This window comes from Nocardioides lijunqiniae (assembly GCF_015024225.1).
Taxonomy (GTDB): Bacteria; Actinomycetota; Actinomycetes; order Propionibacteriales; family Nocardioidaceae; genus Nocardioides; species Nocardioides lijunqiniae.
On sequence record NZ_JACJGM010000027.1, the window covers coordinates 56,369 to 98,348 of the forward strand.

Genomic DNA, 41,980 nt, shown 5'->3' on the forward strand with positions numbered 1-41,980 from the left:
CGAGACGATCGACGAGGTCACCGGCCTGGTCGAGGCGATGTACGCCCGCCGGACGCCGATCTCGGTGCCCGGGCGCCTGCTCGACGTCGTCGGCACCGGCGGCGACCGCTCGATGTCGGTCAACATCTCCACGATGGCGGCGATCGTCGCGGCCGGCGCGGGCGCCAAGGTCGTCAAGCACGGCAGCCGGTCGGCGTCCTCGCAGTCCGGCAGCGCCGACGTGCTCGAGGCGCTCGGCATCCGGCTGGACCTGCCCTCCGACCGGGTCGCCGGCGTCGCGGAGCAGGCGGGCATCACCTTCTGCTTCGCGGCGGCGTTCAACCCGGCCATGCGGCACACCGCGGTGCCCCGGCGCGAGCTCGGCATCGCCACGACGTTCAACATCCTCGGACCGCTCGCCAACCCGGCCCGCCCCGACGCCCAGGCGATCGGATGCGCCGACGCGCGCATGGCGCCGGTCATGGCGGGCGTCTTCGCGCGCCGCGGCGCCGACGCCTGGGTGGTCCGTGGCGACGACGGCCTGGACGAGCTCACCACCACGACCACCTCCTCGGTGTGGCACGTCCACGACGGCGAGGTCACGACGGCGACCGTCGACCCGGCCGCGCTCGGTCTCGCGCCGGCCACCACCGCGGACCTGCGCGGCGGCGACGCGGCCCACAACGCCGACGTCGTACGGCGCATGCTCGCGGCCGAGCCGGGGCCGGTGCGCGACGCGGTCGTGCTCAACGCCGGGGCGGCCCTGGCAGTGCACGCCGACCCGGGCGCCTCGGTCGAGGACGCCCTGCCGGCCGGCATCGAGCGGGCGATCCAGGCGATCGACTCCGGTGCCGCCCAGGCCACGCTCGAGCGCTGGGTCGCCGCCACCGCGCAGTGACCTCCGCGGCTCAGAGGTCGAGGACGAACTCCTCGCCGTCGCGGCGGAAGCCGACGTGCTCGTAGTAGGCACCGCGCATCCGCGGTGAGGTGGTGACGCGTCGCAGCCCGAGGTCGCGGAGGACGCCGCTGCGCCGCCACACGAACTCGCCGGGGGAGAAGTCCCGGTAGCGGGGCGTGACGTAGTCGAGCTCGACGCGCGCGACGTCACGGTCGGCGCGCAGCAGCACCACCCCGACGGTCTCGTCGCCCTTGACGACGACGAAGGCGAGCTGGCCCTCGTCGGGACGGGTGCCGAAGTCGGGCTGGAAGGCGCGGATGTCCTGCTCGTGGGTGCGCAGGACGTGGCGGAAGTAGGCGTCGTCGAGGCGGACCCGCACCACCTCGAAGACCTCGTCGTCGTGGCGCTCGCGCGAGAGCCGGACCAGGAACCACACGTTGATCGCGGCCAGCACGACGTTCATGCCGACCATCGGCCAGACCCCGACGAACGCGTTGAAGCCCACCAGGATCAGGCAGGCCACGAGGTTGAGCGCTCGGAAGCGCAGCACCCGCGTCTGCAGGAGCGAGAGGACGAGCAGCGCGCTGCCGCCCCAGCCGAGGACGTCGAGCCAGTGGTCCCCGAGCCAGTCCATCTAGTCGGGGCCCATCTAGTCGAGACCCAGCGAGAACGCGGACTCGAGGTCGTGGCGGGAGTAGGAGCGGAACGCGATGTGGGTCTCGGTCTCGGAGACGCCGGGCACCTTGTTGAGGCGATCGGCGATGACGGCGGCGACGTCGTCGTGGTTGCGGACCCGCACCAGCGCGATGAGGTCGATCTGCCCGGTGACGGAGTAGACCTCGCTGACCCCCTCGAGGGCGGCGATGGCCTCGGCCACCTCGGGGATCCGGGCGACGTCGGCCTTCACGAAGACGATGGCGGTGATCATGGGCGCGACTCTAACGGGACTCGAGGTGGTGCCCGGAGTCCTTGGGGGCGCCCAGGGGCCCGTCGAGGTGACGGCCGGCGCCCTGGACCGGACAGGTCCACTCGCCGTCGACGTCGACCAGCCGCACCGTGGGCGACTCCAGCCACCGCAGCAGCCGCTCGGTCTCCTGGGCCGTCGCCGCGGGCACCGGCCCGGGCGCGGGCAGGACGGTCTCGGCCGAGGCGCGCAGGACCTCGACGTAGGCCACGGCGTCGGCGCCCGGCGGGATCACGCCGGCGGCCGCGAGCCGGCCGTAGCGCACGACGTGGACCGCCCAGCGCCCGTCGTCCTCGCGGCGCGCGGCGACGACCTCGGCACAGCGGGTGAGGGAGCTCAGCCGCTGGGTGCGCGCCGCGGCGCGCACGAAGGAGGCCAGCCGGTCGCGGTGGACGCCGGCCTCCTCGTAGCGCTCGTCGGCGGCCAGCGCCGCCATGCGCTCGTTGACGAGCTCGACGACCTCGTCGGGGCGGCGGAGCAGGGTCTCGCGCAGCTGGCGCACGACGGCGGCGTAGGTGTGGTGGTCGACGCTGCCGTCGCAGGGGGACAGGCAGCGGCCGAGCTCGGCCAGCACGCACGCGGAGCGCGACGGCGTGCGGCCGAAGCGGTCGGAGCACTGGCGCACCGGGAAGGTGTCGTGGAGCGCGGCGAGGCACTTCTCGGCGGCCGCGCGGCTGGCGAAGGGGCCGAGGTAGTCGGCGTCGTCGTCGAGCACCCGCTTGACCAGCGACAGCCGCGGCCACGGCTCCCGGGTGAGCTTGATGAAGGTGACCTTCTCGGGGAAGCGGGAGCGGCGGTTGTAGCTCGGCTTGTGCTCGGCGATCAGGCGCAGCTCGCGGACCTCCGCCTCGAGCGGGGTGGCGCACTCGATGGCCTGCACGGTGGCCGCCAGCCGCACCATCTCGCCCATGCGGGAGCGGGTCTCGGAGGCCGTGAAGTAGGAGCGGACGCGCTTGCGCAGGTCGCGCGAGGTGCCGATGTAGAGGACCCGGGACGACTCGTCCTTGAAGAGGTAGACGCCGGGGGAGTGCGGCAGCCCGTCGGCGAGGTGGCGCTTGCGGCGCTGCGCGGCCGAGACCCGCGAGGAGAACGTCTGCAGCTCCTCGAGGGTGTGCACGCCCAGCGCCCCGACGCGCTCCATCAGCCCGTGGAGCACGTCGACCGTCGCGCGGGCGTCGGACAGCGCGCGGTGGTTGGGGGTGGTCGTGCTCTGGAAGACCCGCGCGAGCGAGGACAGCTTGCAGTTGGGGGCGTCGTCGCGGGTGATCACCCGGCGCGCCAGCTTGGCCGTGTCGACCACCTCGAACGCCGGCCAGGGCCGGCCCTGCAGCTCGGCGAAGTGGCGCAGGAAGCCCACGTCGAACGGCGCGTTGTGGGCCACCAGGACCGTGCCCGCGGCGAACTCGAGGAACGCCGGCAGCGCGGACGCGATCGGTGGGGCGTCGGCGACCATGGAGTTGCTGATGCCGGTGAGGACCGCGATGAACGCCGGGATCGGGGTCTCGGGGTAGACCAGCGTCTGGAACTCGCCCAGCACCTCGCCGCCGCGCACCTTGACCGCACCGATCTCGGTGATCATCGAGCCGGCCGCCGGGGAGCCGCCGGTGGTCTCCAGGTCGACCACGCAGAAGGTGACGTCGCGCAGGGCCCGGCCGAGCTCGTCGAAGCTGCGCTGGGACTCCCACCGGGCACCTGCTGGATCAGTGGCCGGGGGTGCGGGAGGGGCGGCCTGGCTCATGCTCCGACCGTAGGACGAGGCGCCGACATCCCACGGGCGGCGCGCGGCGCGGGCCGGTGCCCGGGTGCGCATAGGGTGGTGCCGTGAGCTCGACACCCGCCCTTCCCGACCAGTCCCACCGCTGGCGCTGCGGCGGCTGCGGCAACCTGACGCGCTTCGACGTGACGCGCACCCGTCGTACCCAGGAGTTCTGGCACTACGACCTCGCCGGCGAGCACCGGGTCGAGAGCGTCGAGGTCCTCGGCGAGGACGTGGAGGCCGTCTCGTGCCGCTGGTGCGGTCGCAGCGACGCCATCGAGACCGTCGCGCGCACCGACGCCGACCTCGCCTCCGACCCCACCTGACACCACTTCGGTGGTTGAGGTGCGAGCGCAGCGAGCCTCGAAACCACCCCACCGGTGGTCGAGCAGCGAGGAGCGCCAGCGACGAGCGTCCGTCGAGACCCCTGCACCTCTGGCAGCTTCCTCGGGCCGAGCTCGGGTGCCGCGCGCTTAGCCGGTCGCGTCTCCGCGTCAAGGAGCTTCGCCCGCTTCGCGGCGCCCTTCGGGCGTCCTTGACCCGGAGCCTCTCTCGACCGGCTTGACGGCGCACGGGGCGACACGGCTTCGCCGCGCCGCCCGCGCAAGCGCGGCACCCTCGGGCGAGGCTCCTGGGGCTGGTGTGACTGGTGGTGCGTCTACCGACACTCAGCGTCGGCAGTTCGTCTCCACCCCCGCCCCGCTGAGCGTGGACATGCCGGGCTTGCACTCGAACTGCCGACACTCAGTCCCGCTCGGCGGGACCCCTGTCGGTGGCGACTGTCAGCCTGATCGCATGACGACGAGAATCGACTGCGACACCTGCGTGGTGCGCGGGCTGGCCTGCCACGACTGCGTGGTGACCGTGCTCCTGGGGCCGCCGCCGGAGCTCACCTTCGACGACGACGAGTGCCGCGCGCTGGACGTGCTCGCGGCCGGGGGACTGGTGCCGCCGCTGCGCCTGGTGCAGCCGGTGTCGGGTCCCGAGGTCGAGTCGGCGTGAGCCGTCCGACACCGGGGAAAAAGCCGGCGCCGGGAGTTGGCGTGGGCCGGTGGGAGGACTAACCTCGTCCCTTCAAGCACCCGTGGAAGTGGGCCACCAGGTCCGCGCGGGTGCTGCGTCGAGTTTCGGAGCCTCTTCGGGAGGCTCCGGGAGCCGGGGAACCAACTCTTCTGGGGTGAATCCCTCGCAAGGCGTCGCGCGCAGGTGCGGCGAGGAGCGGGGGTAGGGCGCGTCGTGCCCGAATCCGTCAGCTCACCCGGTAGGCGTACGACACCCAAGGGAGACCGCCCGCACGTGCGGAAGCGACTCATCACTGCCCTGACCGGGCTGGCCCTGGCCGCCACGATCGGGCTCATCCCCTCCACCACGGCCTACGCCGACCCCGACATCGACACCGTGCAGGCGCGCGTCGACCGCCTGTACCACGAGGCCGAGCAGGCCTCGGAGCGCTACAACGACGCCAAGATCGAGCTCGAGGCGCTCCAGGGTGACGTGGCCTCGCTGCGCGCCGACCAGGAGCGTCAGGACGAAGCGCTGGGCAAGGTGCGCGAGCAGGTCGCCGACGCGATGGTCAGCCAGTACCAGGGCCAGGGCATCTCGGCCGTCGGCGAGGTCATCGTCTCCGACGACCCCGGCGCCTTCCTCTCCCAGCTCACGACCATGTCGTCCTACCAGGACCACCAGGACGCGCTGCTCGGCGACTACGCCGACGAGGTCGAGGCGCTCGACATCCGCGAGGCCGCGACGGCTCGCCGGGTCAAGCAGGTCAGCTCCGTGGAGTCGCGTCTCAAGGACGAGAAGACCACGATCGACGACAAGCTCGAGGAGGCCGAGTCGCTGCTGGGCCGCCTCAAGGACGAGGAGCGCGCCGAGATCCTGTCGCGCGGCGGGACGACCGTCCCCTCCGACGTGCCGGCCTCCGGTCGCGCCGCTGCCGCCGTCCAGTACGCCATGGCTCAGGTCGGCGACTCCTACGTCTACGGCGCCGCGGGCCCCAACGCCTTCGACTGCTCCGGCCTCACGATGATGGCCTGGGCGCAGGCCGGTGTCGGCCTGCCGCACTCCTCGAGCGCGCAGTACAGCTCGGGTGCCCGGGTCGCCGAGAGCGACCTGCAGGCCGGTGACCTGGTCTTCTACTACAGCCCGATCAGCCACGTCGGCATGTACATCGGCAACGGCCTGATCGTGCACGCCGCCAACCCCGGCGCGGGCGTGAAGGTCTCCAACCTGCACGAGATGCCCTACGTCGGCGCGGTCCGCCCTGGCTGACCGCCCCAGCAACGAGGCCGGCCGTCCACGACTGTGGGTGGTCGGCCTCTCGCTGTTCCTGCTGGTGGGCGTCGGCATCCTGACCTGGTCGGTCCTCGACGACGACACCTACGTCGTCCCGCCGCCCTCCGCCGGACCCGCCCTCGCACGGCCCGCGGAGGCCGCCCGGTCCCTGCGGCTGCTCGAGCAGGCGGTCGGGTCCGGAGACCCGGCGCTGGCGGCCGACGCCGCGCCCGAGGGTGACCGGGCCGCCGCCGCCCTGCTGCGGAGCCTGGTCGGCAACGCCCGCGCGCTGCGCGTGCGCGACTTCTCGCTGCGCTTCCTCGACGTCGCCGGCGGCACCGAGGAGGACACCTGGACCGCCGCGGTCGACGCCACCTGGCGCTTCGCCGGCTTCGACCGCACCTCGGCCCGCGCGGAGGTGCTCGTGCGCTTCGCCGGCGAGGACGCCGGGATCGTCGCGGTCGGCGGCGCGACGGGGGTCGCGCCGGTGTGGCTCGCCGGCCCGGCGACCGTACGGCGCACCCCCGACGTGCTGGTGCTCGTCGCCGGCACCGGCGCCGCGCAGGACGCCGCCGCCCGCGGCTACCTCGCGCGGGGTCGCGACGCGCTGCCGGTCGTGGGACGCGTGCTGCCGTCCTGGGACGGTCCGCTCGTGATCGAGGTGCCGGCCGGCCCCGGGGAGCTCGACCGGGTCCTGGACGCCGACGCCGGTGCCTACGCCGGGGTGGCCGCCGTGACCGCGTCGCCGGACGCCACCAGCGCGCCGGGCGTCCCGGTGCACGTGTTCCTCAACCCCGCGGAGTTCGACCGCCTGCGCCCGCTCGGGGCCCAGGTCGTCATGAGCCACGAGGCGACGCACGTCGCGACCGACGCGACCACGAGCCGGCAGATGCCCCAGTGGCTCGTCGAGGGCTTCGCCGACTACGTCTCCCTGCGCGACGTCCGCATCCCCGACGCCCGGGCCGCGGCGCAGGTCATCGAGCAGGTGCGCGCCGACGGGCCGCCGCGGGCGCTGCCCGGCGCGGTGGAGTTCGACGCCTCGACCGGGCACGCCGGCGCCGCCTACGAGTCGGCCTGGATCGCCTGCCGCGTCCTGGTCGAGCGCCGCGGCGAGGACGCGCTCGTCGACCTGTACGCCGCCGTGCGCGAGGGACAGCCCCTCGCCGACGTGCTCCGCTCGTCGTTCGGCTGGAGCGAGGCGCAGCTGGTCCGGGCGTGGCGGACCCGCCTGTCAGACTTGGCGGCGTGACCGTCCCCGACCGCCGCGTCGCCCTCGTGACGACCCTCGTGGGACTCGTCGCCTTCGTGGCCCTCGCCGTGTGGCTCGTCCCGTGGCACCCGGTCCCGGGAGGCGACCTCCGGGCCGCCGACCCCGGGTCCGTCTTCACCCCCGAGCAGCTCGACCGCGCCGAGGACTTCTCGCGCCAGGCGCGGATCTGGAGCTGGAGCTCCCTCGTGGTCTCGCTCCTCGTGGCGTGCTGGCTCGGCTTCAGCCGGCGCGGCCGCGCGCTCTTCTCCCGGCTCCCGGGGCGGTGGTGGGTGCAGGTGCCGCTCGCGGTCGCCCTCGTCGAGCTGGTGCGGCGCGTCGTGACCCTGCCGTTCGCGGTGATGCTGCGCCGCGAGCGCCTCGACTACGGCCTCACCGAGCAGGCCTGGGGGGCCTGGGCCGTCGACCTGGCCAAGAACGAGCTGCTCACGATCGTCCTGACCTCGCTCGGGCTGCTGGCGGTCCTGGCCTGCGTGCGTCGTTGGCAGCGGGCCTGGCCCGCGGTCGCCGGCGCCGGGCTCGCCGTCCTCGTGCTGCTGGGGTCCTTCGTCTACCCGCTCGTGGTGGAGCCGCTGTTCAACCGCTTCGAGCCGCTGCCCGACGGGAGCCTGCGCACCGCGATCATGCAGCTGGCCGACGAGGAGGACGTCGCCGTCGACGACGTGCTGGTCGCCGACGCCTCACGCCGTACGACGACGCTGAACGCCTACGTCTCCGGCTTCGGCGGCACCCGACGGGTCGTGGTCTACGACAACTTGGTCGAGGACCTGCCCCAGGACGAGACGCTGTCGGTGGTCGCCCACGAGCTGGCGCACGCCCGCCACGGCGACGTGGTCATCGGGTCGCTGCTGGGCGCCTCCGGCGGCCTCCTCGCGGCCGGCCTGCTCTCGCTGGTCCTCGCCCGCGTACGCCGGCGGGGCGGCCCCGGCGTCGGCGACCCGGCCGTCGTGCCGGTGGTCCTGGCCCTGGTCGCGATCGCGTCGCTGGCGAGCAGCCCGGTGAGCAACACCATCAGCCGCCAGATCGAGACCCGCGCCGACGTGGAGGCCCTGCGCACCACCCAGAACCCCGACGCGTTCGTCGAGATGCAGACCCAGCTGGGGCTGCGCTCGCTCAACGACCCGAGCCCGCCCGCGTGGAGCCAGTTCTGGTTCGGCAGCCACCCCACCGCCCTGACCCGCGTCGCCCTGGCGCGGCGCATGGCGGAGCTCGCCGAGGCCCAGCCCGACGACCGGGACTAGGACAGGTAGAGCGCCGCGATCTCGTCCTTGCACTCGCGCAGGACGACGTTGCGCTTGAGCTTGAGGCTCGGGGTGAGCTGTCCGCCCTCCTCGGTCCAGTCGCCGGGCAGGATCACGAACTTGCGGATCGACTCCGCCTTGGAGACCGACTTGTTGGCGTCCTCGACGGCGGCCTCGACCTCCGCGCGCAGGTCCGGGTCGTCGACGTGCTGGGCGATGGTGCCGGTCTTGCCGTGCGCCTCGGCCCACGCCGGGAACGACTCGGGGTCGATCGTGACCAGCGCGCCGATGAACGGCTGCCGGTCGCCGACGACCATGCACTGGCTGACCAGCAGGTGGGCGCGGATGCGGTCCTCGAGCGGCGCCGGCGCGACGTTCTTGCCGCCGGCGGTCACGAGGATCTCCTTCTTGCGACCGGTGATGCGCACGAAGCCCTCGTCGTCGACCTCGCCGACGTCGCCGGTGTGGAACCAGCCGTCGCGCTCGAGCGCCTCGGCCGTGGCCTCCTCGTTGTCCCAGTAGCCGGCGAAGACCTGGCCGCCGCGGAACAGCAGCTCGCCGTCGTCAGCGACGCGCACCGACGTGCCGGGGATGGGGCGACCGACGGTGCCGATCTTGGTGGCACCGGGCACGTTGACGGTGAGGGCGCCGGTGGTCTCGGTGAGCCCGTAGCCCTCCAGGACGTTGAGCCCGATGCCGCGGTAGAAGTGGCCGAGCCGGTCGCCGAGCGGGGCGCCGCCGGAGACGGCGTAGACGCAGTTGCCGCCCAGGGCGTCGCGGAGCTTGCCGTAGACGAGGCGGTCGAAGAGGGCGTGCTGGGCGCGGACGGCCAGCGACGCCTTGCCCTTCGCGGAGTCGAGGCCGCGCGAGTGGGCGATCGCCGTCTCGGCGGCGCGGGCGAAGATCGAGCCCTTGCCGTCGGCGGTGGCCTTCTGCGAGGCGGTGTTGAACACCTTCTCGAAGACGCGGGGGACCGCGAGGATGAACGTCGGGCGGAACTCCTGCAGGTCCTCGACGAGGTTCTTGATGTCGGCGCTGTGACCCAGCCGGGTGCGTCGCTTGACGGCTCCGACCTGGATGATCCGCGCGAACACGTGGGCCAGCGGCAGGAAGAGCAGGGTCGAGGAGTCGCCGCCGAACAGGTCGTCGAGCTCGTCGGTGGCCACGCCCAGCTCGAACATGAAGTTGCCGTGGGTGAGCATGCAGCCCTTGGGGCGGCCGGTCGTCCCGGACGTGTAGATCAGGGTCGCCAGGTCGAGCGGCGTGGCCGCGGAGCGGCGCTTCTCCAGCTCGTCGTCGGCGACGTCCTGGCCGAGCCGGCCCAGGACGGTGACGGCGTTGTCGGCGATCGACCACACGTGGTTGAGGTCGTCGAGGCCCGCCCGCACCTCGGCGATGCGGGCCAGGTGGGCGGGCGTCTCGGCGACGACGGCCTTGGCCCGGGAGTCCTGCAGGATCCAGGCCACCTGGTCGGCGGCGGAGGTCTCGTAGATCGGCACGGTGACGGCGCCGGCGAACCAGATCGCGTAGTCGAGCAGCGTCCACTCGTAGCGGGTCTTCGAGATCAGCGCGACCCGGTCGCCCGGCTCGATCCCGGAGGCGACGAGGCCCTTGGCGACCGCGCTGACCTCGCTCAGGAACTGCGCCGCCGTGACGTCGGCCCACCCGGACTCGCCGGGCCGGCTGAAGACCACGGCGTCCGGCGCCTCGTGGGCGCTGGTCACGACGTCGTCGGTCAGGTTGCCCGTCGTCGGGATCTCGATCGTCAGGGGCGTGGAGAACTCCCGCACTTTTCTCTCCTCAGGCTCGCCATGGGGGCGTTGCGGGCAGGTTACCGCCGAGGGGAGGAGGGTCGTCCATCCGGTAGCATCGCGGTTCCGATCCACCCACGCTCCCGGGCGCCAGCAAGGGGTTCCACGATGGCCGAACAGACCACCTCCTCGATCGTCGTCGACGCGCCTCCCGCGGACGTGATGAGCGTGATCGCCGACTTCGAGGCCTACCCCGAGTGGGCCAAGGGCGTCACCGTCGCCGACGTCGTCTCGACGTTCGGCCCGGAGCAGGACGGGCGGGCCGAGCAGGTCTTCTTCAAGCTGGACGTCTCGCCGATCAAGGACGAGTACACCCTCGCCTACGAGTGGGACGGTGACCGCGAGGTCACCTGGACCCTCGTCGAGGGCAAGATGCTCCGCTCCCTCGACGGCGCCTACGTCCTGCGCGACCTGGGCGGCTCGACCGAGGTGACCTACCGCCTCGCCCTCGACGTGAGCATCCCGCTGATCGGCATGCTCAAGCGCAAGGGCGAGAAGATCCTCATCGACACCGCCCTCAAGGGGTTGAAGAAGCGCGTCGAGTCCCGCTGACTCGTGCGCATCCTCCTCTTCACCGGCAAGGGCGGCGTCGGCAAGTCCACGGTCGCGGCCGGAACCGCCGCCCTGTCCGCGGCAGCCGGTCGGCGCACGCTCGTGCTGTCGACCGACGCCGCCCACTCGCTGGCCGACGCGTTCGGCGCGCCCGTGGGCGCGGAGCCCACCGAGGTGGCCGACCGGCTGTTCGTGCAGCAGGTCGACGCGCAGCTGCGCTTCGAGCAGTCGTGGGCCGAGATCCAGGGCTACCTGCTCAGCGTGCTCGACGTGGCCGGCGTCGACCCGGTGGCCGCCGAGGAGCTGACGGTCATCCCCGGGGCCGAGGAGGTGCTGGCGCTGCTCGAGCTGCGGCTGCACGCGCTCTCGGGGGAGTGGGACGTGGTCGTCGTCGACTGCGCGCCGACCGCGGAGACGTTGCGGCTGCTGGCGCTGCCGGAGGCGCTCGGCTGGTACATGCAGCGGGTGCTGCCCACCCAGCGTCGCGTCGTCAAGGCGTTCAAGCCGGTGCTCACCCGCGCGGCCGGGGTGCCGATGCCCGGTGACGGGCTGTTCGACGCCGTCGAGCGCCTGCACGCCGAGCTCGACGAGGTCCACACCCTGCTGTCGGGGCCGGACGCGAGCGTGCGGCTGGTGCTGACGCCGGAGGCGGTCGTGCTGGCCGAGGCGCGCCGCTCCTACACCAGCCTGTCGCTCTTCGGCTACCGCGTGGACGGCGTCGTGGCCAACCGGGTCTTCCCCGCCGAGGGCGCCGACGACTGGCGCGCCGGCTGGGTCGTGGCCCAGGACGCCGTGCTCGCCGAGGTCGACCAGTCGTTCGCCGGCCTGCCCGTGTGGCGCTCGGAGTACCGGCCCTCGGAGCCGGTCGGCGTCGACGCCCTCCGCACGCTCGCCGCCGAGGTCTACGCCGGCGCCGACCCGTTGGCCGTGCCCACCGGGAGCGGCCCGTTCCGCGTCGAGCGCACCGGCTCGGGCGCCGTGCTGCACCTCTCGCTGCCCTTCGTCACCCGCGCGGAGGTCGGTCTCGCCAGGAACGGCGACGAGCTCGTCGTGACCGTGGGGTCGTATCGTCGCCTTCTCACCCTCCCCGCGGGACTCGCGCGACTGCGCGTCGTCGGAGCCCGCGTGGACGAGGGTGAGCTCCGGGTCCGGTTCGCGGACCCGGCGCACGAGGACGCAACGGAGAAGGTGACGTGAACGACCCCCAGGACCGCCCCGGCGGCACCGACGAGCCCGTCGGCAGCGTCGGCGACGAGGCGGCCAAGCTGTTCGGCGCGCTCGCCGGCTGGGCCACCGAGCACGGCGTCGACCTCGGTCAGGGCCTCGGCGGTCTCGCCGACCACGCGGCCGCGGCCGTGAAGGACCTCGACGACCACGTCGCCACCGGCGCGGCCGAGTGCACCTACTGCCCGGTGTGCCGCGCCGTGCACGCCGTACGGCAGACGAGCCCGGAGGTGCGCGCCCACCTGGCGACCGCCGCCTCCGCCCTGGTGCAGGCGGCCGCCGGCCTCCTCGCCACCCCGGTCCCACCCGACGCCTCGGGGCGTGCCCAGCAGGTCGAGCGGATCGACCTGGACGACGACCTCGGGTCGGAGGGAGAGTCATGAGCCTGACGTGCGGCATCGATGTCGGAGGCACCAAGATCGCGGGTGCCGTGGTCGACGCCAAGGGGATGATCCTCGAGGAGTCGCGGGTCGAGTCGCCCGCGACCGACCGCGAGGCCATCGAGGCGGCCATCGCCAGCCTGGTCGCCGACCTGCGCACCCGCCACGAGGTCGAGAGCGTGGGCATCGGCTTCGCCGGCTACGTCGACGCCTCCCGCGCGCGGGTGCTCTTCGCCCCCAACCTCGCGATGCGCGACCTCGACCTGCGCGCCGAGCTGCAGGAGCACATCGACCTGCCGGTCATCATCGAGAACGACGCCAACGCCGCCGCCTGGGGCGAGTTCGCCTTCGGCGCCGGCGAGGACGTCGACGACCAGCTGATGGTCACCGTCGGCACCGGCGTCGGCGGCGGGCTGGTGCTCAACGGCGAGCTCTACCGCGGCGCCTACGGGGTCGCCGCCGAGATCGGCCACCTGCGGGTCGTGCCCGACGGGCACCTGTGCGGCTGCGGCAAGCGCGGCTGCCTCGAGCAGTACGGCAGCGGCTCGGCGCTCGTGCGCGACGCCCGGGTCGCGGCCGGGGGCGGCTCGGAGCAGGTGGCGCCGCTGCTGGCGCGCGCCGGCGGCCACCCCGACGCGATCACCGGCCCGCTGATCACCGAGGCCGCCCAGGACGGCGACCCGTTCGCGATCGACCTGCTCGCCGCGCTCGCGCAGTGGCTCGGCGGCGGGATCGCCTCGCTCGCGGCCGTCCTCGACCCGGCGGCGGTCGTCATCGGCGGCGGCGTCAGCGAGGCCGGCGACCTGCTGCTGGACCCGATGCGCGCCGCCTTCGAGTCCCACCTCAGCGGCTTCGGGCACCACCCGACCGCCGAGATCCGGCTGGCGACCCTGGGCAACAAGGCCGGCGTGATCGGCGCCGCCGACCTGGCTCGTCGGTGAGCCCCCTGCACGTCGGGGTCGACATCGGCGGCACCAAGGTGCTGGCGGGCGAGGTCTCGACCGAGGGGCGCGTCCTGCGCACCGCCCGGCGGCGTACTCCCGGACGACTGGCCGACCCGCGCGAGCTGGACGACGCCGTCACCGAGGCCGTCGAGGAGGTCGCCGACGGCCGCCCGCTGACGTCCGTGGGCCTCTCCGTCGCGGGCCTCGTCGACGTGGCCCGCGGTCGGGTGCGCTTCTCCACGCACCTGCCCTGGCAGGAGGACGACACCGCGGCGCGGCTGACGGCCCGCTGGGGCGTGCCGGTGCTGCTCGACAACGACGTCTCGTGCGCCGCCATCGCGGAGCTGGCCTTCGGGCGAGGTCTCTCGCACTCCGACTTCCTGCTGGTGACCATCGGCACCGGCATCGGCGGCGCCATCATCCACCGCGGCAGCCTGTGGCGCGGCGCCAACGGCATGGCGGGGGAGTTCGGCCACGTGCGTGTGGTGCCCGACGGCCGCGTCTGCGAGTGCGGGATGCGCGGCTGCCTCGAGGAGTACGCCAGCGGCAACGCATTGCTGCGCCTGGCCGGCGACGCCTACGAGGACGGGCAGGCGGTCACCGCGGCCGCCCACGCCGGCGACCCGGTGGCGATCCAGGCGATCACCTCGGTCGGCGACTGGTTCGGCATCGGCCTGGCCGGGCTCGTGGGCTCCTTCGACCCGGCCGCGCTGGTCATCGGGGGCGGCGTCGTGGACGCGGGGGAGCTGCTGCTGAGTCCCACGCGGGTCGCGCTCGAGCGCCACCTGGTCGGGGCGGGCCACCGCGACCTGCCGCCGCTGCTCGTCGCCGCCTGCGGTCCCGCCGCCGGCATGGTGGGCGCCGCCCACCTCGCACGCACCGGCTGAGGCCGGACGCTAGACGACGGCGCCGTCGTCGTCGGGGTCGCGGGGTCCCCGGGGCATCTGCACGACGAGGTAGAGGAAGCCGCCGACGAACGCCGCCACCAGCAGGTAGGCGACCAGGGCGGGCAGTTCGACGCCGAGCACCAGGCACACGAGCAGGATGGCGGGGCCGCCGAAGAGGCCGACCCAGGCGACCGTGCGGTCGGGGCTGGTCGTGGGCAGCGGTGGCGGGGGAGGCGGGACGAACCGGTCGGTCGTCCAGTCGGCGTCGGGGTAGCCCTCGTCCCAGCCGGCGGCACCGGCGGCCTCGGGGCCCGGCTGTGGCTCCTGCTGCGGCTCCGGGAGGGGCTCCGCGACCGGTTCGGCCGCAGGCGGCTCCGGGTCGAGGTCGGCCCGCTCCCCGAAGTTCTCGACGATCGCGCGCCACGCCTCGTCGTCGTTGTCGCGCTGCACGTCTCGAGGTTACTCGGCGGTGGTGCGCGCCACGAACGCAGCGGAGTCCTCGAAGATCTGCGGAGCGTCGTTGTCGAGGGTGGCGACGTGGTAGCTCTCGGTCAGCGGGACGACGGTCACGTCGCGCGAGGACACGGTGCTGGTGATCAGCGGCTGCGACGCCTCGTCGACGACGTGGTCGACCGACGAGCGGAAGTACAGGATCGGGCAGGTGACCTTGGGCAGGTCGGCGACCAGCGGCGGCCAGGCGCGCATCAGCGTGTGGATGGCCTTGAGGGGGGTGCGGTCGTAGCCGTGCTCGTCGGCACCGGGCTTCTTGATGTCGTTGGCCAGACCGGGGAACGACGGCACCAGGTGCTTGAGCACCGGCAGCAGCTTGACGTCGAGCCGCTTGCTGGCCACCGCCGGGTTGACGAGCACGAGGCCGGAGACCCGGTCGGCGTGGTCGGCGGCCAGCCGCAGGGTGAGCGCGCCGCCCATCGACAGCCCGCCGACGACGACCGCGTCGTTGTCGCGGCTCAGGGCCTCGAAGGCGCGGGTGAGCTCGGCGTACCAGTCGTCCCAGGTGGTGGTGTTGCACTCCTGCCAGCTGGTGCCGTGACCCGGCAGCCGCGGGACCGAGACGGCGTACCCCCGGGCGGCCAGGTGCTCGCCCCAGGGCTTGATCGAGGCGGGCTGGCCGGTGAAGCCGTGGCTGAGCAGGACGCCGACGCGGCGACCGCCCGTCAGCTCGGGGCGCGCCGCGACGGTCAGGGGCGACGCGTGGGGGTCGATCGTCATGCGGGAATCATGCACCACGGCGGTGGTAGGTGAGAGGCGCTCCCAGGTACTACGCTGCGAGCAGTCAGGGCTGCCGCCGGGGCTCGACGATGAGGAAGGTGCTTCGTTGTTCTACTGGTTCCTCAAGTGGATCGCCCTGGGTCCGCTGCTGCGCGTGGTGTTCCGGCCCCAGGTCGAGGGCGCCGAGCACGTGCCCGAGGAGGGCGCCGCGATCCTGGCCAGCAACCACCTCTCCTACGCCGACTGGCTGTTCATGCCGCTCACGCTGTCGCGCCGCGTGACGTTCGTGGCCAAGGCGGAGTACTTCACCACCCCCGGCATCAAGGGCTGGTTCCAGAAGCAGTTCTTCTCCGGCGCGGGGCAGGTCCCCATCGACCGCGCCAGCGGGTCGGCCGCCGAGGGCGCGCTGTCGTCGGCGAAGCGGATCCTCGGTGAGGGCGACCTCTTCGGCATCTACCCCGAGGGCACCCGCTCCCACGACGGCCGCCTCTACCGCGGCAAGACCGGCGTCGCCCGGCTCGCGCTCGAGACCGGCGTGCCCGTGATCCCCGTGGCCGTCGTCGGCACCGACGTGGTGGCGCCCCCGGGCAAGACCTTCGGGTCGTTCACCCGTCCGGTGGTGCGCTTCGGCAAGCCGCTCGACTTCTCGCGCTACGCCGGCATGGAGAACGACCGCTACATCCTGCGCTCGATCACCGACGAGATCATGTACGAGATCATGCGCCTCTCCGGGCAGGAGTACGTCGACCTCTACGCCTCGCGCGCCAAGGAGGAGTCGAAGCGGCTCGAGGCCGAGGCCAGGGCCAACGCCCAGGAGAAGACGGAGTCGATCACGCCCTCGGACGACGACGAGCAGAAGAAGGCGTCCTGACCCAGCTCAGGCTCCGGCTGTGGAGCCGGCCCGCGCTCCACGTCGAGGACCGGCTGTTCCGGGCGCTGGGCATCCTGCGGGTGGTCCTGCTGGTCAACGCGCTCGGGCTCAACCTCTACCGCGCCGACAGCTTCGAGCACCCTCGCTGGGCGGTGGTGTGCTGGGTGGTCATGGCGGTGTGGACCGGCGTCACGGTCAAGGCCTACTCCGACCCGGACCGGCGTACCCACTGGCTGCTGGGCGCCGACCTCGCCGTGGCCGTGGGGCTGCTCGCCGCCACGCCTTTCGTCAAGGGCATGTGGTTCAACGCCTCGATCCCGGGCTTCTGGGTGGCGTGCGCGATCTTCGCCTGGGCCATCCAGCTGCAGTGGCGCGGCGGCCTGGTCGCCTCGGTCTGCGTCGCCCTCACCGACGCGCTGGCGCGCGACGACCTCACCCAGGGCAACTACGGCAACCTCTTCCTGCTCCTGATCTGCGGTCCGATCGTGGGCTTCCTGTGCCAGTCGCTGACGCTGATGGCGCGCGAGCGCGACGAGGCCCAGCGGGTCGCGCTGGCCGAGGCCGAGCGCGCCCGGCTGGCCCGCACCGTCCACGACGGCGTGCTGCAGGTGCTGGCGCTGGTGCAGCGCCGAGGGACCGAGCTGGGGGGCGAGGCCGCCGACCTCGGCCGCCTGGCGGGGGAGCAGGAGCAGGTGCTGCGCACGCTCATCCGCTCGCAGGACGCGGTGTCCTCCACCGCCCCCGACGCCACCGCCGACCTGGCCGCCGCGCTGGCCGAGCTCGGCGCGCGGGGCCACGTCACCGTCGCCGCTCCCGGTACGCCGGTCGAGCTGCCCGTCGCGGTGGTCGCCGAGCTGAGGGCGGTCGTGTCCGCGTGCCTGGACAACGTGGCGGTGCACGTCGGGCCCGACGCGCCCGCGTGGGTGCTGCTCGAGGCGTTCCCCGACCGGGTCGAGGTGTCGGTGCGCGACGAGGGCCCCGGCATCCCCGAGGGCCGGCTCGACGCGGCGGCGAGCGAGGGTCGCCTCGGCGTGCGCGAGTCGATCTGCGGACGGGTCGCCGACCTGGGCGGCACGGCCGAGCTCACCACCGGGTCCTTCGGCACCGAGTGGGAGATCGTGGTGCCCCGAGGGGCCTAGCGCGCCTCGAGCACCCGTCGCAGGAACTGCTGGGTGCGCTCGTGCTGCGGGTCGGTGAGCACCTCGGCGCTGCCGCGCTCGGCCACGACCCCGCCGTCGAGGAACAGCACCTGGTCGCAGACGTCGCGCGCGAAGCGCACCTCGTGGGTGACGATCACCATCGTCCAGCCCTGCTGGGAGAGGTCGCGCACCACGCCGAGGACCTCGCCGACGAGCTCGGGGTCGAGGGCCGAGGTCGGCTCGTCGAGGAGCACGACGTCCGGCTTGAGCGCCAGCGCGCGGGCGATGCCCACGCGCTGCTGCTGGCCGCCGGACAGGTCCGCCGGGCGGGCGTCCTCGCGGCCGGCGAGTCCCACCTGCTCGAGCAGCTGGCGGGCGTCGGCCACGGCCTCGTCCTCCGGCCGCCCCTGCACCTGCACGGGGCCCTCGATGAGGTTGCCGAGCACGGTCTTGTGGGGGAAGAGGTGGTGGGACTGGAACACCATGCCGCTGCGCGAGCGCAGCGCCCGGATCTCGCGGCGCCGCGTGGCCTTGTCGCCGGGCAGCTCGCCGAAGTCCACCGAGGCGTCCCCGATGCGCACCAGCCCGGCGTCCGGGGTCTCCAGCACGTTCATCGAGCGCAGCACGGTGGTCTTGCCCGAGCCCGACGGGCCCAGCAGCACCGTCGCGGTGCCCGAGGCGGCGGTGAAGTCGACCCCGCGCAGCACGGGGGTGTCCCCGAAGGACTTGGCGAGCCCGTGGACCTCGATCAGCGGCGTGCTCATACGGCGTACCTTCCCAGTCGCTTCTCCAGCTTGCCCTGACCGACGGACAGCGCGAAGCAGATGACCCAGTAGTAGAGCGCCGCGAACATGTAGAGCGGCAGGTACTGCTGGCTGAACGCGGCGGCGTTCTGCGCCTCCCGGAACAGGTCGGTCACGAGCACGACGGAGACCAGGGAGGTGTCCTTGACCAGCGACAGCAGCGAGTTGGACAGCGGTGGCACGGCGATCCGCGCGGCTTGGGGGAGCACGATGCGGCGCATCGCCTGCCAGCGCTCCATGCCGATGGTGGTGGCGGCCTCGAGCTGGCCCCGCGGGACCGACAGGATCGAGGCGCGGATGATCTCGGCGGCGTACCCGCCGACGTTGAGGCTCAGCGCCAGGCAGGCGGCCAGGAAGCCGGGAAGCGTCAGCCCGACCTGCGGGAAGCCGTAGAAGAAGATGAACAGCTGCACCAGCAGCGGCGTGCCGCGGATCAGCGAGATGTAGAAGCGCGCGGGCGCGCTCAGGAGCCGCGACGGCGACATCCGGGCCAGCGCCACGGCCAGACCGATCAGCAGACCCGCCACGAAGCTGATGGCGGTCAGCGGGATCGTGCCGAGGATGGCGCCGCGCAGCATCGGCCACGCGACGTCCTGCAGGACCTCGCCCCACGAGCGCGGGTCCCGGTCGGTGGTGACGTCGACCTCGTCGGGGTTCTCGACCGAGACGTCGGCGCCGAAGTACTTCTCGGAGATGTCGGCGAGCGTGCCGTCGGCTCCGAGCCGCTCCAGCGCCTGGTCGGCCTGGTCGCGCAGCTGCTGCTGGGACTGGGGGAACACCAGCGCCTGCCGGCTGATCTCGTCGCCGGCGTTGCCGGTGATCTTGATGTCGTCGGAGCCGGTGGAGGCGAGGTAGTCGAGCACCGCGATGTTGTCGTTGACGATCACGTCGACGCGGCCCTGGACGAGCAGCTCGGCGGCCTGCGCGAAGCCCTCGACCGACTGCACCTTCGCCCCGGCGTCGCGCGCGACCTGGGCCCAGTTGCTCGTCTCCGACTGCGCGGCGGTGAGGCCCTTCAGGTCCTCGAGGCTGGTGATGTCGTCGGTGTCGGCCGCGGTCACGATCACGCCGCGCGAGTAGGTGTAGGGCCGGGTGAACAGGTAGCGCGCCTCGCGCTCGGGGTTGATCGTCACCTGGTTGGCGATGACGTCGATCCGGCCCGCGTCGAGCGCCGGGAAGAGTGCGTCGAACGTCGACTGCACGTAGTCCGGCTCGCTCCAGCCCGCCTCCTTCGCGACGGCGTCCATCACCTCGATGTCGTAGCCGGTGAGGTCCTCGTTGCTGGGGTCGACGAACGTGAAGGGCGGGTAGGTGCCCTCCGTGCCGACCCGCACGACGCGGCCGTCGCCCTCGCCGTCCGCGTGGGCGGGGGTCGCGAGCAGGGCACTCAGGCCGAGCAGCACGCCCAGGATCGCCAGGACCCGATTCCTCGTCTTCACTGCACAAGCGTAGTCACGGGTCGGCGCGGTGCGCCGCCCTAGGCTCGCTCTGTGACCATCCACAGCACGCACCCCTTCGCCGACCCCGACCCCGACCCGGTACGCCGGCTGCGCGGTCGGCTCGGCGGCGCGGTGAGCCTGTGGACGACCGGGTCGGGTCGCGACCGCTCCGGGCTGACCGTCACCTCGCTGATGCTCGCCCAAGGCGAGCCCGCCCACCTGCTCGGGCTCCTCGACCCGGACGCCGACCTCACCGAGTCCCTCGTCGACGCCGGACGCGGCGTCGTGCAGCTGCTCTCGTGGCCGGACCGCGACCTCGCCGAGGCCTTCGCCGGCACCGCCCCCGCCCCGGGCGGCCCCTTCCGGATGTCGCCCTTCGAGGACACCGAGTGGGGACCGCGCCTCGCCTCCGCCGACACCTGGGCCGGCGTCACCGTCGTCGACACCCGCGAGGTCGGCTGGTCGCTGGAGCTCACCTGCCGCATCGACGCGGTCACCGTCGGCGACGACGAGGCGCCGCTGCTGCACCGCCGCGGACGCTACGTGCGGCCGGACGCGTGACGTTCCCGCGCGACAAGGTCCTCCTGCGGCAGGCGGGCACGTCGAGCCGCGTGGTCGACCCCGGGATCGAGCTCGCCCTCGAGCGGGTGTGGGCCGACCAGCTCGCCGAGGCGGCGGCTCGCGGGCTGCTGCTGACCGACGCGCCGGCGTACCGGCTGGAGTCGACGGTCGAGCACGAAGGAGTGCTGGAGCTCGGGCTCGCGATGGAGCCCTACCGCGTGCACTCGGCCATGAAGGTGCTGCACCGCGACCCACGGGTCCGCCCCGAGCACCACGACCGGACACTCGTCGCGGACGGCCTGGTGCGCACGACCGACGACCACTACCTCCTGCTCCGCACGCCCAAGGTCACCGGGGTCGAGCTCCAGCTGGTGGGCGGCACGGCCTCGCCCGCGCAGCGCGTCCTCGAGACCGCCGACGACCTGTTCGGCTTCATGTCGCAGCGGGTGGAGCGGGCGCTGGGGGTGGAGGCGGCGGAGGTGCGCGTCCTCGGCCTGCGGGGGCTGGTGCACCTGGAGGTCGGCTGCGTCAACGCCGTCTTCGACGTACGGCTGACGGTCCGGGCCGACGAGGTGCGCCCGGGCCGCGGATCCGAGGTGGTCGTGGTGCCGGCCGCCGGGCTGCGCGACTTCCTCGCCGCCGGTCCGGCGTACCTCCCGTCGGTCGCCGCCCTGCTCTAGGTCGTGAGTAGGGTCCAGCCCATGCAGCCGGAGACGACCGACGACCAGCCGACCCGGGTGATGGTCGTCGACGACCACCCGATGTGGCGCGACGCCGTCGAGCGCGACCTGCAGGCCGCGGGCTTCGACGTCGTCGGCGTCGCGAGCAACGGCACCGAGGCGCTGGCGCGGTTCCCGGCCTGCCGGCCGCAGGTGGTGGTGCTGGACCTGCAGATCCCCGAGCCCAACGGCGTCGCGGTCACCGCGGAGGTGCTGCGCCAGGACCCGGCGGCGCGGGTGCTGATCCTGTCGGCGTCGGGGGAGCAGGCCGACGTGCTGGAGGCGGTGAAGGCCGGCGCGACCGGCTACCTGGTCAAGTCGGCCTCGCGCGAGGAGCTCCTGTCCGCCGTACGGCGGGTGGCCGCGGGCGACACGGTGTTCACGCCCGGTCTCGCGGGGCTGGTGCTGGGGGAGTTCCGTCGGCTGCTGGAGCCGGTCGAGGACCCGATGCGTCCGCAGCTGACCGAGCGCGAGACCGAGATCCTCAAGATGGTCGCGAAGGGCATGTCCTACAAGCAGATCGCGGAGCGGCTGGTGCTCTCGCACCGCACCGTGCAGAACCACGTGCAGAACACCCTGCGCAAGCTGCAGATGCACAACCGCGTCGAGCTCACGCGCTGGGCCATCGAGCAGGGGCTCGACGAGGACGACTGACCCTCACGCGCCCCGGGCGGGGTGGGGCTTGCCGCCGGCGGGGGAGGCGTCGACGAGGTCGTGCTGCACGCCGTAGCGGGTGCGGAGCCGGAGGTCCTGCTGCTGGCGGTAGCGCTCGCCGCGGCGACGCCGGGGCTCCAGCGTCCAGGCGCGCCGGTCCAGCGCGCCGTTGACGCGCGCGAGCACCGGCCCGACCCGCTGCACGAGGCGCTTGGTGCGCGGCGCCTGCGGGATGCCGAGCTCGTCGGCGATCTCGTCGCCGAGGAAGACCCGCTCCAGGCCGTGGACGACCGGCGGCGCGAGCCGGCGCAGCGCCGCGGGCCGAGCCGGGAGCAGCTCCTCGATCTCGGGCACCAGGAAGTCGGCGTTGATGCTGCCGACGAGCTCGCGGCAGTAGGCGTCGACCGGGGGACGGGTCAGCAGGTAGATCTCCTCGAGCCGCTCCTGCTCGACCCGGTCGCGCGGCAGGAGCGCGGCGTCGATGCCGAGGAGGTGCCCGAGGTAGCGCCAGCGCGCGTAGGCCGCTGCCTCCTCGGCCGGGAGGTGAGGGGCTCCGATGGCCCGCATCCCGCGCACCGGGATAAGGCAGAACTCCACGAGCGTGTAGCCCAGGTAGGCCTGGCAGATCGGGACGCCCCACGCGGCCAGGTCCCACGCGGGGTCGTCGCGCAGCGCGGCGCGCACCATCGCGTGGATGACCCGCACCCGGACCGTGAGCTCGAAGCCGGTCGAGAACCGCTCCAGACCGCCGGGGCCGCTCACCTCGACCAGCCAGGAGCCCACCTCGATCGTGCGGGCGCCGGCGTTCTCGATGTAGCGCCCGGTCATCTCCAGCGGCCGGGACGCGGCGGAGTTGGCGTAGCCGCTGACCAGGGAGGCGGCGCCCAGCACGATCCCGGACTGCCGGGTGTAGCGGCCGAGGTGGGCGCTGTCGCGGTCGATGCGCTCGATGTCGACCCAGTCGGGCACGTCGTCCAGCTGGGCGAACAGCGCCCGCAGCGAGTCGGGAGCCGCGTCGACGGCTCCGATGCCTTCGCGGCAGGCCGCCTTGAGCATCCGCATCGCCCGGCCGTGCCCGATGCGGGCGACGTCTGCGGCGAAGGCGTCGGCCAGCGGGTCGCCTGCCCACATCGCGTCGAAGTACGTCGTCGCGAAGTCGCCGAAGCGCCGGTGTGCCTCGTCCGCACGGCGCACGGTCGTGGGGAGTGCGGGCGGGGCGGTCTCGGCTACCATCCCCCGAGCGTAGAAGTGACGCTGCCTCACCTTCCATTCACTTTTGGCGGCGGCTGTCTGCGAGTCGGTGAGGAGGACGGACGTGGCTCAGAAGCAGCGGATCCGGCCGACCCAGAGCCGCGCGGTGCGCATGCGTCGCGACCTCCTGGACTCCACCCTTCACCTTCTGGCGGCGCGCGGGGCGGAGTCGCTGACCACCACGGCCATCGCCGAGCACGCCCACGTGAGCAGCGGGACCTTCTACCGCTACTTCAACGACAAGGCCGAGATCCTCGGGGTCCTGCGCGACGAGGCGGTGGAGGCCATCACCTCCGACCTGATGGCGGGCGTCGTACGCGCGCTCGACCTCGACCTGGATGCCGCCGTCCGCGAGGTGGTGCTGACCCTGGTCGACGCCTTCGAACGGCACCGCGCGGTGATCCTGGCGATGGTCGACGCAATGCCGGCCGGCAGCCACGCCAACGTGCTGCCGGAGATCGAGTCGCGGCTCTTCCAGCTCGCCTCGGTGCTGCCACGCCGGCACTTCCCCGACCTGTCGCCGGAGCGCTTGGAGGCCCAGGTGTTCATGACCATGGGAGTCCTCGTGTCCACCTGCCTGCGGATCGCGGTGACGCGCCCGCGGGAGGTCTCGCGCGACGAGCTGGTCGACATCGCGGTCGCGATGGTCACGGGTGGTCTGCGGGCGGGCTGACCGTCCTATGCTCGGCGGGTGCCGATCCGCGCCTACCTCCGGCGCCTGGGTGTCGACCAGGCGCTGCCCCCGACGCTGGAGTCGCTGCGCCTGCTGCACCGCCGCCACCTCGCGACCGTGCCCTACGAGAACCTCGGCATCATGCTCGGCCAGGGTCCGTCGGTCGATCCCGAGTCGAGCCTTCACCGCGTCGGCGAGGTCGGCCGCGCCGGCTACTGCCTGCACCAGAACGCCGTGCTGGAGCGGGTCCTGGTCGATCTCGACTTCACGGTCGAGCGACGGCACGGACACGTGTGGACGCGTGAGGACGACCGCGACAGCCCCGCGCTCAACCACCTGGCGCTGGTCGTCTCCGGGCTGCCGACCGACGACAACCCTGGGGGCTGCTGGTGGCCCGACGTCGGGCTGGGCGAGGGCTTCTGGGAGCCGCTGCCGCTGGTGGTGGGGGAGTACGCCGACGGTCCGTTCCGCTTCGCGATCACCGAGGTGGACGACGAGGGCTGGTCGTTCCGCAACGACCCGACCGGCGCCTTCGTCGGACTCGAGGTGACCAGCCGCCCGACCGACCCCGCGGCGATCCTCGCGGCGCACGCTTCCCTCTCGACCCCACCGGACGGGGCGTTCACCCGCCTGCTGGTGGCGCAGCGCCGCGACGAGGCCGGCCTCGACACGGTGCGTGGCTGCGTCGCCACCCGGATCGACGCCTCCGGCCGCCACACGACCGACCTGACGACCTACGACGCCTGGCTCGCGGCGCTGGCGGACATCGGCCTGTCGCTGGAGGGCTTCGAGGACGCCGACCTGCGCGCGCTCTTCGAGCGCAGCCTGGCCGGCCACGAGCGCTGGGTCGCGGCGGGGCGGCCCTGATGGCCGACGAGCTGCTCGACATCGCCGACGAGCTCTACGCGCTGGCGCTGCCCGACTTCACCCCGGCCCGCGACGCCCGTGCCAAGTCCCTCAAGGGCACCGACCTCGCCGCACCGGTCAAGGCCCTCAAGAAGCCCTCGCTCGCAGCCTGGGTCGTCAACCTGCTGGTCCGCCGCGAGGGCGACCAGGTCGAGCGGATCCTCGAGGTCGGTGCGTCGCTGCGCGAGGCGCAGGCCGCGATGTCCGGCGACGACCTGCGGGCCCTGACTCGTCAGCGCCGCCAGGTCACGGCCGCGATCACCCAGCAGGCGCGCTCGCTGGCGTCGGCCGCCGGCGTCAAGGTCACCCCGGCTGTGGGCGACCAGGTCGAGGCCACCCTGACCGCCGCCATGCTCGACGAGCGCTGCGCCGAGGCCGTGCGCAGCGGCCTGCTCGTCACGGCGCTGTCGTCGACCGGCGTGGGGGAGACCGACCTCAGCGGCGCGGTCGCGCTCCCCGAGGCACTGGGCTTCACGGCGAGCCAGGTCGAGGAGGCCCCGCCCGCCGGCCGCCCCGAGCTGCACGTCGTACCTGATCCGGAGGCGGACGCCAAGGCCCTCGCCGCCGCCCGCGAGGCCCTGGACGCGGCCGAGGAGGAGCTGGGCGAGGCCCAGTCGGCGTACGACGACGCGGCCGGCGACGTCGAGCGCCTCGAGGCCCGCTCCATGCAGGTCCAGGCGGAGATCGACGAGCTCAAACGAAAGCTCGCCGAGCTCGAGCAGACCTCCGAGGAGGTCGACGAGGAGCTCGAGGGCGCCGAGGAGACCAAGTCGGAGGCCCAGGACGCGCTCGACGAGGCGACCAAGGCCAGGGACAAGGTCGCGAAGCGGCTCGACCGGCTTCAGCCGGACTAGGCGTTGCCCCCATGTGGTGCTGGCTCAGGGCGATCTCAGTCGTTTCTGCCTGAGCTCGCCGACGACTAGGGGACTCTGGCTGGATCGACGTCGACGAGATCGGCCGCGGCCACCGCCACTGCGACGACGGTACTGACGTGTGTGCGCACCCGAGCCCGGGTGATGGACATCATCGAGAGCTCACTGCCTTCTCACTTCCGCCTCACCTTGAACTTGACGACCAGGGGCGTCGGGTCCGAGAGACCCGTCGAGGGGTCGACCGCCGTGACGGTCACGACATGCTTTCCGGGCTTGTAGCGCTTGCGGAACGGCGACGCGCACGTCTTGACCGTCCGCTTGTCGACCTTGCAGCGGAAGGTCGATCCGGGCACGGACGACCTGAACCTCAGCGTCACGGTGCGCTTGCTGATCTTCTTCTTCGTGATCCCGACCAGCCTGGTGTCGGGCCGCGGAACGGCGGGGGTGGGCGTCGTGGTCGGGCTCGGACTCGTGGTCGGGCTGGGCGTCGGGCTGGGCGTCGGGCAGGGGGTCTGCTGGGTCGACAGGGTCGGGCAGAGATCCTGGGTGACGTCGCCATAGCCGTCGCCGTCCTCGTCGGGCTCCAGCTGAGCCGCGAGGTTGGCTGCGTACTGGTTCTCCGAGGGGGCGCCGGTGAAGTCTGCGACGGCACCGTCGGTCTCCGGGTCGAAGTCCGACGCGGGGAGCGCGCTCGCTGCGTACCCGTTGATGGTGGCCACGTAGCACCACGACTTGGTGCCGGCCGGGCTGAGCACCTGCAGCGCGATCCGATCGCCGGGCTGGACGGTGATCCGCGTCGCGATGTCGACGATCGCAGGCCCGGACGCCTGACCGACCGCGCTCCGACCGACCACGGTGTACTGGTCGGCTGCCCCGGTGGGGCGAAGCACGAGGCCACGGGCGCTGGTGTCGGACTGGTAGGTGCTGAACGAGGTGATCACACCCGGCGCGTGCGCCGTGTAGTCGACGCCCCCCGCGGGCCAGGTGCTCTGGATGATCGTCGGGTGTGCGCCGGACTCATCGCAGCGGATCCCTCCGTTGGTGACCTGGCCGATGGTGCTGGCGGTCGCGGCGTCGGCGCGGCCACCAGGCCCGGCGTCATCGTGGGAGGAGGCGGTCGCCGCGACCGGAACGGCCACGACTGCGGCCAAGAGGACGACGGCCAGGACGGGATGGGGGAATCGCGCCAACGCTGAAGAGGACACGTCTTTGACCTAACGAGAGATGTCGGCGGCCGCGATGGCCCTGACCATGAAGTAGTAGCTGGTGACGCCACCGAGCCCGGCGTCGACGTAGGAGTTGCCCGCCACCGGGCTGGAGTTCACCGGGGTGGTCGACTGTCCGCCGGCCCTGGTGCCGTGCGCGGCCGGACCCACGCGACGCCTCCCCTGCAGGACACGAACCCACGACGACATGCTTGCTCCTAAGATCGCGGATCCTCTCGTCATCCCTGGTCTCGGCTGGTCGCCGAGTGACACGTGTCCGAAGCTTGATGGTCTTGCCAGGTGCCACTCCAGAATGTGCAAGACACTCATTCTCATCGTTACGAGGTTCTCATGTCAATGGATGTTGATGGAACGAACGGCAAGCGCGGCTACGACGCGCGTAGCCGCCGGCAACGCGCCGAGCAGGAACGCGGCGAGACCCTCGACCGGGTCCTTGCCGCGGCCCGCTCCCGCTTCCTTGCCGAGGGGTACGCCGGCACCAAGATGCTCGACATCGCCGCCGACGCCGGAGTCGCGCTCGCGTCGGTCTACCGCGCCGGGCGCAGCAAGGCCGAGCTCATCGAGATGATCCTCGAACGCGCCGGCCCCGAGGACGACCCAGACAACTCGACCGGTCAGCCGTTGACGTTCACTGCGCGCCCATCTCCGAGCTACCCGGAGATCGCCGCGGAGCGCGACCCGCAGCACCAAGTACGGATGATCGCCGTCCGCATCGCCGACTCCCTGGATCGGATCGGCCCGTTGTGGACCGTGCTCCGCGACGCTGCGGGCGTCGACGCCAGAGCTGGCGCGACGATGCACGCCACGGTGGAACGCCGGGCGGCCGCGTTCGAGGCCGCCGTGGACCTGCTGCCCGCCCAGCGGCTACGCGCAAGTCCGAGTGAGAGCGTCGACGCCCTCTGGGCACTGTCGAGCCCAGAGATGTACCTCATGCTGCGCACGGTCCGCGGCTGGAGCCACCGCCGCTACCGAGACTGGCTCGTCCGGACCCTGCAAGTCCAACTGTTAGCGCCTCCCAGCGACCCACCCGATGGTTCGCGGGGGAACTAGCCGCATGAGGTCCACGATGCGACACACTGGCTCCGTGAGCACCGAGAAGCGCGGAGTCCTGCGCTCCCTGATCCAGGTTGTCGAGGGCGCCACGTCAGTACGACGGGACGCGGCCGAGTCCACGAGACAGGCACGCGTTGCGGTCAGCGTGCCGATTCCCCGAGCAGATGCCTCACTCGCGGAGAAGATCGCCTACCTCGAAGAGGCGCAGCTTCCCATCGGCAGGTTGGAGGCCCCCGCCGGCGCTGCAGCAGGCGACGCCCGCCCGGGCATCGCGCGGGGTGTCGCACTTCCGCTGCTCGAGCTGCTCAAGGCCAACGTGGACACCAACCCGGATCTCGTCGACGCCGTCGTCGAGCCGCTGCTCGCACATCGACGCACCCTCGGCTAGCCAGCGACCGGACTCGCGGGCGTCAGGCACTGATCGCTGTGCGGCTGTCTCTCATGGGTGGCGCCGACACCTGAACGGTCGTGCCTCGCGCGCCGCGGACGCATGATGTGGGTGGGCTCGCCTGGGTGGCAAGCACCTGACGGACCTACGTCGTCGCCCAGCCCTTGGACCGCTCGACGGCGTCCTTCCAGCGGGCGTGGGCGGCGTCGGCGGGGCCGCGGTCGGAGGTGGGGTCGAAGCGGCGGTCGAGCTGCCAGGTGTCGCGCAGCTCGTCGGTGGAGGACCAGACGCCGGTGCCCAGGCCGGCGAGGAACGCCGCGCCCAGGGCCGTGGTCTCCACGAGGGTGGGGCGCTCGACGGGTACGCCGAGCTGGTCGGCCTGGACCTGGCAGAGCAGGTCGTTGGCGGCCGCGCCGCCGTCGACGCGCAGTGAGGCTCGGGCGGGCATGGTGTCGAGGACGTCGCGCACCTCGAAGGCGATGGCCTCGAGGGTCGCACGCACGAGATGGGCGCGGCTCGTGCCTCGGGTGATGCCGATGATCATGCCGCGGGCGTGCGGGTCCCAGTGGGGAGCGCCGAGGCCGGTCAGGGCCGGCACGAAGACGACACCCTCGCTGTCCGGCACGGTGGCCGCGATCGCCGCGGTCTCGGCGGCCGAGCCGACGATCTGCAGCCCGTCGCGCAGCCACTGCACGGCGGCGCCGGTCACGAAGATCGCGCCCTCGAGGGCGTAGGTGAGCTCGCCGTCGGGGGAGCGCCAGGCGGCGGTGGAGAGCAGCCCGGCGTCGGAGCGCTCCAGGGTGGTGCCGGTGTTGGTGAGGATGAACGACCCGGTGCCGTAGGTGCACTTGGAGTCGCCCACGTCGAAGCAGGTCTGGCCGAAGAGCGCCGACTGCTGGTCGCCGGCGATGCCCGCGATCGGCAGCTCGAGGTCGAGGAACGAGCGCGGGTCGGTGGTGGCGATGTCGCCCCAGTTGGGCACCAGCTCGGGCAGCGCGTCACGCGGGACGCCGAAGAGCGAGCACAGCTCGTCGGACCAGTCGCCGGTGGTGAGGTCGAAGAGGAGGGTGCGGCAGGCGTTGGAGACGTCGGTGACGTGCTCGAGCCCGCGCGTCATCCGCGCGATGAGGTAGGAGTCGACGGTGCCGACGGCATAGCGCCCCGACTCGACCAGTCCCCAGGTGCGCGGCTCGTTCTCGGCGAGCCACATCAGCTTGGTGCCGGAGAAGTACGGGTCCAGCCGCAGGCCGGTCAGCTCGGCCACCCGGTCCTCGTGGCCGGCGTCGCGCAGCCGCCCGCAGATGTCCGCCGTACGACGGTCCTGCCAGACGATGGCGCGCCTGGGGGAGCCGAGGGTCTCGCGGTCCCAGAGCAGGATCGTCTCGCGCTGGTTGGTGATGCCGATGCCGGTGAGCTCGGAGGCGTCGACCTGCGCCAGCGCGTCGCGCGTGGCCTCGAGCGTGGACTGCCAGATCTCCTCCGGCGCGTGCTCGACCCAGCCGGGCTTCGGGAAGTGCTGGGCGAACTCCTGGTAGCCCTTCGCCGCGATCCGCCCGTCGGGCGTCACGACGACCGCGGTGACGCCGGTGGTGCCGGCGTCGATCGCGAGGATGCTCACCGCGCCTCGCCCCGCACGATGTCGAGGATCCGCTGGTCGATCCACGACAGGTCGGCGGCGACCCGCATCTCGTAGTTCTCCGTGCCGACCCAGGTGTGGAAGTCGCCCAGCCCGGCGTCCTGGGCGAAGGCCTCGAGCTCGGCCTCCAGCTCCGGGGTCACCGGCACCCGCTCCTCCTCGGTGGAGGCGGTGAGGTAGAGGTCGTTGAGGTCGAGCAGTCGGGTGAGCTCGTCGACCGGCACCGGGTGGTCGTCGACGCGCAGGTCCACCGCGATGTCGTCGAGGCCGCCGTAGCCGGCACCCTCCCGTACGACGAGCAGCGCGGCCGACTGCCGCCCCCGCTTGTCGCCGCCGGCCACGTCGCCGGCCGCCAGCGCCAGCAGCAGCCGCTGCGCCAGCGGCGCCTCGTCGTCGGAGGCCTGCCAGGCGAGCTCCATCGCCTCGACGACGTCGGCGCCGGCCAGGCAGTTGCCCTGGATCGCGTAGCCCTCGCCGGTGGAGCCACCCGCCCACTCGATGCAGGCCGGACCCGTGTGGGACGCGGCGTTGCCGTCGACGTCGACGATGCCGACCTGGCGGTGGTCGCGGCCGTCGTCCTCCTCGAGCAGCCGCTGCAGCGCGACAGACGCGGTGGCGCCCTCGTCGAGGTGGGCCAGCGCGATGCCCTTGTAGGCGACGTTGGCGTCGGCCTGGGTGGCGATGGCGCCGACCTGGGCGACGGCGGCGGGCACGGCGGAGCCCACCGCGAGGAACTTGGAGGCCACGGCCACTCCCCAGGACTCACCGTCGGCGGAGCGGGCCACGATCGAGAACGTCATGCGCGTGACTTTAGCCACCGGGGGTGGCCGGGTCCGATATCCGCTTGCCCTCAACCGGACGTAAAGAAGGAGGATGCCGGGGTGCTGCAGCGTCTCGGGTTCCCCGCCGTCGGCGACCACCGCCGGTTCGTCACCGCCCTCGCGATCGACGCGATGGGCAGCGGCGTCTTCATGCCCGTCTCGATGCTCTACTTCCTGGTCACGACCGACCTCACGCTCGTGCAGGTGGGCGGCGCGATCTCCCTGGCCAGCCTGGTGGCGCTGCCGGCCGGCCCGCTGCTCGGCTCGGTGGTCGACCGCGTCGGCGCCAAGCGGGTGCTGCTCGCCGGCAACGCCCTCCAGGCGATCGGCTTCGCCGCCTTCCTCGTGGCCGACTCGTTCGCCGTGGTCACGCTCTGGACCGTGGTGGTCACCATCGGCCGCACCGCCTTCTGGGGCTCCTTCGGCAACATCGTCGCGGCCATCTCGGCGCCGGGGGAGCGGGAGAAGTGGTTCGGCTTCCTCGGCGCCCTGCGCAACGTCGGCTTCGCGGTCGGCGGGCTGGTCGCCGGCGCCGCCATCACCATCGGCACGCAGTCGGCCTACGCCACGGTCGTGGTCGCCAACGCCGCGTCGTACGCCGTCGCGCTGGCGCTGCTGCTGGCCGTCCCCGCCACCCACCGCGGTACGGCGGTCAGCACCGAGCCGGGCTCGTGGGCGGTGGTCCTGCGCGACCGCCCCTACCGCGTGCTCTTCCTCGGCCAGCTCGCCTACTCGACGTCGATGATGGCGCTCAACTTCGCGCTGCCCGTCTACGCCACCGAGGTGCTCGGGCTCGCGGGCTGGGTGACCGGGGCGATCTTCACCCTCAACACGATCATGGTGGGCTTCGGCCAGGGCCTGGTGGTGCGCGGGCTCACCGGGCGGGTGCGCTGGCGGGTGCTGATGGCGGCCAACGCGACGTTCGCCGCGTCGTTCGTGGTGCTGCTCGGCGCCAGCCGGCTCTCGGCCGTCCTCGCGACGGTGGTCGTGCTCACCGGCTCGGTCGTCTACACCGTCGGCGAGCTGCTCGGCGGACCCGTGCACGGCGCCCTCTCCGCGGAGGCGGCGCCCGAGCACCTGCGCGGGCGCTACCTCTCCCTGATCCAGCTCGCGTGGAACGGCTCGGGCGCCGCCGCGCCGGTCGGCATCGCCTGGCTGCTCGACCTCGGTCCGGAGCCGGTGTGGCTGGCCTTCCTCGGCGTCGCGGTGGTGGGCATGGTCTTCGCCGCTCGCCTCGGCGTCGTCATGCCGCGCGCGGCCGACCGCGTGACCAACGCGGCGGAGGAGCCGCAGGCCGCCTGAGGTTCACGCCGCGCCCCCGGGGCAGGATGCCCCCGTGCTCAACGACCTCGCGCGGCAGACCCGCACCATGCTGTTCCTCCAGATGCTGGGGCCGGCGATCGCGATCGGCTCCTTCTTCGGGATCGCGGACGAGCACTGGGGCGTGGTCCTCACGCTGTTCTGCCTGGGCCTGCTCGTCACCGTCGGCTGGGGCGTCGGGGTCCTCGTGTGGACCCGACGCGTCGACCGCGCCTTCAAGACGGTCCTGACGAGTGCGGGGGAGCAGCTCGTGACCGGGCGGGTGACGGGCGTCCCCGTCCCGGGACGCGTGGTGCGCCGACGGACGGCGGCCGGCCGGCCGGCGTACCTGGCCTCCACGCCGTCCGCGATCGCCGGTCCGGCGGCGGTGCTGGTCGTGACCGTGCTGGCCGACGACGGGCCGCGCCGCGTCGGCGCCCTGGTGCCGGCCACGATCGGGCTCGAGAAGCGCGACGCGCCGGTGGCCGTGCTGCTGCACCCCGACGAGCGCGAGGCCGCGGTGGTCGACGACCGGGTCACGCCCGAGCAGGTCGCCGCCATCGCGGCGGACCCGCGGTGGGAGTCCGCGGCGCTGCCCACCGACCGCACGGTCGGCGGCGGCTACCTGCCGATGCTCGGCTGCGCGCTCCTGGGGCTGGCCTCCGGCCTCGGGCTCGACCTGCTGGTGGTCGCGCTCGCCACCTGAGCCACGGACTCACTAGGGTGTGGGGCGTCCACTGTGAACGTTCCAAACCAGGAGGTCCCCATGCGCGTCGGAGTGCTCACCGGAGGCGGCGACTGCCCCGGTCTCAACGCGGTCATCCGCGCCGTCGTCCGCAAGGGGGTCCGCACCCACGGCTTCGAGTTCGTCGGGTTCCGTGACGGCTGGAAGGGCCCGCTCGAGGGTCTGACCATGGAGCTCGGCATCGAGCAGTGCCGCGGCATCCTGCCCCGCGGCGGCACGATCCTCGGCTCCTCGCGCACCAACCCGTTCAAGATCGAGAACGGCGTGGAGCGCATCAAGGACAACCTCGCCGAGCACGGCGTCGACGCGCTGATCGCCATCGGCGGCGAGGACACCCTCGGCGTGGCCACCAAGCTCGCCGACCTCGGCGTCCAGGTGGTCGGCGTCCCGAAGACGATCGACAACGACCTGTCGGGCACCGACTTCACCTTCGGCTTCGACACCGCGGTCAACATCGCGACCGAGGCCATCGACCGGCTGCACACCACCGCCGAGTCGCACCACCGCGTGCTCGTCGTCGAGGTCATGGGCCGTCACGCCGGCTGGATCGCGCTGCACTCCGGCATCGCCGGCGGCGCCAGCGCCGTGCTGATCCCCGAGCAGCCCTTCGACATCGAGCAGCTCTGCGCCGACGTCGAGACGCGCTTCCAGACCAGCTACGCGCCGATCATCGTGGTCTCCGAGGGCGCCGTGCCCGCCGAGGGCGGTGACATGACGCTCGTCAGCGGCGAGAAGGACGCCTTCGGCCACGTCCGCCTCGGCGGCATCGGCGACCGGATCGCCAGCGAGATCGAGCACCGCACCGGCAAGGAGGCCCGCGCGGTCGTCCTCGGCCACGTGCAGCGCGGCGGCACGCCCACGGCGTTCGACCGCTGGCTGGCCACCCGCTTCGGCCTCCAGGCCGTCGACGCGGTCGCCGACGGCGACTGGGGCACGATGATGGCGCTGCGCGGCACCAAGATCATCCGGGTGCCCCTCAGCGAGGGCACCGCTGAGCTCAAGCTGGTCAGCCCCGAGGAGTACGCCGAGGCGCAGGTCTTCTTCGGCTGATCCGGCTGGCCCTACTCAGTGCTCGACGGCTGACAGGTCCAGCTCGCGGGGCGTGAGCGCCGCGACGACGACGGCGACCGCGAGCATCGCCAGCCCTCCGGCGAGGCCCACCCGGGCGAGGGCCTCGCTGAGGGTGGCGGGGCCCAGCCCGGCGGTGGTCGCGATGCTGCCCAGGATGGCGACGCCGAGCACGGCGCCGATCTCGTAGCTGGACTCCTCGAGGACCGCCGCACTGCCCGCCTGGTCGAGCGGGGCGCCGGCCATGATCACGGCCGACCCGACGGCCAGCGACGCCAGCCCGAGCCCGACCAGGCCGAGCGCGATGGCCACGCCGGGGTAGCCGAGCGGCTGGGGGAGCACGGTCAGCAGCAGCAGCCCGGCCGAGCCCACGACGAGCCCGCCGGTGAGCACGGAGCGGGCGCCGATGCGCGCCGCCAGCGCGGGCGCGAACGGTCCGGCGATCACGCCACCGGCCGCCATCGGCAGCAGGGCGACGCCGGCGCGCAGCGGGCGGTAGCCCTCGGAGAGCTGCAGCCACTGGGCCACGAGCAGGAGCAGCCCGGCCATCGCGAAGCTCGTCACCAGCGCGGTGAGCACGCCGGCGCTGAACGCGCGTCCCTTGAACAGCCGGAGCTCCAGCATCGGCGCGCCCACGCTCAGGCAGCGGCGTACGAACACCGTCAGCGCGACGACCGCGACCACGGCCACCAGCACCGAGTCGGTCTCGGGGCCGTGCTTGCCGAGCTGCTTGATGGCGTGCACCAGCGCGACCATTCCAAGCATCGAGGAGACGAGGGTGATCGCGTCGAGCCGTCCGGGGCGCGCCGAGCGGCTCTCGGGCAGCAGCAGCAGCGAGGCGACGACCGCGACGACCATCACCGGCACGTTGAACAGGAACGCCGAGTGCCAGCTGAAGCGCTCCAGCAGCGCGCCGCCCACGATCGGGCCGAGCGCGCCGCCCACGGCGGCCACCGAGCCCCAGATGCCCAGCGCCGTGGCGCGCTCGCGCGGGTCGGCGAAGAGCGTGCGGATCAGCGACAGGGTGGAGGGCATGATCATCGCGCCGCCGGCGCCGAGGAGGGCGCGCACGGCGATGACCTCGGCCGGGCTGTCGGCGACGAGCACGAGCAGGGAGGCCGCGCCGAACACCGTGAAGCCGGCCACCAGCATCCGGCGCCGGCCCCAGCGGTCGCCGAGCGAGCCGGCCGCGACGAGCAGGCCGGCGAGCACCAGCGGGTAGGCGTCGACCATCCACAGCAGCTCGACCGACGACGGCCTCAGGTCGGCGGACATGTCGGGCAGGGCGAGGTTGAGGATCGTCATGTCCATCACGACGACGAGCAGGCTCGCCGAGAGCACCGCGAGGCCGGCCCAGCGGCGGCGGACCGACGGCGTCTGCTCGGTCGTGGTGGGGAGGGCGGCGCTCATCGGGCACCCGCCCCGTCGAGGAAGGTCGAGACCACCAGGTCGGCCATGCCCTTGGCCGCGACGTCGCCGGACTGCAGTGCCTCGCGCGAGGCGATCATCAGCCCGTAGGTGGTGTGGCTCAGCCAGACCGCCGGGACGTCACGGCGTACGACGCCGGCCTCCTGCGCGGCGCGGAAGAACTTGACCTCGAGCTCCTGGAGCTCGGCCATCCGGGCGGCCAGGTCGGGCTGGGACAGCATGCACGGGTCGCTCAGCGCGTAGGCGAAGTCCTCGGCGTCCTGGACGAACGCCGCCAGCATCGTGCGCAGGCACGCCTCGATCCGCTCGGCGTCCCCGGACGCGGCGACGCCGGACATGTCGACCTCGGCCTGGCCCCGCTCCCAGCGCTCCAGCGACCGCTGCGCGATCTCGTGCACGAGCGCCTCGCGGGTGGCGAAGTGGCGGTGCAGGGTCGCGCGACCGATGCCGATGGCGGCGGCCACCTCGGCCATCGAGGCGGTGGGGTCGGCGTTGAGGCAGCGCAGGGCGGCGTCCAGCACCTCGTCGCGGGTCTGCATGGCGGGAATCCGATCTGGGACAAGAGTGGCTCAGGTGAGACACCACTGTCTCACAACAGGCAAGTCGGCACCTCATCGGCGACGCGCGGACGTGAGACGGCCACGTTTGTGCGAATGTGAGCAGTGGAAGCGTGGGTGAGGATCGTCGTCGAGCGGGAGGCAGCACATGTCCGGACAGAGCACGGAAGCCGTCGACGTCAACGGGTCGGAGCCCGACCTGAAGCGGGTCCTCGGGCCCAAGCTGCTGCTGCTGTTCATCGTCGGTGACATCCTCGGCGCGGGCATCTACGCCGTCACCGGCGAGATGGCGCTCGAGGTCGGCGGCATCGTGTGGGTGCCGTTCCTGGTGGCGTTCTTCGTGGCCACGCTGACCGCGCTGTCCTACCTCGAGCTGGTCACCAAGTACCCCCAGGCCGCCGGCGCCGCGCTCTACGCCCACAAGGCGTTCGGCATCCACTTCATCACCTTCCTGGTGGCCTTCGCGGTCGTCTGCTCCGGCATCACCAGCGCGTCCACGTCGGCCAACCTGCTCGCCACCAACCTGCTCGCCGGCATCAACGGCGTCGGCGGCGACGTCGCCTCGGGCAACACCGCCGTGACGGTCGTGGCCATGGCGTTCATGCTGCTGCTGGCGGTCATCAACCTGCGCGGCGTCGGTGAGAGCGTGAAGTTCAACGTCATCCTGACCCTGGTCGAGATGGCGGCGCTCGCGATCGTCATCGGCATCGGGTTCTTCGTCATCGCCAAGGGCGACGGCGACATCGGGCGCGTCGCGGACTTCGAGTCCGGCGGCGACCGCGGCCTCTTCCTGGCGGTCACGGTGGCGACCGCGATCGCGTTCTTCGCGATGGTCGGCTTCGAGGACTCGGTCAACATGGTCGAGGAGACGCAGAACCCGCTCAAGATCTTCCCGCGCGTGATGCTCACCGGTCTCGGCATCGCCGTGATCGTCTACATCCTCGTGGCGATCTCGGTGATCGCGGTGATCCCGCAGTCCGACATCGAGTCGGTCGTCGCCGAGGAGGGCAAGGTCCTCCTCAACGTCGTCTCCACGGGCGCGCCGGACTTCCCGATCGACAAGATCTTCCCGTTCCTCACGGTCTTCGCCGTGGCCAACACCGCGCTGATCAACATGCTGATGGCCAGTCGCCTGCTCTACGGCCTCGCCCGCCAGGACGTCCTCCCGCGGGTGCTGGGCAAGGTGCTCCCCGGCCGCCGCACGCCGTACGCCGGCATCGCGTTCTCGACGGCCCTCGCGCTCGGCCTGATCCTCGCGGTCACGTTCCTCGCCGACACCTCGGTGATCAAGGCCCTCTCGGGCACCACCGCGCTGCTCCTGCTCTGCGTCTTCGCGGTCGTCAACATCGCCTGCGTGGTGCTGCGCCGCGACGCCACGGCCGACGGCGGCTTCAACGCACCGTCCTGGTCGCCGTACGTCGCCGGTGCCGCCTGCCTGTTCCTGGTCGGGCCGTGGGCCCGCGACCGCGACAACTGGGTGCAGTACTCCGTGGCCGCCGGGCTGCTCGGTGTCGGCATCGTGCTGTGGGCGCTGACCTGGATGACCAACCGCGGGATCCGCGCCAAGAAGACCGGCTTCCGCGACATCGAGCACCTGAAGGAGTAGCGCCGTCCCACGCCCGTCCGGCGAATCGGTCGGGGTGCCGCGCCCCCCGTAGGCTTGGCCGGTGAGCACCACCATCCCCGACCTCGCCGCCCTGCACGCCCTCGGGCCGGCCCAGCAGCCGACGTACGGCGACCGTGCCGCGGTCGACGCGGCCGTCCAGCGCCTGCGCTCCGTGCCCCCGCTCGTCTTCGCCGGCGAGTGCGACGACCTCAAGGCCAAGATCGCGGCCGTCTCCCGGGGTGAGGCGTTCCTGCTCCAGGGCGGCGACTGCGCCGAGACGTTCTCCGGCGTCACCGCCGACAACGTGCGCAACAAGCTGCGGGTGCTGCTGCAGATGGCCGTCGTGCTGACGTACGCCGCCTCCGTGCCGGTCGTGAAGCTCGGCCGGATCGCCGGCCAGTACGCCAAGCCGCGCAGCTCCGACCTCGAGACCCGCGGCGACCTCACGCTGCCGGCCTACCGCGGCGACGCGGTCAACGGCTACGACTTCACCGCCGAGTCGCGCGTGCACGACCCGCAGCGCCTCGTCGACGTCTACAACTCCTCGGCGGCCACGCTCAACCTGGTCCGCGCCTTCGTCACCGGTGGCTACGCCGACCTGCGCCAGGTCCACACCTGGAACACCGACTTCGTGCGCGACTCCGTCGCCGGCCAGCAGTACGAGAAGCTCGCCCACGAGATCGACCGGGCGATGGCGTTCATGGAGGCCATCGGCGCCGACCCCGACGAGTTCCACCGCGTCGACTTCCACTCCTCGCACGAGGCGCTGGTGCTGGAGTACGAGCACGCCCTCACCCGCATCGACTCCCGCACCCAGCAGCCCTACGACGTCTCCGCGCACTTCGTGTGGATCGGCGAGCGCACCCGCCAGCTCGACAACGCCCACGTCGAGCTGCTGCGCCACATCAAGAACCCGATCGGGGTCAAGCTCGGCCCCACGACGACCCCCGACGACGCGCTCGCGCTCGCGGCCCGGCTCAACCCCGACAACGAGGCCGGCCGGCTCACATTCATCACGCGCTTCGGCGCCGGCAAGATCCGCGACGGCCTGCCGCAGCTGGTCGAGAAGGTCACCGCCGAGGGCGTCAACGTCGCCTGGGTCTGCGACCCCATGCACGGCAACACCTTCGAGGCCAGCTCGGGCTACAAGACCCGCGCGTTCGGCGACGTGATCGAGGAGGTGCAGGGCTTCTTCGACGTCCACCACGCCCTCGGCACGTGGCCCGGCGGCGTGCACGTCGAGCTGACCGGCGACGACGTCACCGAGTGCGTCGGCGGCGGCGAGGACCTGCTCGAGGCCGACCTGGGCGGGCGCTACGAGTCGGTCTGCGACCCGCGCCTGAACCGCGTGCAGTCGCTGGAGCTCGCCTTCCTGGTCGCCGAGATGCTGCGGCGCGCCTGAGCCGATGATCGACCTCCGCAGCGACACCGTCACCCAGCCCACCGAGGAGATGCGCACGGCGATGGCCCGCGCCGACGTCGGCGACGACGTCTACGGCGAGGACCCCACCGTCCTGGAGCTCCAGGAGCGCGTCGCCGGCATGTTCGGCCACGAGGACGCCCTCTTCACACCCACCGGCTCCATGGCCAACGTGCTCGCCGTCCGCTCGGTCGTCGCGCCCGGCCAGGAGGTGCTGTGCGAGGCGAGCGCCCACATCGCGCGCGCCGAGCTCGGCGCCCACGGTGCCTACAGCGGCGTCACCATGCGCACCTGGATGCACCCCCGCGGCCAGGTCGACCTGCCCGCGGTGCAGACCCTCTTCGCCCCCGAGATGGGCCCCTTCTTCGTCCGCACCGCGGCGATCTCGGTGGAGAACAGCCACAACTTCGCCGGCGGCGCCGTGCTGCCGCTGGCCGACCTGCGCGACCTGCGCGACTACGCCACCGGCGTCGGCGCGGCGGTGCACCTCGACGGCGCCCGCATCTGGAACGCCCACGTCGCGACCGGCACCCCGCTGTCGGAGTACGGCGCGATCGCCGACGTGATGGCGGTCTGCCTCTCCAAGGGCCTCGGCGCCCCCGTCGGCTCGTTGATGCTGGGCAGCCGCGACGCCATCGAGGAGGCGCGGGTCTGGCGCAAGCGCATGGGCGGCGGCATGCGCCAGGTCGGCATCCTCGCGGCCGCGGGCCTGCACGCCCTGGCCCACCACGTCGAGCGGCTCGCCGACGACCACGCCCACGCCAAGCTCCTCGCCGAGGCCTGCGGGGTCGACCCGGAGACCGTCGACACCAACATCGTGGTCGTGCCCCGCGCCGACGCGGCCGAGGTCGTGCTCCGCGCGGCCGAGGCCGGCGTGCGGGTCGCGCTCGTCGGCCCGACCGTCGTCCGGCTCGTGACGCACCTGGGCATCACCCGCGACGACGCCGAGCGCGCCGCCAAGGTGCTCGCGTCGCTCTAGTCACAGGGGCCGTACGAAACTCGCGCTTCTGGTGTGAAGTTTCACCCCGGGAGCGTGAGTTTCGCCAGGTACCCGGTGAAACTCCTCCCGCTCAGCCCTCGCCGAGGGCGGCGACCAGCCGCTCGACGACGGCGTCCGGCCGCTCCAGCCACTCGGTGGCGACCACCTGCTCCACGCGCCACCCGGCGGAGGCGAGCACGGCGGGCTGGGTCAGCCGCCGCTCGTCCGGCGTGCCGCCGTCGAGACGCGCGGGGTGGTCGACCAGCACCGCGACGGCGTACGCCGCGGCGTCCGGCAGCCGCAGCGCCAGGTCGCACCGGAAGCCGGACTGCCCGACCCCGGGGGCCACCTCGACCCCGCGGCCGCGCAGCGCGTCGGTCAGCTGCGCGACCACGTCCGGCACGTCGTCGACGGACCGCGACGGTGCGGCGTCGCGCTCACGCAAGGAGCGCAGCACCGTGGCCGCGCCGTGCTCGTCGCCGCCGGAGACGGCCGCGGCGTAGCGCAGGAAGCCCTTGAGGGTGTTGGCGCCGTCGTTGTAGGTGTTGGTGATGGCGGTGTGGTCGATGCTCGAGGCCAGCACCATGTGCCGCTTGGCGCGGCTGAAGATGACGTTGAGGCGCTTCTCGCCGCCGGCGTTGTTGATGGGCCCGAAGCTCATCCGCATCCGCCCGTCGGGGCCCGGCGCGTAGCAGACGCTCATCACGATGACGTCGCGCTCGTCGCCCTGGACGTTCTCGAGGTTCTTCACGAACAGCCCGACGCCCTGCCCGTCCTCCTCGCGCACCAGCTCGGCCTCGTAGGCGGTGGCGAACTCCGGGTCGTCGGCGCTGAGCCGCTCGAGCGCGCGCTCGATCTCGCTCTGCTGGGCCTCGCTGAACGCGACGATGCCCACGGTGAGCCCGGTCCCGCGGCGCAGCAGGTCGCGCACGAACGCCGCGATCCAGGTGGCCTCCGCGGGGTTGGTGCGCTGGGTGTAGACGCCGTCCTCGACCCGCACCAGGCTGATGCTGCGCGCGAGCACGTCGTCGACCATCTGCGTCTCGTCGAGCCCGTCGCCCACCGTGACCGACAGCGGCCGCAGCGGCGTGGTCGGCTGGCGGTCGGGGATCGTCGCGAGCCGGCCCTCGTAGAACGCGGCGTTGCTGAACTGGATCAGCGCCTCGTAGCGGCTGCGGTAGTGCCAGCGCAGCATCGTCGAGGGCAGCCGCACCGAGCTCACCGCGAGGAAGCTGTCGGCGTCGAGGACCACGCCCACCTGGGCCGGGTCGTCGTCGTCCTCGTCGGGCGTCTCCACGCGGGTCTGGAAGTACGTCGTCGGCGGCAGCTGCATCCGGTCGCCGACGACGATCACCTGGGCGGCCCGGTGCAGCGCGGGGACCGCCTCCTCGACCGGCACCTGACTGGCCTCGTCGTAGATGACCACGTCGAACGTCGACTCCAGCGGCAGCACGTCCGACAGCGACGCGGGGCTCATCAGCCACACCGGCCGCATGGCGCCCACGACCGTGCCGGGCTCGGTCGAGGTGAGCTGGCGGATCGACTTGTAGGCGCGGACCTTGCCGAACTCGTGCTCCAGCACCCGGCGGCCGGCGACCCAGACGGCCTTGGTCGCGCGCTCGTCCTTGCCCATGCCCTGCACGCTGCGCTGGCTGTGCTCGACCGCGCCTGCGAAGCGGTCGCGGAGCCGGGCGATCACGACGCGCGCGTTGGCCTGCTGCAGCCGGGGCAGCACGTCGCCGACCGTGGTGAGCAGGTCAGCGAGGCGCGGTCCGTCCACGGTGTCGACGGCGGGGGCCGCGGCACGGCGCCGCTCCAGCTCGGCGGTGAGCACGGCGTGCTCGAGCTCGTCGGCGTCGGCGGGGAGCAGGCGGACGGCGTCCAGCACCTCGGGGTGGCCCACCAGCTCGCGCAGCGCGGGGGCGACCGTGCGGACGAGGGACTGGCCGGTGGCCGAGCCGAGCACCGCCAGGTCGCCGCCGACCTCCTCGAGCGACCCGTCGAGGCGGAGCACCCCGCTGGCCGCCGTGTCGATCGTCGCGAGCAGTCCGTCGAGGTCGTCGAGCCGGTCGCGGAGGCCGTCGTCGGCGGTGGCGAGCAGGTCGCGCCAGGCGCCCACCGGACCGGAGGCGCGCCGCACACCGACCAGGTCGGCGTTGAGCGCGGCCAGGTCGGCGTGTCCCCATGCCACCGACGCGTCGGCCCGGAGGCCGGCCAGGGCGGCCTCGGCGTCCTGGCGGGCGACGAGCAGCGCCAGCGCCTCGCTCGCGGATGGCGGCACCTGGCGGGAGGGGTCGGCGTAGCCGCCGGCCACGGCGTCGCGGACCCGCCGCCACTCGCCGCTGAGGAAGCGCCAGACGGAGCTCTCCTTGGCGTGGGCCACGGCGAGCGCGGCGCGGGCGTCGTCGGGAGCGAGGGGCTCGCGCCAGCCGGCCGCCGCGGCGGCCGCGTCGTCCGCG

The 41,980-nt window shown here is 72.9% G+C and carries 43 protein-coding genes and 1 riboswitch (1 of these 44 only partly in view); of the genes, 27 read left to right on the forward strand and 16 right to left on the reverse strand.

Going from position 1 to position 41,980, the window contains the following annotated elements; genetic code table 11:
• Positions 1 to 877 carry the 3' portion of an anthranilate phosphoribosyltransferase gene (gene trpD / locus IRQ30_RS16075; protein ID WP_338089749.1) on the forward strand. 146 nt of this gene lie to the left of the window's left edge, so only the last 877 of its 1,023 coding nucleotides appear in the window; its start codon lies beyond the left edge, outside the window; the stop codon is at positions 875 to 877.
• A 10-nt stretch (positions 878 to 887) separates the two neighbouring features.
• Here trpD and IRQ30_RS16080 read toward each other — a convergent pair whose 3' ends face one another.
• The 3 genes from IRQ30_RS16080 to IRQ30_RS16090 are packed head-to-tail and all read right to left on the reverse strand — an operon-like array spanning position 888 to position 3,579.
• Positions 888 to 1,511: a YgjV family protein gene (locus IRQ30_RS16080; RefSeq protein WP_193614004.1), complete on the reverse strand. Its 624-nt coding sequence runs from the start codon at positions 1,509 to 1,511 to the stop codon at positions 888 to 890.
• A gap of 15 nt (positions 1,512 to 1,526) precedes the next feature.
• A complete protein-coding gene (locus IRQ30_RS16085; protein ID WP_134738727.1) occupies positions 1,527 to 1,805 on the reverse strand; it encodes an Lrp/AsnC family transcriptional regulator in 279 nt (92 codons plus the stop codon).
• A gap of 10 nt (positions 1,806 to 1,815) precedes the next feature.
• A complete protein-coding gene (locus IRQ30_RS16090; protein ID WP_193614005.1) occupies positions 1,816 to 3,579 on the reverse strand; it encodes a DEDD exonuclease domain-containing protein in 1,764 nt (587 codons plus the stop codon).
• 83 nt (positions 3,580 to 3,662) lie between these two features.
• Between IRQ30_RS16090 and IRQ30_RS16095 the strand changes: the two genes are divergently transcribed.
• The 5 genes from IRQ30_RS16095 (at position 3,663) to IRQ30_RS16115 (ending at position 8,379) form a co-directional block, all read left to right on the forward strand.
• Positions 3,663 to 3,923: a hypothetical protein gene (locus IRQ30_RS16095; RefSeq protein ID WP_193609335.1), complete on the forward strand. Its 261-nt coding sequence runs from the start codon at positions 3,663 to 3,665 to the stop codon at positions 3,921 to 3,923.
• Positions 3,924 to 4,392: 469 nt separating this feature from the next.
• Positions 4,393 to 4,599 carry a hypothetical protein gene (locus IRQ30_RS16100; RefSeq protein ID WP_193609334.1) on the forward strand — a complete coding sequence of 69 codons (207 nt, stop codon included), beginning with the start codon at positions 4,393 to 4,395 and terminating at the stop codon, positions 4,597 to 4,599.
• Between the two features lie 119 nt (positions 4,600 to 4,718).
• Positions 4,719 to 4,880: riboswitch (cyclic di-AMP (ydaO/yuaA leader) on the forward strand.
• A gap of 13 nt (positions 4,881 to 4,893) precedes the next feature.
• Entirely contained in the window at positions 4,894 to 5,868 is a 975-nt protein-coding gene (locus tag IRQ30_RS16105) for a C40 family peptidase (RefSeq protein WP_338087913.1), read from the forward strand.
• A gap of 37 nt (positions 5,869 to 5,905) precedes the next feature.
• A complete protein-coding gene (locus IRQ30_RS16110; protein ID WP_193614006.1) occupies positions 5,906 to 7,120 on the forward strand; it encodes a hypothetical protein in 1,215 nt (404 codons plus the stop codon).
• The gene (locus IRQ30_RS16115) at positions 7,117 to 8,379 is read left to right on the forward strand and encodes a M48 family metalloprotease (protein WP_193614007.1); all 1,263 of its coding nucleotides are present in this window, start codon (positions 7,117 to 7,119) and stop codon (positions 8,377 to 8,379) included. Before IRQ30_RS16110 ends, IRQ30_RS16115 begins: the two co-directional genes overlap by 4 nt.
• Here IRQ30_RS16115 and IRQ30_RS16120 read toward each other — a convergent pair.
• On the reverse strand, positions 8,376 to 10,169 hold the full coding sequence (locus IRQ30_RS16120; RefSeq protein WP_193609330.1) for an AMP-binding protein: 1,794 nt from the start codon (positions 10,167 to 10,169) through the stop codon (positions 8,376 to 8,378). The two genes, IRQ30_RS16115 and IRQ30_RS16120, sit on opposite strands and share 4 nt — an antisense overlap.
• Positions 10,170 to 10,298: 129 nt before the next feature.
• Here IRQ30_RS16120 and IRQ30_RS16125 point away from each other — a divergent pair, with 129 nt between their 5' ends.
• The 5 genes from IRQ30_RS16125 to IRQ30_RS16145 are packed head-to-tail and all read left to right on the forward strand — an operon-like array spanning position 10,299 to position 14,177.
• Positions 10,299 to 10,742: an SRPBCC family protein gene (locus tag IRQ30_RS16125; RefSeq protein WP_193609329.1), complete on the forward strand. Its 444-nt coding sequence runs from the start codon at positions 10,299 to 10,301 to the stop codon at positions 10,740 to 10,742.
• A 3-nt stretch (positions 10,743 to 10,745) separates the two neighbouring features.
• Entirely contained in the window at positions 10,746 to 11,939 is a 1,194-nt protein-coding gene (locus tag IRQ30_RS16130; RefSeq protein WP_193614008.1) for a TRC40/GET3/ArsA family transport-energizing ATPase, read from the forward strand.
• Positions 11,936 to 12,349: a hypothetical protein gene (locus IRQ30_RS16135; RefSeq protein WP_193614009.1), complete on the forward strand. Its 414-nt coding sequence runs from the start codon at positions 11,936 to 11,938 to the stop codon at positions 12,347 to 12,349. Before IRQ30_RS16130 ends, IRQ30_RS16135 begins: the two co-directional genes overlap by 4 nt.
• Positions 12,346 to 13,287 (forward strand): ROK family glucokinase, encoded by a 942-nt coding sequence (locus IRQ30_RS16140; RefSeq protein ID WP_193609326.1) that lies wholly within the window; start codon positions 12,346 to 12,348, stop codon positions 13,285 to 13,287. Before IRQ30_RS16135 ends, IRQ30_RS16140 begins: the two co-directional genes overlap by 4 nt.
• A complete protein-coding gene (locus tag IRQ30_RS16145) occupies positions 13,284 to 14,177 on the forward strand; it encodes an ROK family protein (RefSeq protein WP_193614010.1) in 894 nt (297 codons plus the stop codon). Before IRQ30_RS16140 ends, IRQ30_RS16145 begins: the two co-directional genes overlap by 4 nt.
• 9 nt (positions 14,178 to 14,186) lie before the next feature.
• Here IRQ30_RS16145 and IRQ30_RS16150 read toward each other — a convergent pair whose 3' ends face one another.
• Entirely contained in the window at positions 14,187 to 14,627 is a 441-nt protein-coding gene (locus IRQ30_RS16150) for a hypothetical protein (RefSeq protein ID WP_193614011.1), read from the reverse strand.
• A 9-nt stretch (positions 14,628 to 14,636) separates the two neighbouring features.
• Complete coding sequence (locus IRQ30_RS16155) at positions 14,637 to 15,407, reverse strand: alpha/beta hydrolase (protein ID WP_193609323.1); 771 nt, start codon at positions 15,405 to 15,407, stop codon at positions 14,637 to 14,639.
• A 106-nt stretch (positions 15,408 to 15,513) separates the two neighbouring features.
• On the opposite strand from IRQ30_RS16155, the gene IRQ30_RS16160 reads away from it, so the two are divergent.
• Positions 15,514 to 16,278 (forward strand): lysophospholipid acyltransferase family protein, encoded by a 765-nt coding sequence (locus tag IRQ30_RS16160; protein ID WP_193614012.1) that lies wholly within the window; start codon positions 15,514 to 15,516, stop codon positions 16,276 to 16,278.
• Between the two features lie 80 nt (positions 16,279 to 16,358).
• Positions 16,359 to 17,417 carry a MacS family sensor histidine kinase gene (macS, locus tag IRQ30_RS16165; protein WP_420827610.1) on the forward strand — a complete coding sequence of 353 codons (1,059 nt, stop codon included), beginning with the start codon at positions 16,359 to 16,361 and terminating at the stop codon, positions 17,415 to 17,417.
• Here the strand turns inward: macS and IRQ30_RS16170 are convergent.
• Together IRQ30_RS16170 and IRQ30_RS16175 are read right to left on the reverse strand one after the other, a co-directional pair.
• Positions 17,414 to 18,181 carry an amino acid ABC transporter ATP-binding protein gene (locus IRQ30_RS16170; protein WP_227467690.1) on the reverse strand — a complete coding sequence of 256 codons (768 nt, stop codon included), beginning with the start codon at positions 18,179 to 18,181 and terminating at the stop codon, positions 17,414 to 17,416. The genes macS and IRQ30_RS16170 overlap by 4 nt on opposite strands.
• Positions 18,178 to 19,659, reverse strand: coding sequence for an ABC transporter permease subunit (locus IRQ30_RS16175; RefSeq protein ID WP_193614013.1), 1,482 nt, complete (start codon positions 19,657 to 19,659; stop codon positions 18,178 to 18,180). Before IRQ30_RS16175 ends, IRQ30_RS16170 begins: the two co-directional genes overlap by 4 nt.
• A gap of 51 nt (positions 19,660 to 19,710) precedes the next feature.
• Between IRQ30_RS16175 and IRQ30_RS16180 the strand changes: the two genes are divergently transcribed.
• From IRQ30_RS16180 to IRQ30_RS16190, 3 genes are read left to right on the forward strand one after another with little or no spacing between them, the layout of a single operon-like run.
• Positions 19,711 to 20,220: a flavin reductase gene (locus tag IRQ30_RS16180; protein WP_193614014.1), complete on the forward strand. Its 510-nt coding sequence runs from the start codon at positions 19,711 to 19,713 to the stop codon at positions 20,218 to 20,220.
• A complete protein-coding gene (locus tag IRQ30_RS16185; RefSeq protein WP_193614015.1) occupies positions 20,217 to 20,900 on the forward strand; it encodes a hypothetical protein in 684 nt (227 codons plus the stop codon). The genes IRQ30_RS16180 and IRQ30_RS16185 overlap by 4 nt, the downstream gene beginning before the upstream one ends.
• A 21-nt stretch (positions 20,901 to 20,921) precedes the next feature.
• Positions 20,922 to 21,593, forward strand: a complete 672-nt coding sequence (locus IRQ30_RS16190) for a response regulator (protein WP_193614016.1) — start codon at positions 20,922 to 20,924, stop codon at positions 21,591 to 21,593.
• 3 nt (positions 21,594 to 21,596) lie between these two features.
• Here the strand turns inward: IRQ30_RS16190 and IRQ30_RS16195 are convergent, their stop codons facing one another.
• Positions 21,597 to 22,826, reverse strand: coding sequence for an oxygenase MpaB family protein (locus IRQ30_RS16195; protein WP_193614017.1), 1,230 nt, complete (start codon positions 22,824 to 22,826; stop codon positions 21,597 to 21,599).
• A gap of 82 nt (positions 22,827 to 22,908) precedes the next feature.
• Here IRQ30_RS16195 and IRQ30_RS16200 point away from each other — a divergent pair, with 82 nt between their 5' ends.
• From IRQ30_RS16200 to IRQ30_RS16210, 3 genes are read left to right on the forward strand one after another with little or no spacing between them, the layout of a single operon-like run.
• Positions 22,909 to 23,517 carry a TetR family transcriptional regulator gene (locus IRQ30_RS16200; protein ID WP_193614018.1) on the forward strand — a complete coding sequence of 203 codons (609 nt, stop codon included), beginning with the start codon at positions 22,909 to 22,911 and terminating at the stop codon, positions 23,515 to 23,517.
• An 18-nt stretch (positions 23,518 to 23,535) separates the two neighbouring features.
• Positions 23,536 to 24,384 carry an arylamine N-acetyltransferase gene (locus tag IRQ30_RS16205; RefSeq protein ID WP_193614019.1) on the forward strand — a complete coding sequence of 283 codons (849 nt, stop codon included), beginning with the start codon at positions 23,536 to 23,538 and terminating at the stop codon, positions 24,382 to 24,384.
• The gene (locus tag IRQ30_RS16210; protein ID WP_193614020.1) at positions 24,384 to 25,277 is read left to right on the forward strand and encodes a hypothetical protein; all 894 of its coding nucleotides are present in this window, start codon (positions 24,384 to 24,386) and stop codon (positions 25,275 to 25,277) included. Before IRQ30_RS16205 ends, IRQ30_RS16210 begins: the two co-directional genes overlap by 1 nt.
• A gap of 191 nt (positions 25,278 to 25,468) precedes the next feature.
• Here the strand turns inward: IRQ30_RS16210 and IRQ30_RS16215 are convergent, their stop codons facing one another.
• Together IRQ30_RS16215 and IRQ30_RS16220 are read right to left on the reverse strand one after the other, a co-directional pair.
• Positions 25,469 to 26,434: a hypothetical protein gene (locus IRQ30_RS16215; RefSeq protein WP_193614021.1), complete on the reverse strand. Its 966-nt coding sequence runs from the start codon at positions 26,432 to 26,434 to the stop codon at positions 25,469 to 25,471.
• 75 nt (positions 26,435 to 26,509) lie between these two features.
• Complete coding sequence (locus IRQ30_RS16220) at positions 26,510 to 26,710, reverse strand: hypothetical protein (protein ID WP_193614022.1); 201 nt, start codon at positions 26,708 to 26,710, stop codon at positions 26,510 to 26,512.
• 141 nt (positions 26,711 to 26,851) lie between these two features.
• Between IRQ30_RS16220 and IRQ30_RS16225 the strand changes: the two genes are divergently transcribed.
• Both IRQ30_RS16225 and IRQ30_RS16230 read left to right on the forward strand, forming a co-directional pair.
• A complete protein-coding gene (locus IRQ30_RS16225; RefSeq protein ID WP_193614023.1) occupies positions 26,852 to 27,571 on the forward strand; it encodes a TetR/AcrR family transcriptional regulator in 720 nt (239 codons plus the stop codon).
• A 34-nt stretch (positions 27,572 to 27,605) separates the two neighbouring features.
• Positions 27,606 to 27,962 (forward strand): hypothetical protein, encoded by a 357-nt coding sequence (locus tag IRQ30_RS16230; RefSeq protein WP_193614024.1) that lies wholly within the window; start codon positions 27,606 to 27,608, stop codon positions 27,960 to 27,962.
• A gap of 145 nt (positions 27,963 to 28,107) precedes the next feature.
• On the opposite strand, the gene glpK is transcribed toward IRQ30_RS16230, so the two are convergent.
• Complete coding sequence (gene glpK, locus IRQ30_RS16235; protein ID WP_193614025.1) at positions 28,108 to 29,580, reverse strand: glycerol kinase GlpK; 1,473 nt, start codon at positions 29,578 to 29,580, stop codon at positions 28,108 to 28,110.
• On the reverse strand, positions 29,577 to 30,398 hold the full coding sequence (locus IRQ30_RS16240; RefSeq protein WP_193614026.1) for a DUF1028 domain-containing protein: 822 nt from the start codon (positions 30,396 to 30,398) through the stop codon (positions 29,577 to 29,579). The genes glpK and IRQ30_RS16240 overlap by 4 nt, the downstream gene beginning before the upstream one ends.
• Positions 30,399 to 30,479: 81 nt before the next feature.
• Here IRQ30_RS16240 and IRQ30_RS16245 point away from each other — a divergent pair, with 81 nt between their 5' ends.
• The 3 genes from IRQ30_RS16245 to IRQ30_RS16255 are packed head-to-tail and all read left to right on the forward strand — an operon-like array spanning position 30,480 to position 33,513.
• The gene (locus tag IRQ30_RS16245; protein ID WP_338089750.1) at positions 30,480 to 31,721 is read left to right on the forward strand and encodes an MFS transporter; all 1,242 of its coding nucleotides are present in this window, start codon (positions 30,480 to 30,482) and stop codon (positions 31,719 to 31,721) included.
• Between the two features lie 34 nt (positions 31,722 to 31,755).
• Positions 31,756 to 32,424 carry a hypothetical protein gene (locus IRQ30_RS16250; protein WP_193614027.1) on the forward strand — a complete coding sequence of 223 codons (669 nt, stop codon included), beginning with the start codon at positions 31,756 to 31,758 and terminating at the stop codon, positions 32,422 to 32,424.
• Between the two features lie 60 nt (positions 32,425 to 32,484).
• The gene (locus IRQ30_RS16255; RefSeq protein ID WP_193609305.1) at positions 32,485 to 33,513 is read left to right on the forward strand and encodes a 6-phosphofructokinase; all 1,029 of its coding nucleotides are present in this window, start codon (positions 32,485 to 32,487) and stop codon (positions 33,511 to 33,513) included.
• Between the two features lie 15 nt (positions 33,514 to 33,528).
• Here the strand turns inward: IRQ30_RS16255 and IRQ30_RS16260 are convergent, their stop codons facing one another.
• Together IRQ30_RS16260 and IRQ30_RS16265 are read right to left on the reverse strand one after the other, a co-directional pair.
• Positions 33,529 to 34,941 (reverse strand): MFS transporter, encoded by a 1,413-nt coding sequence (locus IRQ30_RS16260; RefSeq protein WP_193614028.1) that lies wholly within the window; start codon positions 34,939 to 34,941, stop codon positions 33,529 to 33,531.
• The gene (locus IRQ30_RS16265; RefSeq protein ID WP_193614029.1) at positions 34,938 to 35,498 is read right to left on the reverse strand and encodes a TetR/AcrR family transcriptional regulator; all 561 of its coding nucleotides are present in this window, start codon (positions 35,496 to 35,498) and stop codon (positions 34,938 to 34,940) included. The genes IRQ30_RS16260 and IRQ30_RS16265 overlap by 4 nt, the downstream gene beginning before the upstream one ends.
• Before the next feature lie 166 nt (positions 35,499 to 35,664).
• On the opposite strand from IRQ30_RS16265, the gene IRQ30_RS16270 reads away from it, so the two are divergent.
• The 3 genes from IRQ30_RS16270 to IRQ30_RS16280 all read left to right on the forward strand — a co-directional run bounded on the left by IRQ30_RS16270 (position 35,665) and on the right by IRQ30_RS16280 (position 39,521).
• The gene (locus IRQ30_RS16270) at positions 35,665 to 37,122 is read left to right on the forward strand and encodes an APC family permease (protein ID WP_193614030.1); all 1,458 of its coding nucleotides are present in this window, start codon (positions 35,665 to 35,667) and stop codon (positions 37,120 to 37,122) included.
• A 61-nt stretch (positions 37,123 to 37,183) separates the two neighbouring features.
• Complete coding sequence (locus tag IRQ30_RS16275; RefSeq protein ID WP_193609301.1) at positions 37,184 to 38,524, forward strand: class II 3-deoxy-7-phosphoheptulonate synthase; 1,341 nt, start codon at positions 37,184 to 37,186, stop codon at positions 38,522 to 38,524.
• 4 nt (positions 38,525 to 38,528) lie between these two features.
• Positions 38,529 to 39,521 (forward strand): threonine aldolase family protein, encoded by a 993-nt coding sequence (locus IRQ30_RS16280; RefSeq protein ID WP_193614031.1) that lies wholly within the window; start codon positions 38,529 to 38,531, stop codon positions 39,519 to 39,521.
• Between the two features lie 91 nt (positions 39,522 to 39,612).
• Here the strand turns inward: IRQ30_RS16280 and IRQ30_RS16285 are convergent.
• On the reverse strand, positions 39,613 to 41,980 hold a 2,368-nt coding region (locus tag IRQ30_RS16285; protein WP_227467691.1), incomplete at its 5' end, for an AAA domain-containing protein.

Coding starts and splice junctions, on each gene's coding strand:
- IRQ30_RS16260 (WP_193614028.1), bottom strand. CDS start 34,941: ATGAGCGCCGCCCTCCCCACCACGACCGAGCAGACGCCGTCGGTCCGC.
- IRQ30_RS16270 (WP_193614030.1), top strand. CDS start 35,665: ATGTCCGGACAGAGCACGGAAGCCGTCGACGTCAACGGGTCGGAGCCC.
- IRQ30_RS16155 (WP_193609323.1), bottom strand. CDS start 15,407: ATGACGATCGACCCCCACGCGTCGCCCCTGACCGTCGCGGCGCGCCCC.
- IRQ30_RS16255 (WP_193609305.1), top strand. CDS start 32,485: ATGCGCGTCGGAGTGCTCACCGGAGGCGGCGACTGCCCCGGTCTCAAC.
- IRQ30_RS16265 (WP_193614029.1), bottom strand. CDS start 35,498: ATGCAGACCCGCGACGAGGTGCTGGACGCCGCCCTGCGCTGCCTCAAC.
- IRQ30_RS16140 (WP_193609326.1), top strand. CDS start 12,346: ATGAGCCTGACGTGCGGCATCGATGTCGGAGGCACCAAGATCGCGGGT.
- IRQ30_RS16125 (WP_193609329.1), top strand. CDS start 10,299: ATGGCCGAACAGACCACCTCCTCGATCGTCGTCGACGCGCCTCCCGCG.
- IRQ30_RS16100 (WP_193609334.1), top strand. CDS start 4,393: ATGACGACGAGAATCGACTGCGACACCTGCGTGGTGCGCGGGCTGGCC.
- IRQ30_RS16085 (WP_134738727.1), bottom strand. CDS start 1,805: ATGATCACCGCCATCGTCTTCGTGAAGGCCGACGTCGCCCGGATCCCC.
- IRQ30_RS16170 (WP_227467690.1), bottom strand. CDS start 18,181: ATGAGCACGCCGCTGATCGAGGTCCACGGGCTCGCCAAGTCCTTCGGG.
- IRQ30_RS16210 (WP_193614020.1), top strand. CDS start 24,384: ATGGCCGACGAGCTGCTCGACATCGCCGACGAGCTCTACGCGCTGGCG.
- IRQ30_RS16090 (WP_193614005.1), bottom strand. CDS start 3,579: ATGAGCCAGGCCGCCCCTCCCGCACCCCCGGCCACTGATCCAGCAGGT.
- IRQ30_RS16190 (WP_193614016.1), top strand. CDS start 20,922: ATGCAGCCGGAGACGACCGACGACCAGCCGACCCGGGTGATGGTCGTC.
- IRQ30_RS16195 (WP_193614017.1), bottom strand. CDS start 22,826: ATGGTAGCCGAGACCGCCCCGCCCGCACTCCCCACGACCGTGCGCCGT.
- IRQ30_RS16225 (WP_193614023.1), top strand. CDS start 26,852: ATGTCAATGGATGTTGATGGAACGAACGGCAAGCGCGGCTACGACGCG.
- IRQ30_RS16240 (WP_193614026.1), bottom strand. CDS start 30,398: ATGACGTTCTCGATCGTGGCCCGCTCCGCCGACGGTGAGTCCTGGGGA.
- IRQ30_RS16220 (WP_193614022.1), bottom strand. CDS start 26,710: ATGTCGTCGTGGGTTCGTGTCCTGCAGGGGAGGCGTCGCGTGGGTCCG.
- IRQ30_RS16080 (WP_193614004.1), bottom strand. CDS start 1,511: ATGGACTGGCTCGGGGACCACTGGCTCGACGTCCTCGGCTGGGGCGGC.
- IRQ30_RS16280 (WP_193614031.1), top strand. CDS start 38,529: ATGATCGACCTCCGCAGCGACACCGTCACCCAGCCCACCGAGGAGATG.